Here is a 56,809-nt window from a genome sequence, read left to right on the forward strand (position 1 = left end):
AAGCAAGTCTTAAACATCGTGGATCAGCTTGTCTTGCGCAATCCAGAGTTAATGCAGGAGGATCTGACCTCAGCGGTTACGCGGATCCGATCCTCCATCCTCAACTATTGTCGGATCCCGATCCAGGCGCTTGTGCCAGATGGACTAGAGGAGGTCTGGATAGAGGCAGCGCTGCAGCTGCACAATGCTGGTAAGGCTGCGGATGGACTTAACCAACGAGTTAAGTCTATTAGTGAGGGAGATGCAACAGTCCAATTTGAGAGTGGATCAGAGACGGTCACGCTACAATCGATCATCAACAGTTATACAGGAGAGCTTAATCAGTATAGGAGACTATTCCCATGGTAGCCACATTAGCTGATCTGTTGGACAGCCGACGTGAGGACAGCTGCACAATCCAACGGATCCAGCCAGAGGTAGCTGGAGCCTTGGATCGTAACGAGCAATATGTTGACGTCAAAAAAGGTGTGCGTTGTCACTTATCTGTTAAGACAATGTCTGTGCCTGATGGTGTAGGGAGATATCAGGTTGTTAATGTTTTCCAGATCTTCACACGTCCGGAGGTAGAGATAAAGCAAGGTGATCGCTTGATCGTTATAAAGCAAGGGCTGACTTATGTCTTAACTGCAGGTAAGGCAATCCGCTATGGTAGTCACCTGGAGGTGACCTGCCAGGAGGTCACAGACCTATGAGTGATAACATTTTTGCCGAGTTTCTCGAAACTCTCAAAAAACTAGATGTGGATCTGAAAGAGTCTCAGATAAAGGTTGTTGATATGGCCATGGATGTTATGCAGCGATCCGCTGTGCAAAATACGCCAGTGGGTAGTTATGATAAAGAGGTCAATTTTATTACCTCTAAAGGTGAGCACGTCCATTTTACAACCTCTGTTGCTCGTCAGGGAGGTACTCTGCGGCGAGGTTGGCACCTAAGTCGCACCTATGTCCGTAAAGGGCAGGTACAAAAGTACATAACCAACAATGTGGATTATGCGGTCTATGTTAATAATGGACATCGTTTGGTTGCCATTGTCGACGGTGTAAAGATAACTACTGGTTATGTCCCCGGTCAGTTTTTTTTGGAGTCAGCAGTAAAAACTGCGGAGAGAGCACTGTCCTGGATTTATGATGCAGAGCTGAGGAGGGTCAAAGCAAAACATGGTTTATGATCTGATACAAGCGATCGCGTCTTGGATAAAAACTCAGTATCCTGACGTCAAAATTTACGATAGTCCTGTATTGCAAGACATCAAGCTGCCTTGCTTTTTTATTACCACGCTGCAGATTGATGAGGTATCCAGCTTAAAGGATTACTACCGGCGTGACATCCCATTTGTGATCGACTACCTGCCTGATGATCGCAAGTCTAACTTTATGGATGACATTTATCAGGTACAGGATACCTTCGGGCTACCGTTTAGGCAGTTAGCTTTAAATGATAAGCAGCTTTGGTTTAAAAATAAAACGATCAGTTATGATCGTGAACAGAAAGTCCTGCACATCCAGTTTATGCTGGATATCCGGCAGGCACTGGATCCGAGTGATCCAGAAATGAATAACCTATCGCTCGAGGAAGGAGTGAAACATGATGAACATGAATAAAACCCGACCAGGGGTTTATGTCAACGTCAATGCCGAGCTGACGGCACTGACTCGGGATAATCTCGGCGTCGTTGCCATTCCCCTGGCTTTAAACTGGGGCACACCAGGGTTTACAGAGATTCAACAGGATCAGAGTCCGCTCTATAAACTCGGTTATCAGCTCAACGACAGCGTCATGCTGCCGATTAAGCTGATCCTCAAAAACGCTCAGACCGTCCTGGTCTATCGACTTAACGGTGGTACCAAAGCTGCTGGTGAGCTGGCGTCTGGGATTACGGCAACGGCTCTCTATGAGGGCACCCGAGGCAATGATATCAGTGTCCAGGTTAAGGCATTGGAGACTGGATACCAGATCAGCACCTATCTGGACACGCAGGAGATGGATGTCCAGGTCGTTAATACTGCCGCAGAGTTTATGGCTAATGAGTTTATTACGATTACGGGATCGGGCACGTTGGTAGACAAGATTGTCCGTTTGTCAGGCGCTACCGATACTCCAGCGGCTGCTGATGACTATGATGCCTTTTTAGCTGCAGCTAAGATCAAAGATTTTAACATCATCACCTGCACGAGCACTGACCAGGCAATCAAAAACAAGATTATCGATTTTGTCAAAGCTGAGCGTGCAGAGTCTCATCTCATGCAGGCGGTGCTAGAAAACATGCGATCCGACAGTGAGGCAGTGATTAGCGTTAAAAATGGCTTTATCCTGGATGATGGTACAGTTGTGGCTGCGCAGGACGCCTGTGCTTATGTCGCTGGCGCCAGTGCAGCTGCAGGTAGTACGCAGTCGCTGACCTTTGCGGCAGTAGATGGTGCGGTAGACTGCAGCCCACGACTGACGGATGATCAGATCAAGCAGGCAATCCTAGATGGTCAGCTGGTCTTTAGCGTGCGGCGTAAAGGTGTTGTCATTGAGTACGATATCAACACCCTAGTGACGTATAGCCAAAAGCCAAAAGACTACCGCAAAAACAAGGTGATCCGAGTCATCGATGCGATCCACAGCGACGTGATCAGCATTTACGAGACCAATTACATCGGTCAAGTGCAGAACAACAAGGACGGCCGCAATCTGCTCAAAGGCACATTGGCGGAGTACCTCAATGGGCTGCAGGCGAGTGGAGCAATCGAGGATTTTGACGCCGCCGAGGATATCCAGGTTGAGGCTCTGACAGATAAAGACTCCGTGCATATCCAGCTGGCCATCAAGCCAACGGATACCGTAGACAAGATCTACATTGATGTGGAGGTGCAGTAATGGCAAACGTAAAAACACGCATTGAAAATATCCCAATGTGCACCGAGGGTGCCGGATACATTACGATCAACGGCCAGAACCGCAAGCTGTTTGAGCTGTCTAAGTTGTCAGCCACCGTAGAAGTAAAGACGTGGGAAAAGCAACTGTTGGGAAGCCGGATGGAACAAGGCCGCGCGATCGGGCTCAAAGGTTCCGGCAGCATGTCCTTTTACCACATGACCAGTGACTTTATTGATCTGTTAGCAGAGTACAAAAAGACCGGCATCTTTCCGGCAATTACGATCCAGGGCTATCACGATGACCCAGCCTCAGAGGTCGGCCGGCTGGAGGTTGTACTGTATCACTGTATCCTTAAAAAAATCCCACTGCTCGCCATCGAGGAGGCGGCCAGTGAGACGGCACCGCAGGACAGTGATCTGATCTTTGGGGACTACGATATTTTAGATAAGTTTAAAAAGCCGGTCTCTTATTAGGCCGGCTCTATCATTTTAAGGAGGTACTATGACAAGTAAAAGTTTAGCCGCATTCCTGCAACCCAAGCAGGTACAAAACAAAGAGGTTGTTATCTCTGACCGATTTCTGGACGAGGATGGCAAGCCTGTACCCTTTGAGATTAGACCCATTCTGACCGACGAAGCTCAGGAAATGATGAAACGGAACATGAAGACCAAAAAGGACGGCTCCCAGGATTTTGATAACTCCGGATATCAGGCGGATATGATTGCCGCAGCAGTAGTCTACCCAGATCTGAAAAATGCGGAGTTGCAGAAAGCCTATGGCGTGCTGGGTGAGCGTGAATTGCTGATGCGCATGCTGCTGATCGGCGAGTACACGCAGTTACGTAATGCCGTGTTTGAGCTTGCCGGTATTTATGATGACCTGAACGCGAAGATTAAAGAAGCAAAAAACTGATCAGGCAGGGCGGCGAGATGGCGCTCGCCCACGTCGTCCTGCAGAATCTTAAGATCACACCGGGACAGCTGGCAGCAATGTCACAGGCAGAGAAAGCGTTTATTTATGCTTCCCTTTCTGTGGCTGCGGAGGAAAACAAAAAGATCGCAGAAAGGAGGCATGACTGATGGCGGTACCTTTATCGGCAACATTTATCTTGGATGACAAATACTCTAAAGCTCTCATGGAGATCGTCAAGAACACACAAAAGGCAGATCAAGCCACTGAGCAGGCAAAAGACGCAATCCAGGGTATGGGCGACGAGGCTCAAAAGATGGAGGCAAAAGTCATTAACCCTCTGGACAAGATCGGCAAAAAGCTGATGGGTTTTGTTTCAATCGGTTATGCCGTTAAAAAAGCCTTTGATCTGATGTGGTCTGGGATCCAAGGCGCAGCAATGCAAAGCTCGCAGAGTAACACAATCCAAGCTCTGGTTGGCAACGATCAGCTGGGAGCTGGGATCTATCAGTATGTCGGTGATTACGCCAAGGACAGTGCTTTGGGTCGCACTGATCTGGCCAAAGGCTTTACGGCATTTAATACGGTATCTCGTGACCTGGATGATATGACACGGCTCTTTAAAATGACTGAGAGGCTGTATGCTAAGGACCCAACACAAGGCTCCGAGGGCGCCGTGTTTGCGCTTAAAGAGGCGCTAGAGGGCGACACCATGTCAATGCGCAACCGCTTTGGCATACGCTTGAGCGGTGAGACACTGCGCAACTATTTTGATACCGGAGACATCTCCGGTGGACTGGACTACATCGATCAGCAGATGGCCAAGTTTGGAGCTACGCAGTCTGTCGTAGACAAAAATACTGGTAATCTGATGGTGCAGTTGAACATGTTTTCTTCCAACCTCAAGGACGCATTCGGAGAAAACATGACGACCTCGATGCAGCCGGTTCTGAACATCATCGGCCGCCTGCAGGAGATGCTGGACGCTGGTAAGTTCCAACCATTTTTCGATTTATTTGCGGCAGGAGCTACCTTTGTAGGGAACGCTTTAGCTTTTGTTGTGGATAATGCTGAGGTCCTAGTTCCGGTACTTATTTTCGCAACTAGTGCGTTTGTGGCTTTAAAGATTGCCACTGGTTTAGCTGCGATTCAAGAGGCCTACTTTGCAGCGATGGCAGGAGTTGCACAAAAAGCAATCATGGGTTTAAATGCAACGCTACTTTTCAGCCCTCTGGGACTTTTTATTGGGCTGTTGGCAGGTGGAGCGGCGCTCTTGGGGTATTTCACATCTCAAGCCAACAGTGCTAAAAATGCGCTTGCCGAAGATCTTAATTACGATCAGCTCAATAAGGATTTTGCGGCGTCGAAGGCACTGGATGTCAACGTAGCCAATGATGAGCCGATCTCCGTGTCTGGGGACGTGCAGATTGAGGAGGATAACCTTAAGTATCTGATGGATCTCGCTAACCGGGATTACGTTGCAAAGTTCAGCACGGCAACCCTGGCACCGCAGATGCAGGTGACGATCGGTCAGGTCAATCAGACTGCGGATATCAATGGCATTACCGATCAGCTGGCTAATGAGCTGACAGCGATGATCAGCAACGAGGCAGAGGGGGCGTATTGATGAGCTACTCAATTTTTATCGGCGATCTGCAGCTGCCGATTAATCCCGAGACCGTCGCAGACAGCCTAGAGCGCAAGGTCAAGGAGTATGCGGTAATTGGTCAAGGCAATGTCCCGCAGCTGGAGGACACGAGCCTCAAACGTTGGAATTTTGACTTTATGTTGCTGGCTAACAACGATTTAGGCATTGATAACTTTAAAGTTCCAGCTGAGGTGATCGCCTATCTTGAGGATAAAATCAAAAACGGTACTCAACAACGCCTGGTCATCTCTAACGGGACAGAGTACGGTGTATCGGTCTTAGTCTATATTGAAAAACTTGAAAAGAAAGAAGTCCAGGACGGCTGTTACGAAGTTGGGTTGAAACTCGTCGAATATGTTGAAGCAAAGGCAAAAGAGACCGGAATCCCATATATCCAAAGGCCAGGTATTATCCCTGTGCTTAAGCCTAAAAAGGTACAAGGCAGCGGATACAATGTGAAAACTGCAGCGGACAAGTGGTCAGCCTTAGATCATGTGATCTGTGGTCCTCCAGGAGATAAAAAGGCCAACGAGATCGTAGGTGACTCGTATATCGTTGCTAACAACTCACCAATCCAGTACACATACGACCCTTACAACTACGATGATTCTGCTATGCGCGATTACCTATCACGGACAGATCAGCCGATTCAATACACTTATCTTCCAGATAAAAAAGAAGAAAACCAGGAAGATAAAAATCGCTATCAGATCAATTATGGATTGGATGTGTTTATCGGATGAGCTTGCTTATAGAGTGTGGCGGCGTCAAAGATATCGAAAATATTGCTGGTAATATTACTTTAACGAGTTGTTGGAAAAATGGAGCGAGCAAGCTGGAATTTACGATCCTGCCGGATCTCGCTCCAGTCAATGGATCTTATTTAACGTTTAGCCCAGGTACTGACATGTTTGCCGGACGGGTCTTTGCGCATCGGCGCACTCAGGATAAACGGATCCAGGTGACCGCTTATGATCAGCTGCGATACCTCAAAGCTAAGGACACGGTTATGCGTAAGCAGATGAGCTTAACGCAATTTGTCGAGGTGATTGCGGCTAATCTGCAGCTACGGGTGGCTGGCCTGACCAACAGTGTAATCCCGTTGGATGATTATCTCTTTGATAATCAGACCTATCTGGACATGGCTTATCAGTCGATCTCAGACAATCTAATGCTCAATGGCTACTATTATTGTTTGTATGATCGTTTTGGCGCCTTGGCTTTAACAGACCTGTTGGATATGCGGCTGCCGCTTATCGTGGGTGAGCAATCACTGGGATTTAAGTATGAGTATCAGGTCAGCATTGACTCCGACACCTACAACCAGGTCAAATTGGCTTATGACAACAAAAAGACCGGTAAACGGGATATTTACATCGCGCGAGATGGCAACAACATCGGCAAGTGGGGCGTGCTGCAGCACTTTGAAAAAGTGACGTCAGGCACCGACGCCCAGCTGATCGACAAAGCCAATATGTTACTCAAACTAAAGAATCGCGAGACCGTAACCCTGACCATGTCAGCTTTAGGTGATGTGCGTGTGAGGGGCGGAAGCGGCGTCCGAGTGATCTTAAATGACTGCGGTATTGATCTGTGGGCGATCGTGGACAAAGCTGTCCACAAATGGTCTAACGGGATCCACACGATGGATCTGACCCTGGTTATAGATGGGAGTTTATGATATGGCAAGCTTTTATGATGCAATTAAAAAAGCGGTTGCTGCTTACATGGATAATGCAGGCTTGAGTGACTTATTGTATGCAACGCTGATTGATAAATCAGGATCTCTCCGGATCGAAAAAACGGGTGTTGTTATCCCAGCAAGTATGGTTGATCTGCCAGATCAATATACGGATCGGCAGGTAGAGATCACAATTGACGACGTCAAAAAAACAATCACGCTGCACGATCAGCTGCCAGTTGGATCTCGGGTGGTTGTAATTAAAAAGCAAGGCGGTCAGCGTTATGCGATCGTCGGGAGGCTGCCATGAGGTATAAAGCAAAAACGTTTAAAATAGATCCAAGCAGCGGGCGGATCCGCGGGCTCGTGGATGAGCTGGACTCGGTCAAGCAGGCCGTAAGGATCATGCTTTCTGTGCCGCGGTTTCAGCACGAGATTTACAGCCGTAATTTTGGCCACGATCTGCAGGATCTGATCGGCAAGCCTCTGGATTATGTGCTCGGAGATGTCCGTCGTATGATTCGAGAGGCTCTGATGATCGACGAGAGGATCATCGACGTTGATGATTTTACGATCAATAAGATCGGTGAGAATCTGCAAGTTAAATTTAAAGTTACTTCGATTTACGGTGACTTTTACGAAGAAAGGAGCGTGGGCTTGAGTGAAGGATTATGATTACCAGACATTGCTGGACGACGCGCTGAGCCGTGTTCCGGATGGGTACGACAAGCGCGAGGGAAGCGTCATTTACACTACGCTCGCTCCAGTTTGCTTTGAGCTTTCCAGATCCTACTGGTTATTGACTTGGCTCATGAATCTGTTTTTGCCAGACACCGCAATCGAGGACTGGCTGGATCGATGCGTTGGCCAGTTTGGTGTAGAGCGCAAGCAGGCGGTCAAAGCCTGCAGGATGATCCGGACTTATGACAACATCGGCAGCTCTCTGGAGATCCCGATCGGCAGTCGGTTTAGGATTAATGATCTTACACTTGCTGTAACAGATGAGGCTGATATCGGAGTTTATCAAGCAGAGGCAGAGATCGCCGGAATTTTAGGCAACCAGTACCAGGGAGATCTGTTACCTATCCAAAATATTAATAACCTTGGACGAGCGGAACTCGGTGAAGTGCTATTGGAAGGTGCTGATGCTGAGACGGATGATGCTTTGCGCGATCGCTATTATGACCATGTCCGTCGATCGCCGTTTGGAGGCAATGTTGCGGATTATGAGGAGAAAACGCTGGCTATAGAGGGCGTCGGATCCGTCAAAGTATTTCCGATCTGGGGTGGACCCGGTACAGTTTTATTGATGATTGGCAACGCTGATGGCCGCACAGCCTCGGTGGAGCTGATCAAAAAAGTCCAAGATCTGTTCCAGCCTGCAGATGATCCTACAGGTGGTCTCGCTCCGATCGGACACGTTGTGACCGTATCCACCAGCAAAGATAAAGTTATTGACATTACGGCCAGCTTGCGGATCAAGCCTGGCGAGAGCTTTGAGCTCTTAAAGCAAAAGGCAACCGCGGAGATTAAAGCTTACGTAGAGTCAATCCCGTTTGACGAGTCAACAATTTTCCAAAGCCGCGTAACTGTAGCCATTTTAAATGTGTCCGGGATCCTGGATGCGGTTAATGTGCAGATCAATGGTACCGCAGCCAATCTTGTACTGGATAAGACAGCGCAGTCCTACGAGGTGCCGGTTATCGGTACGATCACACTGCAGGAGGCCGGCTAATGGAAAAGCTTGAACCAGCAAAGACTTATCAAGAGTATTTACCGGAGCTTTACAGAGATCTACTTGAAATCAAGACCTTGGCAGGTGTAATTGACGTTGATATGAGTCACTACTATGAGCTGTTGAGGCAGTTTGTGGATAACCGATACATTATGTCAATGGATACGGAGACTGTGCAGCGCTGGGAGTCTATCTTTGACATTGCGAGCCCAATTAAGGATGATCTGCAATCACGCCGTCAGGCGATACAAGCCAAGTTTATGAGTCAGCCGCCGATCAATCTTGATACACTTAAGCGCATCGTTGAGGCTTATCTGGGCGTGCCTGTATCCATTACCCAGCACCTGGATCCTTACGTAGTACGGATCACTTACCGCGGATTGGAAAAGCTACCAGACCTTACGCCACTCTATACCTCCATCTATGACACGATACCTGCCAACATTAAACTGGTAATCGAGTATGCTTATCAGCTCTGGATTGAGGTTAAAAACGGCAACACTTGGGAGCAGCTAAAAAACAAAACTTGGCATGATGTCCTCTATGGACTATGAGAGGAGAGTAAAATCTTGTGGCGATAAAAACAGTAAAAGTGACCCTTAACGGTCAAGCATACGATCTAACCTACAACTCCACTACTAAAAAGTATGAGGCAACAATCACAGCACCCAGCACAACGTCATGGGGGGAGGAAAACCATGTTTACCCCTTAACTTTTACAGCAACTGACGTAGCCGGAAACTCCAAGTCCGACACGTCTAAGACGATCAGAGTTAAGGAGACAGTCAAGCCAACGGCATCCGTCACAGCGCCGACGAACGGATCCACCGTTACCACGAATAAGCCTGCCATTGCGGCACAGTTTAGAGATGCGGGATCAGGTGTGGCAAAATCGTCGATCGTGCTTAAAATCGATAACGTCGCAGTTGCGGCCGCGGATTATACACTGACCGATGTCAGTGGTGGTGTAAATTTAAGCTATACACCTAAAGCGGCGCTAACAGATGGCAGCCATACGATCACGGCAAGTTGTAGCGACAATGACGGCAATGCCTCCACAGTGGCAAGCATTACCTACAAGCAAGACACAACGCCGCCAGCGCTGACCGTTAACCAGCCGACGACGCCAACAAACAAGGCTGCCTGCACGATCTCCGGTACGACATCCGACGCTACGTCCAGTCCTGTCACCGTCAAAGTTACTCTTAACGGCACCGATCAGGGCGCGATTACCGTCGATGCCAGCGGTAACTTTAGCAAGGCTCTGACCCTTAGAGAGGGCAACAACACCATCGTGGTACGGGCGACGGATGCTGCCGGTAAATACTCGGAGCTCACGCGCGACGTTGTTCTGGATACGGTTGCTCCTGTATTTGGGACAATCACGGTGACCCCGGATCCGGTAAACACTGGCGGTACGATCACGGTCACCGTCGAGGTTACGGATGCGTAATGGTTACCCGTGTTTACGGACGCGCTGGTCAATATGATTTAGAGTTTACTCAGACTTCGGAGGGACTGTGGACAGCTGCAGTCCCTTTTGTGGAGTCTTGCGAGTACGTGATCGATTTGTACGCGGAGGATGAGGCCGGTAATGTCAGCTACTATGCTACTTATTTACTGACCTTTGACGCCAGCAAGTTACATGTCGATATGGTGCCTTTGCGGTATGTGCCTACTCTTATTGGGCAGGCATACAGAGAGGAGTGGGTAACATGATGTACATTTTGGGCGAGGATAAAAATGCAATCATCCAGATAACTAGCGCCTTGGGTGAGTCTTTTTACATTAAGGATGCAACGTTTACGCTGACCCAAGATGGCGTAATATCCTTAAGCGGCCCCTGTCAGATTGATCGACAACGGCAGCTCCTCTATGCACAGCTCGCGCCAGCTGCGCCAGGACGGTATCAGCTGGAGTTTACTTACTTGATCGGCACTGAGACTTTTAAAGTAAGATATGAGGTGATCGTAAGATGTTGACAATGAGTAATATAGAGGTAACGCCTACAACGCTCAATACAGGACAACAGTTTAAGGTGTCAGTTGCAGTCACATCAAACATGACCTGGTCGGAGCTTGCCAAGACCACTTGGGACAAGATTAAAACTGCGACCTGGGCACAGATAAAGGGGGTGTAGCTATGGCGACGCAAACAACAAATTACAAATTTAATAAGCCTGCGATGACAGAACCTGCGGACATCGCTGTTATCGTTAATGACTTAGATCTAATTGACTCAGCAATAAAAAAGGTAGAGGATGCTGTACCGGACAATTACGCTGGCAGCAGTTCCGCAGGTGGGGCTGCGTCATCGGCTGTTAAGCTGCAGACAGCTCGTACAATCGACGGAGTTGACTTTAATGGTGCATCAGCGATTGCGCATTACGGTACGTGCGGTACCGCAGCGGCAACAGCAGCTAAGGTGGTAGCCTGCACGGGATTTAAGCTAGTCACTGGTGCACGGATTATCGTTAAGTTTACAGTAACCAACACAGCAGCTAGTCCAACGCTCAACGTCAACAGCAGCGGTGCGAAGGCGATCCAATATCGCGGATCCGCAATCAGTGCCGGGTATTTAGCTGCTAATAGGACTCGTGAGTTTGTCTATGACGGTACAGCCTATCAGCTGGTCGGTGATCTGGACACCAACACGACCTATAACGTCGCAACACAGTCCGCTCCAGGTCTGATGTCAGCTGCAGATAAAGTTAAACTTGACGGGATTGATGATCAGATCAACCAGGAAATCGATAAAAAGCAAAATAAAATTCTGTACGGTGAAGCTGCACCTACCGCAGACATAGGGGCTGTGGGTGACATATACTTCCAGATCGAAGGTGTGTCAAATTGATTGGCGTAAAACTGGCGGATGGGTGGCGGAATTCGACGAATCAGTTTATAAGAGCGCAAGATTCCGCACAACAGAAAGAAACTGATCAGACTGGTGCTTTTCTCCAGATGACAGGGGCTGACAGACCATTGCCGTTCACAGTGACTGGTAATGGTCTGAAAGAACCTGACAGTCAGGTAGATTATGATGCTTACAAAGTGTTTGATAATAATGATAGCACGGGTCTAAATATGGGCTCGGACCATCGGTGGGAAGGCGGACACAGAGCTTCCTGCTGGTTCGGTGGAATTAGAATTAGGGCTAAAAAGATTGTTTTGAAAACGGGTAACCGCGTAAACCCAGCGAATACAGTGAGCGTCATTCTCCATCCTGTAGAAGGCTCCGAGATTGTTGTCTGGTCTGCTAGTCCAGAAGCAAATTCAACTTACACAATTTCGGTTCCTGCCGAGAAACAGGTCGAGATTAAAGGAATAAGCGTTAACGATCAAAGTCAAGCCTATCAGCGCATTGTAATTAAGACTTGTCAGATTACTGAATGGACACTGATTGAAAGAACCTCAGCTTGGCGAAAAATGGTAAAAAGGTGGGTCAAAAAAGCTGCAGAAGATGTAGATGGTATATTACACTTCGCGGAAAACTTTTATGATAAATACCGAGATTACGGAATTAGTCTGAGTGGCAAATCCAGTTGTTTCAGGTCAGTAACTGAAACTTGGGGGTCTGGATGGACAAATACAACAGACGATTCAGGCTATATGTATTTTGGTGATCGAAGAATTGTGCCGAAGGAAATTGTAATGGCAACCGGATCTGAATCAAACAGAGGTTGGAACTTTTGGATTTATGGAATTAGAGAAGACGGTTCGCAGATTGCATATTTGAATGGCGAAAATATTCGAGCGTGGACTACAAGGAAAGTAACAATTACAGATACAACGCCGATTAAAGGAATTAGATTCAGACAAACTGCGTCTGCCTATAATAATATCCAAGTTCAGTATTGCCGAATCACAGAATGGGAAGAACCAGGTACTATCACAGCGTGGCAGCCGTTTTAGATAGGAGTGATGCTTATGTATGATTACACATCACACGCTGATCTCTGCCGGTGGGCGGAGCAGCAGCTCAACTGCAAGACCATCTACAAGCTCGGCGGCATAGGTCGTTTTGACGATGCAGGCCGCCGAGTGTTTGACTGTGTGGGGCTGATTAAGTGCTTTTTATGGCACGACTACGGCCCCGGCAACACTGGTTATTATGGTAAGACGGCGCCAGATATCAACGCTGATCAGATGTACTCTAGGGCAACGGTCAAGGGTCCGATCGACACGATCCCGGACACCCCAGGGCTGCTTGTTTGGCAGCCAGGTCATATCGGGATCTACATCGGTGGCGGCCAAGTGATCGAGGCCACAGCCAAGCGATGGGGATCTGTTGGCAACTGCGTTGTCAAGTCACAATTCAAGGATAAAAACGCCGCGATGTACCGCGGCACATGGACACACTGGTTAAAGTGTCCTTTTTTAATGTATGAGGAGGAGGGATCTAAAATGTATTTAAAACCGGGTTACCAAAGTATCGCGTGGCAAGGTCAGACGATCCACGTCTACAAGCGCAAAGAGGATCAGGATATCGGCTTAATGTCTGCCGGCGTGGATAAGGTACTTAAGACCATCGACAAGATCGACGATGATCACATCCATCACTGTAAAGTAAACTGCAGCTACTTTGTCATGTCTGGATCCGACAGGGGCACTGTTTGTGGACGTCATCAGGGATTTACTGCAGACGGTCGACCAGATCAAGTTGAGTGGCTGGACGTAGTAGTGACCAAGGATAACAAGCTGATCGCTGGTGATCTGGCTAGTTGGGAGTACCCTGGCGATGAGGTCAAGGTCGGCTACAGTCCAGCGTGCATTGTCCTTTTGGGTGGTAAAGACGTGACGATGGTCTCCGGTGGCTCCGGTCAGTCTAAGTACACAACTGCCAACACTCAGACGCTGCATATGCGAGATGCTGATGGCGTTGACGTCTTTGCTGTTGTCTCTGGCAAGCTCAACGGTGCCGCCTGCAGGCAGTTTGCTAAAGCCTATGACATGATTTATTGCGCAATGCTGGACAGCGGTGGCAGCTCTCAGATGATTGTGGATGGCACTAAAAAAGTCTATACCGGCAGAGCGCTGCCAAACGTGCTGACGTTTTACAAAGCAGAGCAGCCGACGCCTGATCCGCAGCCGGATCCAGATGTTCCGGTAATTCCGACAGGACAGACGATGATCTTTAAGTGCGTAAAGAGTAGCACATCAAAAGGATATCCGTTGAGATCATCGGCGCCATCAGGCGCAGTCGTAAGCTATCTGCAGCCAGGCGAAAACGTCAAGGTTGTGGATATCCAAAACAAGGGTAAAAACCAATATACGTCCGCTGCAGAGCCGTGGTGTTTAACTGACTACGGCTTATGGTTTGCTTATGATCGAGATTATTTTGAATAGGGGGAATAAAAAATGGAAGACATCAAAAAGCGTATCTCCAAGTTGGTCGATCTGAAATCGATCATCTCCATCATCATGGTGGCCGCAATGGTTGCCGGATTTTTTTGTAAGATGGTATCTGCAGAGCAATTCGTTCCGCTGGTTACGATGATCGTGACCTTTTATTTTGCTAAGCAGGATAAGCCTGATAAGGAGTAATCGCGATGCTTGAGTTTATCTCTACGCACATCATGGAGCTTGGTTGGACTTGTATTGTCGGCATCCTTGCGATGCTATACAAGACGGTCCAAAAAAACTTTAAAAAAGTATTGGCCGATAATCAAAATATGAAGTTTGGTGTTCAGGCAGTGCTCCATGATAGGCTTATACAAAAATGCACTTATATCATCCAGCGTGGTTATGTAACCACAGATGACCTTGACGAGCTTGAGGAGCTTAACAAGCCTTACAAGGCGCTTGGCGGCAACGGCACAGTTAAAACGGCATTAGAAAAAGTCAAGCAGCTGCCACTTAAATAGCAAATACCCCACCTTCCTTAATCGGAGGGTGGGGCTTTTTTGTAGTTAAATATTGCATCCTTATTATATAAAGTGTTTGTGTTTGTCACTAGATTGTTACTAACTTTGCTTTTTTGGACAATTTTGCTATGTATAAATAGTTAAGAAAAAGCCTTAAAATAAGCGAGTAAAGCACGTATCATTGCTTATTGAATTATGCTATAATAGCAATGCAAAAATCAAGAGGTGAAGATGATGATAACCTGTACTTTTGTCAATAAAACGCGGGAAAAGCAATGGAAAGAATATTATGCGGATTTTGAGAAGATTGCAGCGCATGCGCTGACAGTCTTAGACAAGCCGGGCGACTATACGATTTCAGTGATTCTGGTCAAATCCAAACGAATCCACCAGATTAATCGCGACTATCGGCAGGTGGACCGACCGACGGATGTGATTTCGTTTGCGGCCTGCGACAGTCAGGATGAATTTGAATTAATCGAGGAAGCCGAAGTCGAGCTAGGCGACATCTTCATCAATGTTGAAGCTGCCATCACCCAGGCTGAGGAATATGGTCACTCCCTGCGCCGGGAAATCTGTTTTCTGTTTACCCATGGCCTTCTACATTGCTTTGGTTATGATCACATGCAGCCGGATGAGGAAAAAATCATGTTTGAGCTTCAGCATGAAATTCTTGATCCACTGGTGCCAAGATCCTAATGCAGGCTTTTATCAAAAAATTCAAGCCTGCGTTTGAAGGCTTGATCTGCGCTGCGCAGGACCGCAGCATCGCACTGCAGCTGGGACTGGCCGTGCTCGCCGGATTAGCCGGCATTGTTCTGGGCTTTGTGTGGTGGGAATGGGCGTTGGTGATCACGCTGATCGGCTTGGTGGTGACCGCGGAAATACTGAACACCGCGATTGAAAAACTGTGTGATTTTGTCCAGCCCAATCACGATCCCCGGATCAAAACGATTAAAGATCTGGCCGCGGCGGCAGTGCTGTTTGCATCGCTGACGGCGCTGATCGTCGGTCTGATGCTGGTTGTCATCCATCTAATAAGATAGAACAGGAGAAATAAAATGTACGAAAATTTAGTCAAAGAAGCTTTTGCGGCGATGCAATCCGCATATGCTCCCTATTCCAACTATCATGTCGGAGCGTGTGTCTTATGCAAGGATGGCCGCACCTTTCGCGGCGTGAACATTGAGAATGCTTCCTATGGGGCTACCAACTGCGCTGAACGCAGTGCCGTTTTTGCCGCCTATTCCTATGGATACCGCAAAAATGAAATTGAAGCGATCGCGATTGTCAGCGATGGTGCGCGGATCGGCACGCCATGCGGAATTTGCCGTCAGGTGCTCAGCGAACTGCTGAACAGCGATACCCCGATCATCCTGTCCAACGGTAAGGAAACCATGACGACAACCATCGCCGAACTGCTGCCGATGAGCTTTGGCATGGAGGATCTGGCATGAAGTCCGGCTTCGTCGCGCTGATCGGCCGGCCCAATGCCGGGAAAAGCACATTGCTCAACGCTTTGGTTCAGCAGAAGGTGGCGATCATTTCCCCTAAACCTCAGACGACCCGCAATTCGATCCGGGCCATTCGCACGGATGACGATTCGCAAATTATTTTTGTGGATACGCCGGGCATTCATAAACCCAAGCATGAACTAGGGACCCAGATGAATAAGGAAGCTTATTCTGCGGCGGCGGGGGTGGATTTGATCTACTATCTGGTCGACGGCTCGGTTCCCTTTGGCAGCGGTGATGAATTTGTGCTGAACACGCTTCGGCAGATGCATCTGCCGGTGTACTTGATCCTCAACAAAATTGATCTTTTGGAAAAAGAACAGCTGATCGAGCTTTTGCTTCAATGGCAGAAACGGATGGATTTCAAAGAGATCATTCCGATCAGCGCCAAGACGCAGAACAACCTGGATCAGCTGATTGAAGTGACCAAAAATGATCTGACCGACGGCGTGCAGTATTATCCGGCGGATCAGGTCTGTGATTATCCAGAACAGTTCATCATGGCGGAAATCATTCGTGAAAAAGTGCTGATGCTGACAGAAGAAGAAGTTCCCCATTCCGTAGCCGTGGTGATCGAACGAATTCGCAAGAACCGCGAACATCTGATTATCAACGCGATGATCTTAGTGGAACGCGATTCGCAAAAGGGCATTATCATCGGTAAACAAGGCAGAATGATCAAACAGATTGGGATGCAGGCGCGGGAAGAACTTCAGGGACTGCTGGGGGAACCGATCTTTCTGGAGCTGTTTGTGCGGGTGGAAAAAGACTGGCGCAACAAGCGTGCCAAACTGCAGCAGTTAGGCTATATCCAGACGGAGCTTGAGGATGAGTGAAGCTAGAATTGAAGCGGTAATTCTGAAGCAGCAGGACTATCGGGAAAACGACGCGCTGATTACGGTGCTGTCGCGGGAACATGGCAAGCTGGGCTTTGTCTGCCGCGGCATCCGCAAGATGGCAAGCAAAAACGCGGTGTCCTGCATGCCGTTCGTCCTGTCGGAACTGATGTTTGAGTACAAGGAACAGGCGACGCTGTTTTCGTTAAAAACCGCGCGGGTGTTGGCGTCACATCGGTATATTCGCGAAGATTTGGAGAAAATGACAATTGCCCAGGTGATGTGTGAGATCGCAGATAAGCTTTTAGAACAGGGTGAGAGTGATCTGGAAGCGGCGGCGGAGGTCTATGATCTGTTAAGTGCCAGTCTGGATCGGTTGGATCAAGAGGCGGATAGCTATCTGATTCTGGCGCAGTTTGCCGCCTTGATTCTGAAAGTGGAAGGCATTGAGCCGATCGTCGATGAATGCGTCCTATGCTCGAATACTCAGGTTCAGACGATTTCCGTGGAAGAAGGCGGATTTCTGTGCGCGGAATGCGCAGCGATGGTGCATGCCCGGCCAATGGAGGTCGGAGCGTTAAAACGTTTCCGGCTGATCAACAAGGCGCAGCTCGTCCACTTTAAGCAGCTTCAACCCTATGGCCCCTGGACAAAAAAAGATGCGGAATTGCTGGTCGAATTTTTAATGCTACACAGTGGTGTAAAGCTGGAAAGTTGGCGCTTTCTGGACCGTTTATCCAATTGACGAAAAGCGCTGATTTGTACTATAATAAACTTTGTCTATAAAAATAAAGAAATGAGGAATTGATCATGGCAGTGAAACAGTTTGAGACGATTGTCGCGCACGCAAAAAATTCCGGTTTTGTGTTTCAGGGCTCCGAAATTTACGGTGGCCTGAGCAATACCTGGGATTTCGGTCCGCTGGGCGTTGAACTCAAAGACAATATTAAACGGGCCTGGTGGAAGAAGTTCATTCAGTCCCATCCAAATAACGTCGGCATCCAGGCGGCGATCTTAATGAATCCGAAGGTGTGGGAAGCCAGCGGTCACTTAAAAGGCTTTTCTGATCCTTTGATGGACTGCCGTCACTGCAAGACCCGTCACCGCGCGGATCACCTGATTGAAGAAGCGACGGAAGGCAAGGTGGTGCCGGAGGGCTGGAGCAACGAAAAGATGATGGATTTTATCAAGGAAAACCACATTGCCTGCCCGAATTGCGGCAGTCATGACTTTACGGATATCCGTCAGTTCAACCTGATGTTTAAAACCTTCCAAGGCATTTTGGAGGATGCAAAGAATACGATTTATCTGCGTCCGGAAACCGCCCAGGGCATGTTTGTCAACTTCAAGAATGTCCAGCGCTCAATGCGCCGCAAGCTGCCGTTTGGCATCGGTCAGATCGGCAAAAGCTTCCGCAACGAAATCACACCGGGCAACTTCATTTTCCGCACCCGTGAATTTGAACAGATGGAAATGGAATTTTTCTGCAAGCCAGGCGAGGATCTCGAATGGTATGAATACTGGAAAAATTTCTGCATGAGCTGGCTGACCCGTCTCGGTTTAACAACGGAGAACCTGCGGTTTCGGGAACATACGCCGGAAGAGCTGGCCTTCTATTCCAAAGGCACCAGCGATATTGAATATCTGTTCCCTTTTGGCTGGGGTGAACTGTGGGGGATTGCCGACCGGACCGATTATGACCTGAAATGTCATCAGGAACATTCCGGTGAGTCCTTAGAATATCTCGATCCGCAGACCAATGAAAAATATCTGCCGTACTGCGTGGAACCGGCAGTCGGTGTTGAACGTTTGATGCTGGCTTTCCTGTGCGATGCTTATGATGAAGAAGTGATCAATGAAAAGGATACCCGCATTGTTCTGCATCTGCATCCGGCCCTGGCTCCGATCAAAGCCTGCATTCTGCCGCTGTCCAAACAACTTTCCCAGCAAGCGAAGGATGTCTATGGTCAGCTGGCTGACAGCTTTGTCTGTGAGTATGATGAGGCTGGCAGCATCGGTAAGCGTTACCGCCGTCAGGATGCAATTGGAACGCCGTTTTGTGTCACAATTGATTTTGAAACGGAAAAGGATGGCTGCGTCACCGTGCGTGAGCGCGACAGTATGAATCAGGTGCGTCTGCCGATCAGTGAATTGGAAGCGCACATCCAAGCAGCGCTGAAATTCTGATTCGGATTGAATGGGCAGAACAGGGGGGATGATGATGCGTCTGAGCGAGGAAGAAATCACCGCGGTCAGAAACAGCGCGGATATCGCGGAAGTCATCGGCCACTATCTGCCGTTAGTCAAAAAAGGCCGTTCGATGGCCTGTGTCTGTCCCTTCCACGACGATCATGATCCGTCGCTGTCGATCTCACAAGACAAACAGATTTATAAATGTTTTGTCTGCGGCGCCGGCGGCAACGTCTTTACCTTCGTCCAGAACTATGAAAAAGTAAGCTTTCCTGAAGCCGTTGCCAAGGTTGCAGAGATTAGCGGCTACAAGCTTTCTTTCGATCCCTCCGCATTGAAAACGCCGGTGGATCCGAAGAAAGACGCATTATATAAGGTACTGGCGGAAACGATTCGCTACACTCATTATCAGCTGGGGGCTCAGGCGGGAACGCCGGTGCGTCAGTATCTGTCCCAGCGCGGGATCGACGAAGCTACGATTGAAAAGTTTGAGATCGGCTGGAATGGTCCTGGGGATGAACTGCTTCGTTTTCTTCAGGCCAAGGGCTACAACGAACAGGATATGGTGGCTTCCAATGTCGTAAGACTGAATGAAAGCGGTCTTCACGATGTGTTTTCCAGCCGAATTACATTTCCGATTCATGACTCACTCGGCAATCCGATCGGATTCACCGCCCGCAGCATGGATCCGGAAGCTCAAAGCAAGTATATCAACACGACCGAAACCGATGTTTACGTCAAAGGTCATACCGTCTTCAACTACCATCGCGCTAAACAGCCCTCCCGTCAGGAAGGGCGGGTGCTTTTATGCGAGGGAGTCACCGATGTGCTGGCTTTTTCCCAGGCGGGAATGGACAATGTTGTCGCAACGCTGGGCACAGCCTGTACCGCTGAGCAGCTGCGGCTGCTGCGGCAATGTTCGCTCCATCTGACTTTCTGTTATGATGGCGATAAAGCCGGACAGAATGCGACCTACAAGGCGGCGCAGCTGGCCCGCGCGGCCGGCTTTGAGGTGGGCATTGTCAACAATCAAACCGGTTTGGATCCGGATGAGATTCTGCGCCGGCACGGCGCGGAAGAATTGAAGGCCATGACCCGCAAAGAGCTGACGTGGATGGAATTTGTTTTCCAGTATTTAGCCAGCCGCTACGATCTGGAAAATTATTCTGAGAAAAAGGAATTCACGTTCAAAGTTGAAGCCGAGATTAAACAGCTCACTGATGAATTTGACCGACAGAATTTTGCCCATCAGCTGGAACAGTTAACCGGATTTCATCTGGATCTGGGGGCAGCTCCTGCCTTGAAAGCAGAAGATTCCCCGTCCGGCAGGGTAAAAAGAGTTCCAGTTCGTTTAAATCCGTCGCGAGATGGTAAGACTAATGCAGAACACCTGATTCTGGCGCTAATGCTTACCAGCCGCGATGCTGTAGAAATGTTCAAAGAAAAACTCGGTTTTCTGCTCAATGAAGAAAATCAGCAGCTGGCGATGATGATCCTGGATTACAGCCGGTCTCATCCTCAGCTGCAGCTTGCGGATTTCATCAGTACGATTGATGAGGAAGCGCTGAGACAAAAGGTTCTGGATCTTTCAGAATGGGAGTGTCCACAATTTACACCGGAAGTGATGGAGGGAGCAGTCCGCCGTCTGCAGCGGTGTATGCTGGAAGAAAGAATAAATGATCTGAAACAACAGATCCTGCGGATCAGCAATCCGGAAAGCCAGGCTGCCCTTCTCCATGAACGGATGCAGCTGCAAAGAGAATTAAGGGGGTACCTTGATGAAGAAAAACACCAAGACTAAGGAGACAAAAATGCCAGTTTACAAAACGTTGGATCAATTAAAGGAAGAATTTAAAAAGACCTATCTTGCCGATAAGGTGATTTATCAGAAGGATGTCATGGATGCTCTGGAGCATCTGGATCTGACTGATAATGATATGGATGACCTGTACGAATGGTTCGCTGCCGAAGGCATCGATATCAGCGAAGATGACGATATCGAAGAACTGGAAAATATCGATATTCCCGAAGCGGGAGCGATGACGCAGGATATCGGCGATGATCTGGAGTTTTTAGCGGAAGATGCCGGCGAGGATTTCGATGCGGAAGTTGAAGACGTTGAAGTTCCAGTCGACCTCAGCGAAACTTACAGCAGTTCTCCTTATGTACGGATCAATGACCCAGTCAAGATGTATCTGAAGGAAATCGGACGGGTACCGCTGCTGAATCCGGAAGATGAGCCGGAAATTGCCCGGCGGATTCAGGCCGGTGATGAAGAAGCTAAACGCATTCTGATTTCTTCCAATCTGCGTTTGGTCGTTTCGATTGCAAAAAAATATGTCGGCCGCGGCATGTTGTTTCTGGATCTGATTCAGGAAGGCAACATGGGTTTGGTCAAAGCTGTTGAAAAATTTGACTACACCAAGGGCTTTAAGTTTTCGACCTATGCAACCTGGTGGATCCGTCAGGCGATCACCCGTGCGATTGCCGACCAGGCTCGAACAATCCGAATTCCGGTACATATGGTAGAAACAATCAACAAATTAACTCGTGTACAGCGCCAGCTTGTTCAGGATCTGGGCCGGGAGCCGACGGCGGAGGAAATTGCCGAAAAGATGGAAAACATTACGCCGGACAAGGTTCGCGAAATTCAGAAGATTGCCTTGGAACCCGTATCGCTGGAAACGCCGATCGGTGAGGAAGATGATTCCCACCTGGGTGATTTTATCGAAGATAAAGACGCGATGTCGCCGGATCAGTATGCCAACAATCAGCTGCTGAAAGATGAGATCAACAATGTTCTGCAGGGCTTGACGGAACGGGAAGAAAAAGTGCTGCGGCTGCGGTTTGGCCTGTACGACGGCCGGACGCGGACGTTGGAGGAAGTCGGTAAGGAATTCAACGTAACCCGTGAACGTATTCGTCAGATTGAGGCGAAGGCACTGCGGAAGCTGAAACATCCGACCCGCTCGAAGCGGCTGCGGGATTTCGTCGATAAGAATTAAGAACGATGTTAAGCCTGCGACTCAAGGCGATTGCCGATTGTGTTCCTGTCGGCGTGATCGTTGCGGATATTGGAACTGACCATGCTTTTTTACCGGTAGAATTGGTGTCTTCCGGACAAATCCCGCGCGCCTATGCCTGTGATATCGGAGTCGGGCCGTTGGAGCATGCCCGTGCTACGATTGAAGAAGCAGGGCTGCAGGCACAGATTGCTTTAATTCTGACGCCGGGACTGGAAAAAGTGCCGGCTGATGCGGAAGTGGCCGTGATTGCCGGAATGGGGTGGATGACCGCCAAATCAATCCTTGAAAATGATTTTGACCGGCTTGCCCATTTTCAGCTGATTCTAGTGCAGGTGAATCGCGAGGTCGCTTCACTGCGACGCTGGATTATGGAGCATGGTTTTGAAATTGTAACGGAAAAACTTGTGCATGACCGCCACTACTACCAGATTGTCGGTTTTCGTAAAGCGGAAAAACCAGTTTCCTATACTGAAGTTCAGCTGCGCTATGGCCCGCTGCTCTTAGAAAATCTGGAACCAGTTTTACATGAATATTACCGTTACCGCAGGGAGAAACTGCAGCGAATAGCCGAGCAGATTGAAGATCCGGCAAAGCGGACAGAAATTCTGTGCCAAATGGAAGAAATTGATCATATCATTTTAAATCGAAAGTCATCTGATTAAGGGAAAGGGCCTCATGCTCTTTCCTTTTTATTTTGTCTTCTTTTACGTTCTTCCAAAAAACGGATTTGTTGCTCCTTAAGAAAACCGATAGAGAATTGATTTTCCATTATCCTTTCATGGAACCGAACTGCTTCCAATTTTGTGAGATAAAAAGAGAATGTTAATAATCACTTCCTCTTTGCAGACGATTGGCGCAAATGGACAACAAAGACTTTTTGATTTACAATAAAGTAAATAGGGGTGCTGCAAAGAAGCTTGAAATAAAAGTTTTTGTTTGTTCAACATGAGGGGGAAAAGCATGAATAGTAAAAAAACAATCTTGTATTTAATCGGATTTTTCTTGTGCCAGATCGTTTTGGTAGCGGCCGTGTTCGGTGTCCAGAAGGAAATGGCAATCTTTGAAATTTTTATGATCATATCGTTTGCGATCGGGATTACACTGATTGGTGATTTCTGCATCTTTGAAATTATCCGCAGCGTCATGCAGTACAACGAGGTGGAACTTGAATTGAAGCGGATGACAGAACTGAATCAAAAGAACTATCAGTTTTATCAGTTTGCGGTCATGCAGCAGAAAAACATTCGTTACTTTTATCATGATCTGTCCAATCATTTGATGACATTGCAGATTTTGAAGGAGCAGGGACAGGAAGCTGAGCTGAAGGTTTATGCCGAGAAAATTCTGAGTCAATATCAGACGCAGCTGCCGGCCTATCAAACGGGGAACGTCATGTTGGATATTTTAATCCAGTATTATCAGCTTCATGAAGATACATGCACGCTGGCAGTAAAAGGTCAGGTTCCCCAACAGATTGATTTTACCGGACTGCTGGAACTTCTGCATGGACTGGCCGAACCTTATGCTGGGAAGCAAGTGACGATCTGCTTTGATCCGCAGCTGCATTTGGAGGTACCCGCTCCTAAAAATGCGCAAATGCAGGAATGCTTGCGGTTACTGAGAGCCGCTGTAAATTCAATCGAGATTGACGAGGTGAACTGCTGATGCTGGATCAAACGCTGTATTATTTGAATCATATCCCCTTGATGATGACTTGGGCTTATTTTTACAATGAATTTCTGCCGGTTCGGAAAAGCTATCGGAAAGATTATGTGATGTTGGCAGCGGCGATCTTAGCTGCGGTGCTGGTCTTGATCCAGATCTATGAAATTCCCGGCAGCGAGCAGGATAATGCGGTTTTTCGGATGACGGTATCGGCTGCGACGATCGGTGTTGTTGTTTATCTGGTAAAAGGGGCCGGCTTGAAAGCCACAGTATTTGCCCTGTTTGCCCAGCAGCTGCTTTCCATTACCGCTGAAATGGTAACCATGCTGATCACCCTGGTCGGCGTGCAGTTCAGCCGCAGCGCCTATGAAGGCACCTTCTATATGAATGTCTATTCGTATGTTCTGCTCGATATCATGAGCCTGTTGTTTTTTATGCTGGCTTTAGGAATTGTCAGAAAACGCCAGGGAACAACGGAGGGGGAATATACAACAATCGGCACGCTGCTTTTAATCTGCCAGTTTCTATGGCTTTATATCCTTTCTTATAAACTGATTTATATTGTTGAAGCCAGTACGATGCTTTTGGTTCAGTCCTTGCTCTTTTTACTTCTGACTGATGCTGCAGTTTTTGTCATTGCCCGCCGGATTATCCGTCAGAAACGAAAGAAGCAGGAACTCGAAGCGAAACGCCAGATGAATGCGGAGCTGGAAATTCAGCTGCGGAAACTTTCCGAGAAGCAGGATGTTATCAATGCCGTCTTCAAAGAGATGACAGGACTGGATGATCAGCTTGAAACCCTAAGTACGCTGCAGCATCAAATGAAGCAGATTCGTGAAGATCTGATCTGTGCCAATCCATACGTTAATGCCTTGCTGAATGCGTATCTTATCGAAGCGAAAGAAAAACAGATTTCAATGCAGTTTGAAATCAAGGCGGATCTGTTGGAGGGATTCGATAATTATGATTTGAATACGCTGCTGTCGAATTTGCTGAAAAATGCTGTTGAAGCTTCCGAAAACAGCGAAGATCCGAAGGTGAAGCTGCAGCTTACGGAAAAGGCCGGATTGCTGATGATCCGCTGCTGCAACAGTGTTGCCGAACAGCCCAGTCCGGTTAAGAAAAGAATCCAGGGACAGGGGCTCATGATCATGGATGAAATTCTGCAGCGGTATCAAGGAGTGCGAAGCATGAAGCAGGAGCAGAACCTGGCCGTAGCGGAAGTGATGCTGAAGAAAGAAGGCTGACGTATGCTGAATGACAATCCTTTCTTCTATGTTAACCATCTCATTTTATTTGGAATTTGGACGGCTTTTCATGGGACATTTCTGCATTCCAAAGAACCTCGGAATGCCTTTTTCCCCAAGCTGTATCTGGCTATCACGATCAATGCCATCATCAACTATATTCTGTTTTTTCTGTTTGCGGATTTCTTTTCTGTCAATCTGGTACGAACGCTGTTTACCGTAATCATGCTTTATCTAGTCCTGCGGCTGATGATCCGGGATACGCGAATGAACACCCTGTTTGCTGTACTTTTTCATGTGCTGTGCCTGGTGATTTCAGAAATGCTGGCGATTTTGATCATGCTGGCGGGCAGCGGCTTCGATCAGCTCGCGTTTGAAGAAGCTTCGTTTTTTACAACTTCGGGTTTTTTGGTAATGGATGGAATTCAAGGACTTCTTTTTGGTTTGATCTTGATTCTGAAAAAGAAAGTCTTTCCTAACATTGACTGGCAGAAACAGGCGCGCTTGGTCCCGCTGCTGGCCATTCATGCCGGCTGGATCTATCTCTTATCTTATAAACTGATCTATGCCTATGAAATGACTGTGAACTTAACAGGTTTTCTGATCGTATCCTGGATTTGTGTGCAGGGCGCTTCGTTTTTCTTAATTCGGAGTCTGCTGAAAATGAAAACAGCGAAAGAACGAGCTGAACTTGAACATCAAAACAATCTTGAAATTCAGGCTCAGCTGATGGAGCTGCATGCGAAGCAAAGCGTCATGAACAAAGTGTGGGCATCCATTCAGTCCCAGGCATCCGAATGGAATGTCGATCAAATTCGTGCGGCATATGATCAGATTGGTTCTATCCGGAATTCTTTATACTGTGATCATCCTTCTGTCAACGCTTTGCTGGCTTCCTTTCAGCGTCAGTTTGATGCGAAAGATATTGAATTTACGGTGGAGATCAAGGCTTCTTTCGCTTCGGGCTTCGATGATTTTGATCTGAACACATTGTTGGCAAACCTGTTAAAAAATGCCCTGGAAGCGGCTCAGGACAGTCCGCAGGCTTTTGTTCATTTAACGATTACCCAGCACAAGCAGATGATTTTAATCCGTTGTGAAAATACCAATGGCAGAATGCATTCCAGTCCGAAGCTGATTCAGGGCAATGGCAAGAAAATTATCACGCAGCTGGCTGAACGTTACCATGGACAGGCCCGGTGGAATAAACAAGCCCGCACTACAACCGCAGAAGTGCTGCTGAACAAAGACGATTCAAAATTGTGTGAAACAGATTAAAAGAACCGCAGTTTTGTTATTCTGCGGACTCGATGTCAAAGAATTGTTTCATAATCGCATTCATCGTTGCTTTTTTATAACTGCGGGAGATCGGGATGAACGTATCATTGAATAAAATAAGCCCCTTGGTTTCTACGGATTTGACATAGTTCAAATTCGCGATGTAGGAACGATGGGTCTGCACAAAGGATTGCGGCAGCTTTGGCAGATAGTCATCAAATACGGCATAGGTGATGATTTGCATCGTGGATTCAAGCGAATCGCTTTTCTGTGAACCCGCTTTGGTCATCCGACAGTTAAAGATGATTTTGCGGCGGTCTTTCTCCAGGTAAAGGATATCTTGATACAGAATCAGCCGAGGATGCCGATTAATCATGACCGTTAAGGAATCCTGCCCGGTTTGTCTGCCCTGCAGAACGTTCAGCGCTTTATTCATTGCGAGGGGCAGCCGTTTTTCCAAGTCTTCCTTTAACAGGCAGTAAACATGCTGACAAAGATAGACGTCAGGAAAATACTGAAGATATCCGGTAATAAAAATAATCTGTAATTCAGGGGCGATCACAGAGCATTTCTGAGCCAATTCCAGACTCGTCTGTTTTTCAGCCTCAAATCGAATGTCCAGTAAAAGCAGATCAAATTGGCCCTCAAAAATCTGATCCTGAAGCTCCTGCAGGGAAGTCCAGGTTGTAATATAAGCCTCAGTCCTTCTTTCTTTGAGAATTGCCTGAGCTAACTGCCTGATTTTTTCCAGCTCATAGGGCGCATCATCACAGATGGCAACTCGAATCACAATTATTCCCCCCATATCATTTCAAAATGAAATTGCTTAACCATAATAGATAATCTTATTTTAACATGAAGCCGCTTCCTATTTCTATTTTATACGAAAAATAAATCGAACGTCTATTCTGTGAATTTGGAATCTGCAATAATAGAAGTGTTCTTTTCCAGATATTCGAGAAAGAAATACATTAATTCTTATAGAAACGACCACTTATGTTTCATTGATGACCACTTACACAGAATTCATAGTCAATGTGTGAGGAGTCAGGTACAATAATCTCAACTGAAGGGGAGGGATCGATATGGCCAGAATGGGAATCACAATACTGATTACGCTGATCCTATTCGCAGCCGGCTTGCTATGGATACTGACGTATTCTAAATATCAGCGGCAGGAAATTCAGGGAGCGGAAACAGCGATGAACGGCAGTCCGCAGTCCATCGTGATGGTGGGCGCCGGATTGGCACTCTTATTGCTGCAATGGGATTCTCCGGTCTCCCCGCTGCAGTGGCTGATGTTTGCGGCGGCTGCGGTGGGCCTTATTCACTTGACACGGAATCTGCGGCAGGGATTATTTGCCGGGGCCGGCTTATTGTTGTTGGCGGGCATGCTGATGAAGGGGGTATGGAATGAGGCGTTAGTCCAGCGGATGCTGCCATTGGTTTTCTTTATGGGATACGAATGCTTGGCCGCTGGATTCTATGCCAGTTCGTCAGAACCCGTCGTTCGCCGGCGTTTTCAAAATTTAATGGGATGGCTGGCCTTGATGTTTGCTCTGGTACTGCTTGCCCGTGTGAATGCTCAATGGATGTCTATGCAGTCATTCTTTCAATTGATCTGTGCCTATAAAGTCTATTCACGAGCTTTGGATTTCAGGGAACAGTTCTATTTCGTGCAGAAACAGAGTCGAACAGTCCATTGGAAACCAATTCAGGCCGGCTTGCTTTTCGCTGCCGCAGCAATCCTGCTTGCGGCAACGCAGACTGGATTAATCCGCTCAGAAATTAAAAATTCTCAGCCTGCAGTCTGGGTTTATCGAACAGAAGATGAACATCTGAGCAATGTGATTGTGATTCAAGGCCGGCAGGTTAAGATCAACTTAGCCTATCCGGTCAGCGAGGCTTATCAAGATACCACTGTTTCATTGAAAATCACTGAAAGCGATACGGGGGAGATCGTCTATGAAACCGAAGAAGCATTGGATGACGGACAGACGGAAGCGGGCAGTTATTGGATTCTCAGCGAACGTCCGGGTCTGAATTTAGCCGATCGTCAGCCAAAACCCTGGACAATCAGCTGGTCAATCCGCAGAGGAGATCAGGTTCTGGAGGCGCAGACTTTGAACTGTGAACCTACGATGATCCCTACCTTTGCGGGAGAAGGCCGGTACTTTCAAATTTACAATCTGGCGGCAGGCTATGGCTATTTTTCCAGTGCTGAGGTCATTGCCAAGAACACGCTTCAGATCAATCTTCTGCGGTATCGTAATTTAAAATATCGAATTACAATGTTTGATGCACAGGGACAAGCGGTAGTTGAGAGTACTTCTTCCGGAACGTTGGGATTGACAGAAACGGTAAGCATGAGCCGTTCCGGCTGGGGTGTTGATTTTACAGATAATGAAGCTGTCCGCGGCGAAATCACGGTTTGGGTCAGCGATCCGAAAGGGAAGAAGTTCTATGAGGAAACGATAGAGCTGGTGAAGCAGCCATGATCAATCTGATTTGTCGGCCAGAGCATGAGGAACAGCTGCGTCAGCGGCTTAAATCCTTTGAATCACTGGATTTAACTCTGGTTGAAAAAGGTGTGGATTATAATTCGATCGGCATTCAATTTCAAATGGCGGATCTTGATGAATTAATCGCTTTTCTCAACGATCATTTTTTACAAAAGAAAGGCATGACGCTGACTGGACAAAAGGCCGGGCGTACCTATGTCGTGGATTTATCCGATGTTCTGTATATCGAAGGATTGCAGCGTGAAACCTTTGCTTATACAGACAACTTAAGTCTTCAGCTAAACCGCAAGCTGTATCAGCTGCAGGAGGAGCTGTATCCGCGGCAGTTTATTCGAATCAGTAAATCTTATCTCGTCAATCTGGCGAAGGTGGAACAAATTGCCCCCAGTTTTAACGGTAGACTGACGTTAATCTTAAAAAATGGGACCCAGCTGGAGGTCAGCCGCAGCTATGCCCCACATTTTCGCAAAGCGATAGGAATGGAGGGAAAACGATGATTGAACGCTTGATTTATAACGGTATGATCGGGATGGCGATCCCTGTCCTAGCGCAGTTTCTTGATTCCCGCAAGGCGTTGCCGGATTGGATCTGGATTGTTTTGGCTGGCGCTGCCTATGCCCTGTTTTTAGAAAGCTATCGGATCTGGATGCAGTCTTTGCAGCGGGGGCAGACAGGCATTACAATCGCAAGTGTGTTCGTCTTAGCCGTCGTTGTTTTCAGTCATTTCACGTTTGAAGGTTTGATTCTATGGATCGCTTTAAGTCTTTCCATGATTTCCTTAGTTCGCTCAACAAAGAAATATACGCAGGCTTTGGATCACTTTAAGCAGCAGCTGCAGGAAGATCAGGATGATCAATGAAGGAAAGTCAGAAAGGAATACCGAGGTTAAACGTATGGAATGGGAAGCAATAATCAATTGGCTCAATCAGGACACCGAACCACAGAAATCCCTGGTGGTCATGTTATGCGGTATAGCCGGTTCCGGAAAAACTACATTGGCGAAACGTCTGGAGAAAATGGGGTTTCTCAGGCTGTCGATCGATGAGGAAGTCTGGCAGCAATATGGCCAATATGATGTCGATTATCCAGCTTCTGCTTATGCCCAGTTATCCGCAGCGGTTGAAAACCAGCTGAAAAATCAGCTCGATGAAGCAATTCATGAAAAAAAGTCGGTGGTAATCGACTTTAGTTTCTGGAGTAAGAAGAACCGCGAAGCGTATCGCGAGAGGATTATTAAGGCAGGCGGCCAGGTTCGGCTTCTGTATCTGCAAGCCAGTCCGGATCTTCTGCGTAGTCGCTTGCGCCAACGGGCTAAGCATATCGAAGCCAATGCTGCATTTGAAATTACAGATACGATTTTGGAAGGATATCTACAGAGCTTTGAAGTTCCGCAGGGGGAAGGGGAGTTGATCATCAAACAGAAGTAATTAACTATAATTTAAATATAATAACCATCGCTATAATTGCTATCACCGCAAGAATCATCATTGATAGAAAGAAATTTTCCTGCTTCATGGATCAGTTTCTCCTTTCTTTGGGTTATGCATTCATTAATAAAATATTAGTAAATTCATTATATCATGGTTTTAATATTAAATACACTAGAAAAAATATAAGATCTGTGTTAAACTATTTCCATCAGCTACTGAGTGGAAGCACACTTGAGCAAAAAAATTCAGTTTTATAAGTCGTATCGCAGCGTGATCAGCGTGATATGTGGATTGAAATTAGTGTATTTATTATAATAAAAAGAAATTGAAAACAATTTCTTTTTATTTTGGTTAAGTATTAAATGTAAAAATTATAATCTAGACTTATTTAATTGTTTTAATAAGAAATCTATAAAAAAAGATCCGCACTGGGATCTTTTTCGTTCTTACAGAGAATTGACCGCTTTTGCTAAGCGAGCCTTCTGACGTGCTGTGTAGTTCTTGTGCTTCAGATGGCTGGTAACGGCTTTATCTAATAAAGAATTTGCAGTGTTGTACGCTGCAACTGCTTTTTCCTTATCCTTCGCTTCTACGGCAACCAGGACTTCCTTAATTGCTGTTTTCAGCGCGGACTTTTCAGCAGTTTTCGCTGCATTTCTCTTTAAATTAGTAATCGAACGTTTCTTCTGAGACTTGATGTTTGGCATTCTGACACCTCCTCCGCATTTATACCTTAAGAATTATAACAAAAGGAAGGTGAAAATGCAAACACTAATGGAAAAAGGTGACAAGAAACAAGTGAAGAAGGGGGAGCATAACCTGTCATTTCTGCATAAAACAGCGGCATACCTTCAAGGGATTCAGTCCATACTAAGTCTGAGGTGAGCGTATGCGCAAACACAGAACGGATCTGGCCTACGAAGAAGTGCTGGATTTACAGGACAATGAGAATTTTACCCATACCAAAAAAAGTTACCACGGGATTACAACCCATCATATTTCCATTCATCATCCGTGTGAAGAAATTGAGAAGCAGCCAGGTGAGTACATTACCATCGAACTGGATGATCTGAATGATGCGAAACAACGGGAAGAAGCGATTGCGGTGACCGGCGATTGTTTGAAGCAGGTGATCGACGGCTTAAAACTCAGCGGCACCCGTGCGTTAATTGTCGGCTTAGGCAATCAGGAAATTACAGCGGACTCATTGGGGCCGATTGCGGCCAAGCAGGTGATTGTCACCGCCCATCTGCATCGGCTGCAGGAAGAAGAACTCGCACAGGGGACCAGCGAAGTCGCGGTGATTGTGCCGGGCGTGATGGGACAGACCGGTTTGGAAACCGCGGAATTCGTACAGGCTGTAGCCCGTCAGTTTCAACCTGATTTTGTCATCGCGATCGATGCTCTGGCGACCCGATCAATTGAACGGATCAACCGCGTCATTCAAATCAGTGATACCGGCATCCAGCCTGGGGGCGGTGTTGGAAATCATCGTAAAGTGCTCAACGAAGAATTAGTCCAAGCGCCGGTTGTGGCAATCGGGGTAGCGACGGTTGTCAGTATTGAAGCTCTGATCGATCAGGTGCTTTCGACCATTCAATGTGATGACTATCAGAAAGTCATGGATCATATCCATTATCAGGAATCTTATCAGATGGTCGTGACGCCTAAAGAAATGGATGAGGAAGTCAAGCATTTGACGGAGGTCATTTCCACAGCGATCAATCAGGTACTGCATCCCCGTTTTTCCCAGATGTAAGTCATGATCCCCCTTTCCTTCGCATAAACTGCGGAAAGAGAGGGGGATTTTTTCTTGAAAACAAAGCTGAAAATCACACTGAAATTACTGCTGATCCTGGCCTTTCTGGCAGTCACCTCATTCTTTACCGGCCTGGGTGATCTGCTTTCGCAGAATAAGACCTCTGTACTGGAGTCTATCCTGCATCCGGTGATCGATTTGGACCGCATCTCAATCAAAGAACAGCTGGCGCTGCTGCCGGACTTTAAACAAGCAGTGGAACGGATTGACGAAGTGGTCATCAACGAACCATTTGTACCTAAATTTGAAAAAGAAGAAAAACCGGAAAAGAAATCCGTTTACATCTATAACACGCATCAGTCGGAAACATACAGCGACGGCACCACAACCTATGAAATTGGGATGGAGCTGGCAAAAATGCTGGAAGAAGAAGGCTACTATGTTTATTTTCAAACCGGAAATTTTCTGCGGGAGGCCGAGGAAGAAGGCTTAAAGTACAACCAATTATATACGATTTCCCGTAGGCATATCAATGATACGTTTGCCGAGCACGGTGGGTTTGATCTGGTCATCGACCTGCATCGGGATTCGGCTCCGCGCTCAGCTTCGGTTTTTGAAAATGAGGGCATGACTTATGCCAAAATGATGTTTGTAGTCGGGATGAAATCATCAAATGCCGCACATGTCATGGCACATTCCCGGCAATTAACCGACAAAATTAACCAGGTGATGCCCGGTATAATGAGATCAGTCTTTGAACGGCAGTCCGTATACAATCAGGATATGGCGGAAAACATGGTGCTGCTGGAATTGGGAACCGATCAAAACAGCACAGAGGAAGTCCGCAATTCACTGCGGATTTTAGTCGAAGCGTTAACGAACGGAGGGATTGAATGAAACGGTTTATTCTGGATGCCTTTTTGATTTTAATCGTCGTCAGCATCGGCAGTACGCTGAATCAACAACAGCCTGAATCTACAATTCAGCAGCGCATCGAGGCTTTTAACCAACAGATTGAGAAGCAGGAGGTCATTGAGCCGCCGGTTCATCGGGCCTCCATGTATCAGATTCAGGAAAATACGGCGGGTCAGCTGGGAGCGAATATTTCTGAGATGGTGATACGAGTGGTTGAGGATTCAGTCCGCATGATCGCTTCGGCTTTTGGACAATGAGCCGCGCAACTTCAATTGGTTTATGGTATAATCGTTGACGTAACCAGTGAGGAGGGATGCCTCTTGAAAACAAGAGTTTTATTTATGGGTACACCGGAGTTTGCCTGCGGGATTTTACAGGCCCTAACGCAGCTGCCTTTTGTGGAGCTGGTCGGTGTGGTTTCCCAGCCGGACAAGAAGGTTGGCCGCCAACAGAAGCTGCAGATGACCCCAGTGCATGCTTTGGCTGAACAATTGGGACTGCCTGTTTTACAACCGCAGAAGATTCGGACGGATTATGCCGAAGTCCTGGATCTGCAGCCGGAACTGATCGTGACCTGTGCTTATGGTCAGATGGTGCCGGAAGCTGTGCTGAATGCACCGAAACATGGCTGCATTAACGTTCACGCGTCACTGCTGCCGAAATATCGCGGAGGATCACCCATCCATACCGCTATCATTCAAGGTGAAACGGAAAGCGGCGTCACCATCATGCAGATGGTAAAAAAGATGGATGCCGGAGATATGCTGGCGGTTAAAAAAGTCGCCATCGACGAGGAAGATACGACGGAAATGCTTCATGATAAGCTGCAGGCCGCTGGTTCTGCCTTGTTAAAGGAATGCCTTTTGGACTATCTTGAAGGTCGGATTACACCCATCGCCCAGGATGAAACCCAGGTCAGCTTCGCTTGGAATATTACGAAAGAACAGGAACAGATCGATTTTTCCCAAACCGGACGTCAGATCTACAATCAGATCCGCGGACTGATTTCCTGGCCGGTCGGCTATGGTGTGATCGCCGGGCAGAAGATGAAATTTTGGGGTGTGCGCTATCGTGAGGATAAAACCGAGCAGCCTAGCGGAACGATTCTCGGGTTTGACGAGATGGGGATGCTGGTGGCAGCTGGCGGGGTGATGATTGTCATCACCGAACTGCAGATGGAAGGCAAAAAACGCGTCGGTGCCAAAGATTTCTACAATGGCAAAGGCAAGCAGCTGATCGGCTGCCGCTTTGAATCTGTCACTTCAACAGTGGCACAGGTAAAAGAATCAGTATGAGGAAACCGGTGATGAAGCCGGTTTTTCATTGGCGTGAAAATGGGACTGATCTTAAAGATGCTGAATCAGAAATCTCTCTTTCTGGCTCAGGAATAAAGAATTTCCGCCTGTTTCTAATAATGAGATAAACAGGTTCTGCTTTCTTTTGAGATCGGCTTTTGATATAATAGGACAGAAGTTTAAGGAGGAATGGCAATGGATCAGTCGAAGATCAGAAACTTTTCGATCATTGCCCATATCGACCATGGCAAATCGACCTTGGCGGATCGGATTCTGGAAATGACCGATACCGTTCAGCATCGAGAAATGGTGGATCAGATTCTGGATTCTCTGGATCTGGAACGGGAACGCGGCATTACAATTAAGCTGAATGCAGTTCAGCTGAAATATCGGGCGAAGGATGGCGAGGAATATGTTTTCCATCTGATTGACACGCCCGGACACGTCGATTTTACCTATGAGGTATCCCGCTCACTGGCGGCCTGTGAAGGGGCGGTGCTGGTTGTGGATGCGGCGCAGGGAATTGAAGCGCAGACTCTGGCTAATGTCTATTTGGCGCTGGACAATGATCTGGAGATCGTGCCGGTCATCAATAAAATTGATCTGCCGAGTGCGCAGCCGGAAGTCGTTAAGGAAGAAATTGAAAATGTAATTGGATTGGATTGCACAGAGGCTCCGTTAATATCAGCGAAAACCGGATTAAATGTGCAGGATGTACTGGAAGAAATCGTAAAGAAAGTTCCGGCGCCCTCTGGGGATCCTCAAGCGCCTTTAAAAGCGTTGGTCTTTGATTCCATCTATGATTCGTACCGCGGCGTCATCGTTTTCGTCCGGGTTAAAGAAGGACGGATTCAGGTTGGCGATAAAATTCGTTTCATGAATAATCAGGCTGAATATGAAGTGCTGGAATGCGGTGTGCGCAATCCGAAGGAAGTCAAACTGGGCGCTTTGGAATGCGGCGAAGTCGGCTGGTTTGCCGCCAGCATCAAATCGGTGCAGGATGTCAGCGTCGGGGCAACGGTAACACAGGCCGACAATCCGGCTAAGGAAGCCCTGCCGGGTTATCGCAAAATGAATCCGATGGTATACTGCGGTCTGTATCCGACGGATTCTGCGAAATACAACGATTTGCGCGATGCCCTGGAGAAGCTGAAGCTCAACGATGCTTCCCTGCAGTTTGAGGCAGAAACTTCCCAAGCGCTGGGCTTTGGCTTCCGCTGCGGATTTTTAGGTCTGCTGCACATGGATGTCGTTCAGGAACGGCTGGAACGGGAATACAATCTGTCGTTGATTGCCACGGCGCCCAGCGTTATCTATCATTGTTATCTGACGGATGGATCCATGGTGAAGATTGACAATCCGGCGCATTTGCCGGAGGTTCAGCGGATCGATCGGCTGGAGGAACCGTATGTCAAGGCCAGCATCATGGTGCCGAACGAATATATCGGAGCGGTGATGGAGCTATGTCAGAACAAACGCGGTATCTATAAGGATATGCATTACATTGATGCCAACCGCAATACGCTGGAATATGAGATTCCGTTAGGCGAAATTGTTTTTGATTTCTTTGATAAACTGAAAAGCTGTACTAAGGGTTATGCTTCTCTGGACTATGAAATCAGCGAATACAAAAAGAGTGACCTGGTGAAGATGGATATTCTGCTTAACGGCGAACTGATTGACGCCTTATCGATCATTGTTCATCGTGATTTCGCGTATGCCCGCGGCAATTCCATCACGGTGAAGCTGAAAGAGCTGATTCCGAAGCAGCAGTTTGAGATTCCGGTGCAGGCGGCGGTTAATGGTAAGATCATTGCCCGCACCAACATCAAGTCATTGCGTAAAAACGTTTTGGCGAAATGCTATGGCGGCGATATTTCGCGTAAGAAAAAGCTGTTGGAAAAACAGAAAGAGGGCAAGAAACGGATGAAGGCGGTCGGCTCTGTGGAAATTCCGCAGGAGGCCTTTATGGCAGTCTTGTCGATGGATGACGATAAATAAAACAGGTCGGCAGCTGCCGCCTGTTTTCAGTTTGTTTCTTGTTTCTGTGTTCCGGGTTGATCGGGTTATCAAGCTGAGTGGAAGTCAGTTCCCAGGCTGAAAAACAGCTCGGCGCGTCGGTATGAAAACAAGGCTTAAAATAAGATAATGAGAAACAGAAAGAAAGGATCGGTAGACGATGATGAGCATTATTGAAGAAATACAAGAGCTGCGCAGGGACTGCGGTTGGGATAAAACCGACACGCCGGCGATTTTGGCGAAATCTGTATTTGCGGAAGCTGGAGAATTGTTGGAATGCTTTGTTGAACAGGAAGAAACTCCGGACTGGAACGCGGTGAAAAGTGAGATCGCCGATGTCTTGATGTATGCAATGTCGATCTGTATTGACCAGGGATGGGATGTTGACGAAGTGATCCGGGAGAAGTTTGCCGATGTGCGCCGCCGCTACCTTTAAGAATCAGTCATTGTATGTCCATATTCCTTTTTGTCAGGGGATTTGTGCATACTGTGATTTTACCCGTGTACGTTATCATGCCGGGCTGGCGGATCAGTATTTAACACAGTTAGCCAACGAGCTAAAGCAGCGGGTGCCGCGTCAGGCGATGGAAACCGTCTATATCGGCGGCGGAACGCCGACCGCTTTGTCCCTGAATCAGCTGCGACGGCTGCTGGACATGCTGAAACCGTACACGGAAGGCGCCTTGGAAGTGACGATCGAAGCTAATCCCGAGGCGATAAAGCCGGAACTGATTGACATTCTGTTAACCGGAGGGGTCAATCGAATATCCCTCGGTCTGCAGTCCTGTGACGATCAAATTCTAAAACAGATTGGTCGCCATCATACTTTTGATCAGGCCCGTCAGGCAATCCGGTTGCTGCAGCAGGCAGGTTTAACCAATATATCCTGTGATCTGATTTACAGTCTGCCGGGACAGACGAGGGAACAATGGACGGCAACGCTGCAGGGCGTATTATCCTTAAATATCCCGCATTGCTCGCTGTACTCGCTGACGATTGAGGAACACAGTGAATTTGGCCGGACAGGGAAACAACCGTTGGATGAGGATACCGAAGCAAGCATGTATTTTGAAGCTGTGCAAGTTTTGAAACAGGCGGGCTATCAGCATTATGAAATCTCGAATTTTGCCCTTGCCGGTTATGCTTCCAGGCACAATTTGCATTATTGGCAGTACGATGATTTCTATGGTGTTGGTCTGGGTGCCAGCGGCAAACTGAGTGCCTACAGATATGACAATACCCGTAATTTTCAGGACTATTTCAAGGGTCAGTGGATCGCGGAGAAGATTGAGCTGACGCGCGAAGATCAGATGTTCGAGATGGTGATGATGAATCTGCGCACGGCTGCGGGTTTATCCTTAATCGAGTTTGAGCGGATTTTTCAAATGCCGGTGACTTCCGTCTATCCCCAAGCAATCCAAAACGGTCTTTGCCGAGGTTGGCTGCATCTGGATGAGGAACATTTAGCGGCGACGGACAGCGGAATGGCGCTGTTAAATACTATATTGGAGGAGTTTCTGGATTAAGAAATTCCTTTTTTATTTCAAAAAAGACCTTCGGAATAGGCCGAAGGTCAAACAGAATATTATTTTGTGTAATGCTTGATGATGGCCTGAGTTCCCAGGTCTCCCTCTCCCTCATCCTGCATTTGTTCGTACATGGACAGCACAATATCCAGAACCGGTAGCTCCACATTCTGCGCTGCGGCCGCTTCTTTTGCCAGTCGCATGTCTTTAATAAAATGCTTGATAAAGAAGCCTGGGTTATAATCCTGCTGCAGCATTTTAACGCCGTTGTTGCTCATCTGCCAGCTGCCGGCCGCGCCTTTGCTGATGGCGCCGAGCAGTTTCTCCGGATCCAAGCCGTTGACCTTCGCATAGACGATTGCTTCCGCAACGGCGCTGACCGTGCCGGCAATTGCAATTTGATTAGCCATTTTAGTATGTTGACCGCTGCCGGCAGGTCCCATGAGAAGAATGGATTTTCCCATCTTATTAAAATAAGGCAGACAGGCATTGAAATCAGCTTCATCACCACCGACCATGATCGACAAGGTTCCCGCGGCAGCTCCGCTGTCACCGCCGGAAACCGGCGCATCCAAAACGCGGATCTGATGCTGCTGTCCTAATGTGTGCAGCTGGACGGCCAGGGATGGGGAGGAGGTCGTCATATCGACGGCAATGGCTCCCGGTTTGGCAGTCTCGAAGATTTCGCTGTAAACTTCCTCAACGTCTTTTGGAAAACCAACAATCGTGAAGATGAAGTCAGCATCCTTTACCGCTTCGGCGACTGTCTGGGCCACCTGTGCTCCTTTTTCTCTTAATGCTTCGGCCTTCGCTGCTGTACGATTGTAAACCGTTACTTCATCACCTTGATTTAACAGATGGGAAACCATGGATTTGCCCATGACTCCCGTTCCGATCCATGCTATTTTACTCATTGTATCACCTCTGGCTTTATTATACGCGCCCCTGCGGACAGCTTCAAGAAAACAATGATCTGCGCATGCAGGACTTTACTGAAATAAGTGCTGAATTACATGCTGATTGGTTATCTGAAATTGATTTCAATAACTAAGTGCTTTATAATAAGGATAATCTTAAAAACTCTGCGGGACTGCCGCAGCAGACGGCTGTTTTCGGTTTGCTGTGGATAAGCGCAGTAAATGAAATCAAAGAAACGATGGGGGAGGCGGAACCATGAAACTGACTAAACGATCAAGCGGTTTGATGCTTTTGGCCAGTTTGGTTTTTGTGGGGACGATCTGCGGTATTTTTGTTGATCAGCAGCGCCGGATGCGGCAGGAATTTAATACCTTGATCCTGGAAAATCTTGCCTCCTATTCAGCGAGTCAGCGGCGGCAGTTCCATGGCATAGTTACCGATGCCGGACATACCTTAAAAAGCATTGCGGGCGTGCTGAGCGCCGTGGAAGTGTCTGCCGAAGAACCGTGGCTGGATACTTATTTGGCTACGATGAATGAAGGCAATCGGTATTATGAAATTCAATACAGTACAGAAAACGAAATTGATCAATGGATACAGCAGGGTGCAGAAGCGTCGACAGCCTTTTGGCAAGAGGTTCAGACTCAGGCTGAAGTGACACTGGGTTTTTTGCAGATGGAGGATCAAGTTTATTTTCTGATCGCTCAGCCGATATTGCGCCAGGGTTCACATGAGGGCGCTTTGTGGACCCGGCTTGAAGCTTCAACCTTGCCTACTTTAGCCATGAATAGTCCAGTGTTTAAAAAAGTTACAGCTTTGGTTGTAAAGCCGGAAGGAACGATTCTGTATTCCAGCAATGTTGATTTTCCCTCGACTGGAAATCTTCTGACATCTCTGTCTTCCCTTTCCCTGCCTGCCGATTTTATTCAGACGATGAAGGAATTGTTAGACCAGCCAAAGGGAGAGGCTTGCTATTTCCAGGCCGAAGGACGGCAGTTTTTCTATTCTGTCTCGCCGCTGGCAAAGGATTGGGTACTCATTAATTTTGTTCAGACACCGGATGTGTTGATCCGTTCTGATCACATTCTCAATAGCGTCTTGATTTCCGGGGTTATTTTGATTGCGGCAACCTTGCTGCTGTGCCTGAGTTTAGTAAGCGTGCTGTTTCGCAAACGCAGACAGCTTGATCTGGACCAGCAGCGCTATACAATGCTGGCTCAGTTTCTGGATACGATTTTATTTGAGTATGATCTGAATCAAGATAAGATTGAGTTTACGTCCAATGCCGATGTCCATTTTGGTCAGGATAAGCGCGTGATCAGACAGGTTTCAAAGAATCCGGAAATTAAGGCTTTGATTCATCTTGAAGATTTTCCGCCCCGCCGGCGATATTCCTTACAGCAGCTAACTGAAATGCAGGAACAGATCTTTACTGCATCGGTAGGGCTGCGCGTGAAAGATGGGTCATTCCGCCAGTTTGCCTGTCAATATAAGTGGGTATTCAGCGAGGGTGAACTCGTTAAAATGATCGGCAAATTGACCGATATCACGGGTCACTACAGCCGCGAACAACAGCTTTTAAAGCAGGCGCAGCGTGATGTTTTGACCCAGCTTTATAACAAGGCTGGAGAAGACGCGATCGAAGCTCAGCTGAAGCAGGATCCGCGGGGAATTCTGATTATGGCGGACCTGGATAATTTTAAGGAAATTAATGATCGGTATGGCCACGCCGCCGGTGATCAGGTTCTGAAAGCTTTTGCGGATATTCTGAAGCGTCTGTTTCGAAGTGAGGATATTTTGATGCGTACGGGCGGAGATGAGTTTATCATGTTTATCCATGGTCTTCAGGAACCAGGTTTGGGAAAACAGAAAGCCCGGCAGATATTGGATCAGGTTCAGCAGCTGCACTTTGAATCGCTGCCGGATCTTCAGCTGACGGCCAGTCTGGGCGTTGCCCGCAGCCCTGGGGCCGGAACGAGCGCCAGGGCGCTGATTGAAAGCGCAGATCAAGCCATGTATGCATCTAAAGAGAAAGGGAAAGGGAATGTCACGGATTATGCGGAAATGAATGAAAACTGCGATAAATAATCCTTGAATAAGCAGCTTTGCTGTGCTATGATTAACACGCTGTTGAACTGGGATGCGCGATGACTCCGTCGGCACACGCGGTTCATCAGGTCTTAACGATATAGGAGGAAAACACATGTTAAGTAAAGCAGAAAAGACTGCAATCATCAAAGAATACGCTCGTTTTGAAGGTGACACAGGTTCCGTTGAGGTTCAGGTTGCCGTTCTGACAGCGCAGATCAACCGCCTGACAGAGCATTTAAAGGAACACAAGAAAGACTACCATTCAACACGGGGTCTGATGATGATGGTTGGCCGCAGAAGAAAGTTCTTAGCTTACCTGCGTGATACGGATATCAACCGTTACCGTGAACTGATTCAGCGCTTAGGTCTGAGAAAATAACTGAAAAAGCAGCGTTATCGCTGTTTTTTTATTGGGTAAAAAGAAAAGAGCGGCTTCGCAGATCAAATTCTGCTTTTCGCTCTTTTCTTTGGTTAGCGAGTCAGGCGGCAGCCTGATGAGAATGTTTGTGATGAGAAGAATGCAGATTCTCCTTCGGGATGGAACCGGAAAGAATCAAAGACGTCTTGGCGCACAGCGGACCGATGATTTCATAGAGAATCGCTGTCGACAGAATTACGGTGGATAACAACGTTCCATATTCACCCGGAAGAATTCGCTGGCCTAACGCGGCTAAGCCAATCGCAACCCCGGCGGAAGGAACCAACGCTAAACCAAAATAATTGCGGGTCGTCGCTGGGGCCTGAATCAAGGAACAGCCGATCCATGAGCCAGCCAGTTTGCCGACGATACGGAAGAAGAAGAATCCCAAACCAATCAAACCGACATAGCGCAGTGCCGGAATGTTGAGGTTCATGCCGCTGACGACAAAGAAGATCGTCATAATCGGCGGCGTGAAGCTGCTGACCTGATCAAACAGCTGGATATCCTTGGACAAATTCAGATAGGCAGCGCCCATTGCCATGCAGCATAATAATGGTGAAACATCCAAAGCTGTGCACAAAGCGCTCATGATCAGAATCATCGAAACAGCGATGATCAGGCGGTTGTCATCCGAACGTTTTTCCGTAATCATCTTATGCATGATAAAGCCGCAGCCAATACCCATCGCAACCGCCATACCGTTGGTTAAAATCGGTTCGATGAAGACCATGATATTCATCGCAGAATGCTGCACTAGCGCCTCAGCGATCGCCGCGCAGACACTGAATGCCAGAATTGAAACGGCATCATCGAGCGCTACGACCTGCAGAATCAGATTGACGAAATCACCCTTGGCTTGATACTGCCGGATGGTCATGATCGTCGATGCGGGTGCGGTAGCCGAACCGATGGCTCCCAAAAGTAAGGCAAAGGCTAAGGGCTGACGGAAGATCACGATCATGACGAAGATGATAACCACCGCGGCAATCAGCGCCTCACAGCAGGTCAGGATTAAAATGTTGATGCCGTTGCGCTTCAGTTCATGAAACAGAAAGTAACGGCCGACACCGAAAGCGATAAAACCCAGGGCAACATCAGTGACAAAACCGAGGCTGCTGATGACGCCGATGGGGATCACCTTGAAACAGAACGGTCCCAGCAGCACGCCGGTCAAAATATAAGCTGTCACATTGGGCAGCTTCAGCAGCTTGGTGATGCGGGTTAATAAGAACCCGCTCAGTAAGATAATGGCCAGACACAAACCCAATTCAGAATTGGGCTGTAAATTTAATGAACTTAACATCGTTTGATTTCCCCCTTGTCGTTTCCTACTTGATTATATGGACCAAAGAGGATAAAATCAAATTATGAATATTTTGCGTATTATAAAAATATTTAATAATAGGAGGATGCCCTGATGATTGATCCCAAGATTAGAACGCTCTTAGCCCTGGTGGAATGCGGCAATTATACCAAAACTGCAAAACAGCTGTCATTGACGCAGCCGGCGATTACCCACCATATCAAACTGCTGGAGGAAGAGTTCGGCATTAAAATCTTTTATAAAAACCGCCGTCAGCTCGTGCCGACTCCGGAAGGGGAGGTGCTGATTAAGTATGCACGGCGGGCTTACGCGCTTTCTGAGAATCTGCGGCAGGCATTAAGCGATGTCCGCAGTCAGGTAAAAAGCCTGACGCTGGCGATTACGCCGACCGCCCAGAACAATATCGTACCGCATTTGTTTGCCAAATACTGCAACGAACATCCCAACGTGCATATCAATATTATTACGGATAACATAAATAATATTTATAGTAAGCTCAAGATGTACGAAGCTGATCTGGCCATTATCGAGGGTAATATCACGGCACCGCACTTTACTTCCATCCTGCTGGATACTGATTCGTTGTGCGCAGCGGTATCCGTGAATCATCCGCTGGCGAAGAAACAGAGTGTCTCGCTGCGTGAGCTGCAGCACGAAAACTTTATTCTCCGTTCACAAAGCGCCGGTACCCGCAGTTTATTTGAAAGTCATTTGATCTCACAGAATTTAAGCATTCATGATTTTAATGTGATCATGGAAATTGACAGTGTCGTGGTAATTAAAGAGTTGGTCGCTTCCAATATGGGAGTCACGATTATCTCGAAAAACGCCTGCCGCAGCGAGGTGCAGAAGAAAAAGCTGGTGACTTTGCCGATTGAAAACATGACGATGGTGCGGGAAATCAACATGGTGTATTATCGGGAATTCCGGCATCCGGAAATTCTGCGCGACATTCAGGCCATCTATACCTCAACTTTGGAATCCTGAGTCAGAAAGTCAATTAAGAGTGCGGTGGGCGCGGAGAGCGGCCGTTTTTTCGGCCAGATCAGACAGGTTTGGGTGACTAAGCGGGGACAGTCAAGCGGCTTGACATGCATCGTTGAAAGATCGATAAAACCGGCGGAGGAATAGGGAACAATCGCCAGACCGAGGCCAGCCTGCGCCCATTGAATCGAGGTTCGGGCGTCATCATTCAGACAGCGTGGGGAAGGCAGAAAGCCTTCCTTTTCGCATTCTTCACTGAGCAGTGCGGCAAAGCGGCGGTAATAGATCAGAGGCTGATCTTTCAGCTGACGAATGGATATTTGATCTTGGGGGAAACAATCCAGCTCGCTTCGCATGACCACGGCCAGCGGATCGGCGTCCAGTTTCAGTACATGGACTGAAGGATCATGAAACGGCGTGCGTACGATTGCCGCTTCCACCAGCCCGGCTGCCAGCTTGTTCAGCTGTTCAAAGGTATTGCCTTCGTCGATCTGATAGCGCATTTTTGGATGCAGAGCGGCGAAACGAAATAGCCGCGGGTATAATAAGGAGGCCGCTGAGGAGGATACCGCTCCCAAGCGCAGGACGCCCGCCTGCCCTTGAGCGTAAGCACTGATTTCCCGCCGGGTATCCTCACTTAGCGCCAGAATATCCTGGGACCGCTGATAAAATCGTTCTCCGGCTGCGGTCAGCTGAATTCGCCGTGCGCCGCGGTAAAACAGGGGTGTGCCCAGCTCCTGTTCCAGCTGTTTCATGGCTACGCTTAAAGGCGGCTGGGATAAATTCAATGCGTTGGCAGCCTGCAGAATGCTGCCCTGTTGTACGACGGTGACAAAGTATTCAAGCTGACGCAGTTCCATATTCATCCTCCTATATGTTTTGCATATACTTTATATAGTAAATCAATATTTTTTCTATAGCAAGAGTGCTGATATAATAATTAAGTCTGAAAGGGAGAAAAATTTATGAAAACGATTGTTTCCTATTTTCGATATTTTAAGAAAGAACTGATTTTCGGTCCGGTATTTAAACTGGCAGAAGCCATCTTTGAGCTGCTCGTCCCCTTGGTTATGGCACAGATCATTGACATTGGCATTGCCCAGAAGGATTTGACTTACATTCTGCAGCGGGGCGGTATTATCGTGATTTTTGCGTTGGTGGGGATTGTCTGTTCCGCAACATGTCAGTATTATGCTGCACGCTGTTCGCAGGGGATGGGAACGGTCCTGCGCAAAAGCGTCTATCACAAGATCAATCAACTCTCAGCCCAACAAGTCAGTCAATTTTCTTCCTCTTCGCTGATCACCCGGTTGACTAATGACGTCAATCAAGTCCAGCAGGCTGTCGCGATGTTGATTCGTTTGGCCATCCGCGCGCCGTTTCTGGTGATCGGATCGCTGGCGATGGCGATGATGATTGACCGCCAACTGGCGCTGATTTTCCTCGCCGTCATTCTAGTAATCGCCGTGGTTCTAGGTGTGCTGATGACCTGTTCTTCTCATTTTTTTAAGGCTGTGCAGCGGCAGCTGGACCGTATCTCACAGATCAGCCAGGAAAATCTGGAAGGCCAGCGTGTCATCCGCGCCTTTTCCCGGCAGAAGCTGGAGACAGAGCGGTTTGATCAGGCAGCTCAGGCAAGTTATCATGCTTCGATGCGGGTCGGCTGGATCAGCGGTCTGTTCAATCCGGCCACGCAGATCGTGATCAATTTGGGAATTGTCGTCTTGTTGTACTGCGGCAGTTTTCAGATTAACAGCGGAGCACTCAGCCAGGGCAATCTCGTCGCTCTGGTCAACTACATGACGCAGATGTTTCTGGCTTTGGTTGTGCTGGCCAACTTATTTGTGATCTTCACCAAAGCTGCGGCCTCGGCTAGCCGGATTGAAGCTGTATTAAAAACGGAAGCTCAGATTGTCGGCGGAACCTCCGTCTTCACCGAAACGGAAGATCCACTGTTGGAATTGGAGGAGGTCAGCTTTGGCTACAGCGAAGGTGAAAGTGCGGTCGAAGGGATCAGCTTCACAATTCACGCCGGTCAGACGATCGGACTGATCGGCGGCACGGGCTGCGGCAAAAGTACGATTGTGCAGCTGCTGCCGCGTTTAATTGATCCAACTTCGGGCATCATTCGTTTCTGCGGAAAACCGCTTCAGATGTATTCGTTGGCGGATTTACGGAAGCAGATCCGGATCGTACCGCAGAAAGCCGTGCTGTTTTCCGGAACGATCCGTGAGAATCTGCGCTGGGGTAATGAAACAGCCAGTGATGAGCAGCTGTGGCAGGCGCTGGAACTCGCCCAGGTCAAAACTTTTGTGGAAGCGATGGAGCAGGGGTTAGATACGATGCTGGTCCAGGGCGGCAAAAACTGTTCCGGCGGGCAGCGTCAGCGTTTGTGCATCGCACGGGCCTTAGTCGGCCAGCCGCAGCTGTTGGTATTGGATGACAGCACCAGCGCGCTGGATTATCAAACCGACGCCCGGCTGCGGAGTGGTTTAAAGACCTTATCTGGTTCACAAGCCGTTTTGATCGTTTCCCAGCGGATTGCTTCCATTCGGCATGCGGACCGCATTCTCGTCATGGATCAAGGCCGTCTGGTGGGCCAGGGTACACATGAAGAATTGCTTGAAAACTGCAAGTTCTATCAGGAAATTGTTCGTTCACAGACAAGGGAGGATCAGCGATGAGACAGACAGAGCTGCTGCGGCGTTTACTGCATTACGTCCGGCCTTACGGGCTGCTTTTGGCAGCTGCGTTAGGCTTTGCGTTATTTCAGGTTGCGATGACCTTAAGTGCTCCGGTACTGATCGGTCAGGCTGTCGATGCGATGGTGGCCGCCGGTCAAGTTGATTTTGGGCAGGTCGGACATATCCTGTTTCGCTTAGCGCTCATTGTCATTCTGGCGGCTGTCTTTCAGTGGCTGATGACGCTGTGCACCAATGCCTGCTGCTATCGGACGGTGCGGGATCTGCGCGTTCAATGCTTCCGGCAGTTTCATGCGCTGCCGCTGGCGACGCTGGACGGCACGCAGCAGGGGGATTTCATGAATACGTTGGTCAATGACATCGATGTGATAACCGATGGCCTGCTGCAGGGATTTACCCAGCTGTTTACCGGAGTAATCACGATCGTGGGGACGCTGGGTTTTATGCTTTCAATCCACCCTATGATTACGCTGGCGGTTGTTTTGATCACTCCATTGTCCTTGGGGGTAGCCTCCTTGATCGCTTCCCGCAGTTCCCGGCTGTTTAAGCAGCAGGCCAGGATTAAGGGAGAACTGTCCGGGTTTGCGCAGGAGCGGATTCACGGCCAGAGCCTGGTTGCTGCCTATAATCAGCAGACCGCCTCAGAAGCGGCGTTTGATGAAATCAATGAGCGCCTCAATCATGTGGGAACGCAGGTTCAGTTTATTTCCTCTCTGACCAATCCCTGCACCCGTTTTGTCAATAATTTGGCCTATGCGGCAGTTGGGATCATCGGGGCACTGACAGCGCTTGAAGGTGGGATGAGCGTTGGTCAGCTGACCTCATTTCTGAGCTATGCTTCTCAATACACCAAACCGTTCAATGAGATCAGCGGGGTCGTCACCGAGCTGCAGGCTTCCTTAAGCAGCTGCGAGCGGGTCTTTCGGCTTCTTGATCTGCCGCAGGAAAAGGATCAGGCAGATCAGGGCAGGCTGCCGTCATGCCGAGGTGAACTGAAGCTGGAGCATGTATCCTTCCGCTATCAAAACAGCGAACCGCTGATTGAAGATTTCAATCTGACCGTTAAACCGGGGCAGAAAATTGCGATTGTCGGGCCAACCGGCTGCGGCAAAACGACCTTGATCAATCTGTTAATGCGTTTTTATGAGATCCGCAGCGGATCAATTTGGCTTGACGATTGGGATATCCGAACGCTCAGCCGTAGTGAACTGCGCCGTAATTTCGGCATGGTGCTGCAGGATTCCTGGATTTTTTGCGGAACGATTCGGGAGAATATTGCTTACGGCAATCCTGACGCGTCGTTGGAAGCCATTGAAGAGGCTGCGCGCAAAGCCCATCTGGATTATTTTATCCGGCAGCTGCCGCAGGGCTATGATACGCTGCTAGATGAAACCGTCTCACTTTCGCAGGGACAAAAACAGTTGTTATGTATCGCTCGGGTGCTGGTCAGTGATCCTAAAATTCTGATTTTGGATGAAGCGACCAGTTCCATTGATACGCGGACAGAGCTGTTGGTGCAGTCAGCGTTTGATCGGATGATGAAAGGCCGGACAAGCTTTGTCGTCGCGCACCGGCTGTCAACGATTGAACAGGCAGATCAAATTCTGGTGATGAATCATGGTCAAATTGTTGAACAGGGCACCCATCATGAGCTGTTAAAGTATAATGGTTTCTATGCCCAGCTTTATAACAGTCAGTTCGCCCAGAGCTGATCAGCACCACGGACATGGCTGTAAAGAAGCCATTGCGGGGAAATTTTATTTTGTTAAAACGAAAAGGCACTCCTGAGAATGCCTTTTTATTTCATCTTTAGAAGTCGTGAAATCCTGGAAAAATGTTCGGCTTTTTATTCAATTCGTTTATTGTTTTTCCTATTGCTGCTTAATTTTGCTGCCATAGAAGCGATATTCACATCTTTCTTGAATTGCTGGATTCGAAGAGAGAATTTGTAAGCAGAAAAAGGCTGTCAATTTCATGTCAGTGTTCTGCTGGTCAGTTCTGCCCGGGAATACAACGGATAAATGTTGATTGTTTTTACTTTCTAAAGAAAACCGAAGTCATCATTTTGCCAGATGATCTTCGGCTAGTCTTTATTTTAAACTGCTAACGGCATCTTTTGCGGCTATTCTGCCGCTGCTCATCGCTAATGTATTGGCAGTTCCGCTCATCGGATAAGTATTGTTGAATAAGTTGCCAAATATCAATTCGCCTGCGGCGTAAAGATTACCGATGGGTTTATCTTCTTCATTGAGGACATGCATAGATTCATCAACTTTGAGACCGGCAATGGTTCCCATAATATTTGCACTTCGCCGATATCCATAATAAGGTGCGGTATCCAGAGGAAAGATGTAGTCAGGATTAGTTCCGAATGCATCCGTCACATTGTCGGATACCGCTGCATTGTTGGCCTGAACCGAAGCAAGAAGTTCTGTTTCGTTGATATTCAGCGCAGCGGCCAGTTCTTCTAAACTGTCTGCTTTGATTACATATCCCATTTCTGTAAATTTTTCCAATGTTTCCTGGTCGTGCCAATTGGCATCATAGATAGCATAAGCAAGACCTTCAGGCTGAGCTGTAATCAGCTGCTGCTGGCGTGGATAATATTCATCGCCAGCCATAAAGCGCTCTCCATTCTGATTGACGATGAAAGGCGGATTCCACAGAGTTACTTCCGTTCCAGGCCGTGTATCGATCTGGGTGATACCGAGAACACCTTCGCCGACGATAACGCTGCCCGCTTCCAATCCCATGCGATGACCATCTCCCTCGCTGCCAGGATTAGCGGAAAATGTGTTGTTGACATAGGTTCCAGGAGCGTATGCTTCCAGCATATCGTGGTTGTAGGCATAACCTCCGGTCGCCAGAATAACTTTCTGCGCTTTGATCGTATACGTTCCGGATGGGGTTTCGATACGGACGCCGTTTACGCTTTGCCCATCTTCAAGAATTAGTTCAGCAGCCCGTGAATTAAACCGTACATCAATATCCCGTTCCTGAATGAAGCTGTAAAGCTGACCTGCTAATCCGGCTCCGGAGCCTTTAGCGGATAAACTCCGATAATCAGGTCTTGCCCTTTGATTAGAGGTTACAAGGTAGTCATCACGGAATTGAAAATGGTTGGATCGGATATATTCTACGCTGTCCTTTGTGCCTTCGGCAAGCGTGAGAAGCACGGAGGGATTGTTTACAGGCCCAGCGTATTCTTCAAAAAGATCTAAAATATCCTTAGCTGAGTAATCCGCATAGACTGCGGTTTCCTGTGCTCCCAGTTCCCAAACCGCACCGCCGGACAATTTTGTTGAACCGCCGGGTAAAGATAATTTCTCGACTAAGATGACGGAAGCCCCCTCGTCGCAGGCGGTCAGCGCCGCAAGCATCCCAGCGGCACCGGAGCCGACCACAAGGACATCCGTTTCCGTGTCCTGCGGTGTTTCCATTTTTATTTCGGCGGATTCCAATTCGTGGATTTTCGTATCGGAAACTCCGGCTTCTGCCAATGCATTTTTAACGGCCGAGGTCACACCGCGGCTGGTAAAAGAAGCGCCGGTAATCACATCTGCGAGACTTTGGTTATCAAGGATCGACTGAAGAATAGGTTCAATGGCCAGGGTACCAATGTTTTCTGTTTCACGATGATCGGTTACCGTAATTTTCTCAATTGCGTTTTCTGATAACTCCAAGCTGACGGTAATGGGCCCCCAAAAACCCGTTCCCGTGCCTTCATAGATTCCGGGAGTATAGGCCGAATCAGGGGCAGACGCAGAGGGATTAGTTGCGGTGGAGCAGCCTGTTAATCCTAATAGGAAAATCAGACTTAGAGCTAAGAGTCTTTTCATAATTTTTTTCCTCCTCTTTGGTCAGATATCCAAAAGATATCCTTGATATCAATTTATCATTTACGGAATAAATAGAAAATTGTATAATAAAACAAAGATTTTGTTTCATTTTATTAGGAATGAATATACTTTGTTCATTTGACCAAAAACACTGATAAAATTTAAAAGAAAGACTAAGGAGGACAAGCCGATGAATCCGTTTTACAATGAAAAAATTGTTTTTATGGAAATGTTGATGAAACATTGTGATTTTCATGACTTTGTAAAATTTGCGCATACCTTTGTTGATTATCCGATCATTGTTACAGATGGTTTATTTCGGATTGTGTCAGCGATTGGAAATCAGCCTTTAGATGACGGTTACGATATTTCAAAAATCAGAATCGAAGATGCGGCGGAAAATCAAAAATACCGCGACGGCGTTGCTCAATATATCGTTTCTGATGAACCATTTATTTTTGATGATCCCCACCTTCCTCAGCGGAGATTGTATTTGCGGCTGAGGTGGGAAGAAGAAACGTATGGATATTTGATTTTTATTGAAAGTACGAGAAATCTGTCCGAACTCGATCCTGAAAAACTAAAATTTTTACAGTCTGTCTTCACGATATTAAACCGTAATTATCATGCGCGTGCGATTGTGACAAGCCCGCAAAGAGCGATGCACTATCTGCTGGAAGGGATAACGACAACCACACAGCAATTGAATAACTGTTCAACATTTTATGAAAAATGTGACCAAGGTCCTTTTAAAATTCTTATTTTCTCAAAAGCGACGGAGAAACTCATTCAGGAAGCGCAAAAACGGCTGAGAACCGACTGGTTTGCCAGCCTTGATAATAAGCTTGTTTTTTTGTTGGACAATCAGAATGCAATGAATGACAAAGAAACGCAGGATATGCTTTCCTTGTTGAAAGAATTTCAGGTCAGCGCTGTACTCAGTGATGAATTTGCTGACCTTCTGCAGATGAGAGATCAGTATCATGCAGTCAAAAAGGTTTTATGTTTTCTGCCGGAAAAGGAGTTCCGGATTTTTGAATTTGAAAAATATAAGATCGATGTACTGCTTGCCTTTTGTAAAGAGAAGCAGATTGATTTAACAACGTTTAAGAGCCGGGTTATTGATAAGATTAATGACTATGATCAGCAGAACAACACGGATTTTTACAGGACATTAAAAGAATATCTTGAATGCGGTAAAAATATTGCGGATACAGCCAAAATCATGTTTGTCCATAAGAATACGATTGCTTATCGTCTGGATCGGATTCAAAGCTTATTCAACATTGATCTTCGTGATTATCGAACCTGTTTAAATTTACAGCTGGGCATTCTTATCCATGCGTAAAAATTGAGAACAACGTGTTGGATGAGCGCTGGCGCATGAAACTGAGGATGAATTCAAATTGAAATAGGGAAAATAGGCGGGAAATCCGTCTGTTTTTGTTTAGACATCTGGAAAGATCTGTCTATTTTCAAACGATTGACAAAATCAGTGAACAACCGTATATTATTAGTAAGCACAATAATGAACGGAGGTTTACTATGGCGCAGGTACTAAAAGAAGCCCAGCGGGATAAAATATTGGAAGCCGCCAAACAGGAGCTGCTGCACTATGGCTACAAAGAAGCTTCGATGCGGCGGATCGCAGCTCAGGCAGAAATGACGGTCGGCAATTTGTACCGTTATTTTGAAGGGAAGGATCAGCTTATTCAGGCGATTACCTTGCCGGCACTGACCCAGCTGGATCAGTTGGTTCGGCGGCTGACAGATGATCGAATCTCTTTGAATCAGCCTCATACCCGCGTGGGTTTGTCGATGAGCGAGCTGCGGCAGAAAACAGACCAGCTCGCGATGGATCTGACAGAATTATCTGTTCAGATGCCGCAGGAGATGCGGATTTTAATGCTGCACAGCGATTTGAGCGAACAGATTTCCGGCTGGCTGCTGTCTTTGATGGAGGTGCTGGCAAAGGAATGGGCGCTGTTTCCGCAGCATCGGGAAGCGGAGTTTGGTGCCTTGTGCCGGATGTTTTCGGCATCCTTGTTTCAAGGGGTGCGTGAAGTTTTTTCCGACGCCGTACAGCTGGATCAAAAACAGCTCTGCGCTGTGCTGCGGATTTATTTTGATTTGTTTTTAAGCATGTTTAGGCCTGCTGCGAAAGGAGATCAGGAATGAGTGAATTTATTGAGTTCCGGGATGTGCGGAAAGTGTATAAGATGGGTGAAGTTGAAATTCCGGCGTTGGACGGCGTCAGTTTTCAGATCAAAAAAGGTGAATTTGTCGTGATTGCCGGTGCTTCCGGTGCGGGCAAGAGTACGATTTTGAATATTTTAGGCGGCATGGATACCTGCACCAGCGGTGAAATCATTGTGGATGGAGAAGAAGTGTCCAAGATGGATGCCCGTCAGCTGACGACTTACCGGCGCTACGATATCGGCTTTGTCTTCCAGTTTTACAATTTGGTGCAGAATCTGACTGCCCGTGAAAACGTTGAGCTGGCCGTGCAGATTTGTAAAAATCCGCTGGATGTCGATCAGACGATTGAAGCAGTGGGACTGCGGGAGCGCCGGAATAATTTCCCTTCCCAGCTTTCCGGCGGGGAACAGCAGCGGGTAGCGATTGCGCGGGCGCTGGCCAAAAATCCAAAGCTATTGCTGTGTGATGAGCCGACGGGAGCACTGGATTATCAAACTGGCAAATCCATTCTGAAGCTGCTGCAGGATACCTGCCGTCAGCAGCAGATGACAGTCATCGTGATCACACACAACCTGGCCCTGACACCGATGGGAGATAAAGTGATTCGTGTCAAGAGCGGGAAGATCCGTTCCGTAGAGATCAACGAGCATCCGAAACCCATCGGGGAGATCGAGTGGTAAAGATGCGCAGTCCATTATTCAAGGATACGCTGCGGGAGATTCGGAAAACCAAGGGCCGGTTTTTCTCGATCTTCGGCATCGTGGCGATCGGCGTGGCTTTTTTTGCCGGAATCCTGGCTTCAGCACCAGATATGAAATATTCGGCTGACCGCTACTTTGATGATTACAATCTGATGGATTACCGTGTGGTTTCCAATTTTGGGATCACAGAGGAGGATGTACAGCAGCTGCGCCAGGTTGAAGGGATCGAAGGGGTTCAGGCGAGCTATACAAAAGATGTGATCACCCGCATCGGCTCCAGAGAACTGGTCTTGAAAGTGCATGCCTTGGATCTGAATCATAAGGATCCGCAGGATCCGAATTATATCAATCAGCTGGTTGTCACCGCCGGCCGGCTGCCGGAAAAAAGTGGTGAATGTGTTATTGAAGACGGCAAAATTGTTGTTTCCGGGATGAAGATCGGGGATACGATCCGAATTGAAAGCGGAACGTCGGATGCTTTGACGGACAGCTTCAGCCGCGATACGTTTACCATCGTCGGTACGGTGAATACGCCGTACTATCTCTCTTATGAAAAAGGCACAAGTTCGATCGGCTCCGGCAGTGTGGATACGTATGTTTATGTTCCTCAAAGCGATTTCAAGATGGAAGTTTACACCGATGTCTATCTGACGGCCCGCGGCGCCAAGCCCTTCAACAGTTACCAACAGGCTTATTTTGATTATTTGGAACCGCTGAGTGAAACGTTGACGACGCTGGGCGGGGAGCGTGCAGAGCTGCGGCGGCAGGCGATTGTTGATGAGGCGATGCAGGAATATACGGAGGGCCAAGCGGAATACGAGGAAGCGCTGGCCACATTCAATGCGGAAATTGAAAAAGCGGAAAAGAAGCTGCAGGATGGCAAAGATGAGCTGATCATCGGGCAGGCCACACTGACTTCCAGCAAGGCGATGGCTGAAGCGCAGCTGAAACAGGGCGAAGCCCAGATCGAGATGATTCAAAAGCAGATCGATGCTCTGGTCACGACATATGAGGATAAGAAAAAAGAATATGAAACTGCCAACGCGCAGGCGCTGACTCAAAAAGCAGAGCTGGAAGGGCAAATTGCTGAAAAACAGAAAACACTGGCGGAAAAGCAAGCCGAGCTGGCTCCGCTGCAGCAGGAATTAGACGAACAGACGCAGAAACAGCTGGATCTGACAACGCGGCAGATCGAGCTGGAAACCAAAAAAGCACTCAATCAAACCGATCCCGATCAATATCCGCCGCTCAGTGATGAGGAAGCGGCAGAACTCGAAAAAATCCCTGGTGAATTGATTCTGATCAATGCCCGAATAGGTGAACTGCAGGCACAGCTGGCGGTACTGACACAGTTAGAAGCCGAAATTGCCGCGGCACAGGCGCAGTTGGATCTGATCAATCAGGGACTTGAAGTATCCGCTACGGTACTCAAAACGATTGATGAACAGATTGCTTCGGCCAATGCGCAGATTGAGCAGCAGCGCCAAACTTTGATCCAGGCAAAAGCCGATGCGGATAAACAGATCGCCGAGGGAGAAGCTAAGCTCAAACAAGGTCAGAAGGAAGCTGCTCAGGGTGAAATTGACCTCGCTTTGAACAAAGCCGAAGGTGAGGCCAAGCTGGAGGATGCCCGTGAGGAGCTGGTACTGGCTAAAAATAAGATTGAACAGATCGAACAGGGTAAGTGGTATATCCTTGATCGTCAATCCCATTACAGCTATATGGATTATAAAGGCGCTGCTGACCGCATGGCTGCGATCGCGCAGGTTTTCCCGGTTTTCTTCTTTTTGGTTGCGGCGTTAGTCTGCCTGACGACGATGACCCGCATGGTAGATGAACAGCGTTCGCAGATCGGAACGATGAAAGCCCTAGGCTACACAACCAGCCAGATCGCATTCAAGTATGTGTTCTATGCGGCCTTTGCCAGTTTAACTGGAAGTTTGGTCGGTTTGGCAGTGGGACTGTTTGCATTCCCGGCGATTATTTATACGGCTTGGTTGATGATGTACGTGCTGCCGCCGGTCAGCTTTACGCCGCAGCTGCCGTTAATGATCGGTTCGACTGCCGCTTCGGTGCTGGTGACAACCTTGGCGGCGTTTGCGGCCTGTTATAAGGAATTGATTGAGACACCGGCGCTGTTGATGCGTCCAAAGGCGCCGAAGCTGGGTAAAAAAATCTTGATCGAACGGATGACTTTTTTATGGAAACGTTTTTCCTTTACTTCCAAGGTTACCGCCCGCAATCTGTTTCGCTACAAGAAGCGTTTCTTCATGACCGTCTTAGGCATTTCCGGCTGCACTGCGTTGTTGGTTGCGGGATTTGGCATTAAGGATTCGATCAGTCGGATCGTCAATTCGCAGTTCGGTGATATTTTTAAGTATCAGGGTATTGCTTCGCTGCAGAAGGATCTCGATGAAAACCAGAAGCAGGCGGTTCTGGATGAGATTGACAGTTTGGAAACGATCAGTGAAGCCCTGGACGTCTATCAGTCCAACGCTGTGGTCTATCAGGGAAGCGACAGTACCGAAGTGACGTTGGTCGTGACTTCAGATTCGGAACGTTTCCGCGATTTTGTTTCCCTGCATCCGCGGACGGCGCCGGATGAAGAACTAAGACTGAAGGACAGCGGCGTCGTGGTCAGTGAGAAGATGGCGAATGATATGAATCTGCATATCGGCGATACGATTGAGCTGGAAAATGAGAAGCAGCTGCGCCGCAATGTCGAGATTACCGGAATTGCTGAGAATTATCTCAATCATTATGTGTATATGAATGCCAATGCATACAAGGAAACCTATGATCTGCGTGCTCAGAGCAATGCGGTTTTTCTGAAGCTGAACGAGGCAGCGGCGAATGCGGAACAGCTCAGCGGGCAGCAGCTGTTAAAGAATGAGGATATCAGTTCACTGTCGTTTTACACCGGAATTAAGGATAACTTCAACAATATGATCCGCAGCTTGAATTATATCGTACTGGTGCTGATCATCTCCGCCGGGATGCTGGCCTTTGTCGTGCTTTACAATCTGACCAATGTCAATATCAGCGAGCGGTTAAGGGAGATCGCAACGCTGAAAGTTTTGGGCTTTTACAACAAGGAAGTCAACACGTACGTGTATAAAGAAAATATTATCCTGACGCTGCTGGGTTCTCTGTTGGGCTTGGCTTTGGGCAAGGTGCTGCATTTGACGATCATGGTCGTTGTGGAACTGGACAACATCATGTTCGGCCGGATCGTACTGCCGCAAAGTTATGTGATTTCTGTGGTGATCACAATGTTGTTCGCGGTGATTGTCAATCAGGTGATGAAGCGGAAGCTGCGTGCGATTCCGATGGTGGAATCGCTGAAATCGGTGGAATGATGAAAGCCTGGGTGTATATTCTGGAATGTCAAGACGGCAGCTATTATACCGGCTGGACGTGGAATGTTCAAAAACGCTTTGCAGCCCACCGCGCTGGCCGAGGAGCAAAATATACGCGCTCCCATCCGCCGCTTAGAATCGCGTATGCAAAGGTTTTTGAGGATAAATCGGCGGCGTTAAAGCAGGAAGCGGCGATTAAAAAGCTGACGCATGCGCAGAAGACACTGCTGATTGCTCAAACAAAACTTGATCTTTCTGAGTCTGATCATCCCGGCGCGCAAAATTAATGCGTCGGGATTTTTCTGACTTAAGATAAGTTTTTTTTCTAAACTAGAAAATATTTTGACATGC

At 47.8% G+C, this 56,809-nt stretch carries 61 protein-coding genes; 55 read left to right on the plus strand and 6 right to left on the minus strand.

The features are described 5' to 3' along the window. Positions 1–341: 341 nt before the first annotated feature. The 34 genes from MCG46_RS07530 (at position 342) to MCG46_RS07690 (ending at position 26,454) form a co-directional block, all read left to right on the plus strand. Entirely contained in the window at positions 342–692 is a 351-nt protein-coding gene (locus MCG46_RS07530) for a hypothetical protein (RefSeq protein WP_240279016.1), read from the plus strand. Further along, positions 689–1,168, plus strand: a complete 480-nt coding sequence (locus MCG46_RS07535) for an HK97 gp10 family phage protein (protein ID WP_240279017.1) — start codon at positions 689–691, stop codon at positions 1,166–1,168. The genes MCG46_RS07530 and MCG46_RS07535 overlap by 4 nt, the downstream gene beginning before the upstream one ends. Next, positions 1,158–1,601: a phage tail terminator family protein gene (locus tag MCG46_RS07540; RefSeq protein WP_240279018.1), complete on the plus strand. Its 444-nt coding sequence runs from the start codon at positions 1,158–1,160 to the stop codon at positions 1,599–1,601. The genes MCG46_RS07535 and MCG46_RS07540 overlap by 11 nt, the downstream gene beginning before the upstream one ends. Further along, a complete protein-coding gene (locus MCG46_RS07545; RefSeq protein ID WP_240279019.1) occupies positions 1,588–2,862 on the plus strand; it encodes a phage tail sheath subtilisin-like domain-containing protein in 1,275 nt (424 codons plus the stop codon). Before MCG46_RS07540 ends, MCG46_RS07545 begins: the two co-directional genes overlap by 14 nt. Next, complete coding sequence (locus tag MCG46_RS07550) at positions 2,862–3,335, plus strand: phage tail tube protein (protein WP_240279020.1); 474 nt, start codon at positions 2,862–2,864, stop codon at positions 3,333–3,335. The genes MCG46_RS07545 and MCG46_RS07550 overlap by 1 nt, the downstream gene beginning before the upstream one ends. A 28-nt stretch (positions 3,336–3,363) precedes the next feature. Next, complete coding sequence (locus tag MCG46_RS07555) at positions 3,364–3,774, plus strand: phage tail assembly chaperone (protein ID WP_240279021.1); 411 nt, start codon at positions 3,364–3,366, stop codon at positions 3,772–3,774. A gap of 17 nt (positions 3,775–3,791) precedes the next feature. Beyond that, the gene (locus tag MCG46_RS07560; RefSeq protein WP_240279022.1) at positions 3,792–3,941 is read left to right on the plus strand and encodes a hypothetical protein; all 150 of its coding nucleotides are present in this window, start codon (positions 3,792–3,794) and stop codon (positions 3,939–3,941) included. A 146-nt stretch (positions 3,942–4,087) separates the two neighbouring features. Beyond that, positions 4,088–5,398 (plus strand): hypothetical protein, encoded by a 1,311-nt coding sequence (locus tag MCG46_RS07565; protein WP_240279023.1) that lies wholly within the window; start codon positions 4,088–4,090, stop codon positions 5,396–5,398. After that, positions 5,398–6,162 carry a hypothetical protein gene (locus tag MCG46_RS07570; protein WP_240279025.1) on the plus strand — a complete coding sequence of 255 codons (765 nt, stop codon included), beginning with the start codon at positions 5,398–5,400 and terminating at the stop codon, positions 6,160–6,162. The genes MCG46_RS07565 and MCG46_RS07570 overlap by 1 nt, the downstream gene beginning before the upstream one ends. Then, positions 6,159–7,100, plus strand: a complete 942-nt coding sequence (locus tag MCG46_RS07575; RefSeq protein WP_240279026.1) for an XkdQ/YqbQ family protein — start codon at positions 6,159–6,161, stop codon at positions 7,098–7,100. The genes MCG46_RS07570 and MCG46_RS07575 overlap by 4 nt, the downstream gene beginning before the upstream one ends. A 1-nt stretch (position 7,101) precedes the next feature. Further along, positions 7,102–7,410, plus strand: coding sequence for a DUF2577 family protein (locus MCG46_RS07580; protein ID WP_240279029.1), 309 nt, complete (start codon positions 7,102–7,104; stop codon positions 7,408–7,410). Then, complete coding sequence (locus tag MCG46_RS07585) at positions 7,407–7,775, plus strand: DUF2634 domain-containing protein (RefSeq protein WP_240279031.1); 369 nt, start codon at positions 7,407–7,409, stop codon at positions 7,773–7,775. Before MCG46_RS07580 ends, MCG46_RS07585 begins: the two co-directional genes overlap by 4 nt. 148 nt (positions 7,776–7,923) lie before the next feature. Next, positions 7,924–8,835, plus strand: a complete 912-nt coding sequence (locus tag MCG46_RS07590; protein ID WP_240279033.1) for a baseplate J/gp47 family protein — start codon at positions 7,924–7,926, stop codon at positions 8,833–8,835. After that, positions 8,835–9,389: a putative phage tail protein gene (locus tag MCG46_RS07595; protein WP_240279035.1), complete on the plus strand. Its 555-nt coding sequence runs from the start codon at positions 8,835–8,837 to the stop codon at positions 9,387–9,389. Before MCG46_RS07590 ends, MCG46_RS07595 begins: the two co-directional genes overlap by 1 nt. Positions 9,390–9,406: 17 nt before the next feature. After that, positions 9,407–10,288, plus strand: a complete 882-nt coding sequence (locus MCG46_RS19560; protein ID WP_240279037.1) for an Ig-like domain-containing protein — start codon at positions 9,407–9,409, stop codon at positions 10,286–10,288. After that, positions 10,288–10,554 carry a PF13754 domain-containing protein gene (locus tag MCG46_RS19625; RefSeq protein WP_430622661.1) on the plus strand — a complete coding sequence of 89 codons (267 nt, stop codon included), beginning with the start codon at positions 10,288–10,290 and terminating at the stop codon, positions 10,552–10,554. The genes MCG46_RS19560 and MCG46_RS19625 overlap by 1 nt, the downstream gene beginning before the upstream one ends. Continuing rightward, on the plus strand, positions 10,551–10,817 hold the full coding sequence (locus tag MCG46_RS07605; RefSeq protein ID WP_240279039.1) for a hypothetical protein: 267 nt from the start codon (positions 10,551–10,553) through the stop codon (positions 10,815–10,817). The genes MCG46_RS19625 and MCG46_RS07605 overlap by 4 nt, the downstream gene beginning before the upstream one ends. A 160-nt stretch (positions 10,818–10,977) precedes the next feature. Continuing rightward, positions 10,978–11,688, plus strand: a complete 711-nt coding sequence (locus MCG46_RS07610) for a hypothetical protein (protein WP_240279041.1) — start codon at positions 10,978–10,980, stop codon at positions 11,686–11,688. Then, positions 11,685–12,746: a hypothetical protein gene (locus MCG46_RS07615; protein WP_240279043.1), complete on the plus strand. Its 1,062-nt coding sequence runs from the start codon at positions 11,685–11,687 to the stop codon at positions 12,744–12,746. Before MCG46_RS07610 ends, MCG46_RS07615 begins: the two co-directional genes overlap by 4 nt. 234 nt (positions 12,747–12,980) lie before the next feature. Continuing rightward, positions 12,981–14,180 carry a hypothetical protein gene (locus tag MCG46_RS07620; protein ID WP_240279045.1) on the plus strand — a complete coding sequence of 400 codons (1,200 nt, stop codon included), beginning with the start codon at positions 12,981–12,983 and terminating at the stop codon, positions 14,178–14,180. A 12-nt stretch (positions 14,181–14,192) separates the two neighbouring features. Then, positions 14,193–14,378 (plus strand): hypothetical protein, encoded by a 186-nt coding sequence (locus MCG46_RS07625; RefSeq protein ID WP_240279046.1) that lies wholly within the window; start codon positions 14,193–14,195, stop codon positions 14,376–14,378. 5 nt (positions 14,379–14,383) lie between these two features. After that, a complete protein-coding gene (locus tag MCG46_RS07630) occupies positions 14,384–14,698 on the plus strand; it encodes a hypothetical protein (RefSeq protein ID WP_240279047.1) in 315 nt (104 codons plus the stop codon). Positions 14,699–14,929: 231 nt separating this feature from the next. Next, on the plus strand, positions 14,930–15,397 hold the full coding sequence (ybeY, locus tag MCG46_RS07635) for an rRNA maturation RNase YbeY (protein WP_240279048.1): 468 nt from the start codon (positions 14,930–14,932) through the stop codon (positions 15,395–15,397). Beyond that, on the plus strand, positions 15,397–15,744 hold the full coding sequence (locus tag MCG46_RS07640; RefSeq protein ID WP_240279049.1) for a diacylglycerol kinase: 348 nt from the start codon (positions 15,397–15,399) through the stop codon (positions 15,742–15,744). Before ybeY ends, MCG46_RS07640 begins: the two co-directional genes overlap by 1 nt. Before the next feature lie 15 nt (positions 15,745–15,759). Further along, a complete protein-coding gene (cdd, locus tag MCG46_RS07645) occupies positions 15,760–16,155 on the plus strand; it encodes a cytidine deaminase (protein ID WP_240279050.1) in 396 nt (131 codons plus the stop codon). Then, positions 16,152–17,048 carry a GTPase Era gene (era, locus tag MCG46_RS07650; RefSeq protein WP_240279051.1) on the plus strand — a complete coding sequence of 299 codons (897 nt, stop codon included), beginning with the start codon at positions 16,152–16,154 and terminating at the stop codon, positions 17,046–17,048. Before cdd ends, era begins: the two co-directional genes overlap by 4 nt. Then, on the plus strand, positions 17,041–17,793 hold the full coding sequence (gene recO, locus MCG46_RS07655; protein ID WP_240279053.1) for a DNA repair protein RecO: 753 nt from the start codon (positions 17,041–17,043) through the stop codon (positions 17,791–17,793). Before era ends, recO begins: the two co-directional genes overlap by 8 nt. A 65-nt stretch (positions 17,794–17,858) precedes the next feature. Next, positions 17,859–19,235, plus strand: a complete 1,377-nt coding sequence (locus MCG46_RS07660; protein WP_154240545.1) for a glycine--tRNA ligase — start codon at positions 17,859–17,861, stop codon at positions 19,233–19,235. 34 nt (positions 19,236–19,269) lie between these two features. Further along, positions 19,270–21,039 (plus strand): DNA primase, encoded by a 1,770-nt coding sequence (gene dnaG / locus MCG46_RS07665; protein WP_240279054.1) that lies wholly within the window; start codon positions 19,270–19,272, stop codon positions 21,037–21,039. Next, positions 21,017–22,243: an RNA polymerase sigma factor RpoD gene (gene rpoD, locus MCG46_RS07670; protein WP_020223174.1), complete on the plus strand. Its 1,227-nt coding sequence runs from the start codon at positions 21,017–21,019 to the stop codon at positions 22,241–22,243. The genes dnaG and rpoD overlap by 23 nt, the downstream gene beginning before the upstream one ends. 5 nt (positions 22,244–22,248) lie before the next feature. Continuing rightward, a complete protein-coding gene (locus MCG46_RS07675; RefSeq protein WP_240279055.1) occupies positions 22,249–22,926 on the plus strand; it encodes a tRNA (adenine(22)-N(1))-methyltransferase in 678 nt (225 codons plus the stop codon). 298 nt (positions 22,927–23,224) lie between these two features. Then, the gene (locus MCG46_RS07680; protein ID WP_240279056.1) at positions 23,225–23,929 is read left to right on the plus strand and encodes a hypothetical protein; all 705 of its coding nucleotides are present in this window, start codon (positions 23,225–23,227) and stop codon (positions 23,927–23,929) included. After that, positions 23,929–25,176, plus strand: coding sequence for a GHKL domain-containing protein (locus MCG46_RS07685; protein ID WP_240279057.1), 1,248 nt, complete (start codon positions 23,929–23,931; stop codon positions 25,174–25,176). The genes MCG46_RS07680 and MCG46_RS07685 overlap by 1 nt, the downstream gene beginning before the upstream one ends. A gap of 3 nt (positions 25,177–25,179) precedes the next feature. Then, on the plus strand, positions 25,180–26,454 hold the full coding sequence (locus MCG46_RS07690) for a GHKL domain-containing protein (RefSeq protein ID WP_240279058.1): 1,275 nt from the start codon (positions 25,180–25,182) through the stop codon (positions 26,452–26,454). A 16-nt stretch (positions 26,455–26,470) separates the two neighbouring features. On the opposite strand, the gene MCG46_RS19565 is transcribed toward MCG46_RS07690, so the two are convergent. Next, positions 26,471–27,244: a LytR/AlgR family response regulator transcription factor gene (locus MCG46_RS19565; protein WP_240279061.1), complete on the minus strand. Its 774-nt coding sequence runs from the start codon at positions 27,242–27,244 to the stop codon at positions 26,471–26,473. Positions 27,245–27,539: 295 nt separating this feature from the next. Between MCG46_RS19565 and MCG46_RS07700 the strand changes: the two genes are divergently transcribed. From MCG46_RS07700 to MCG46_RS07715, 4 genes are read left to right on the plus strand one after another with little or no spacing between them, the layout of a single operon-like run. Further along, positions 27,540–28,952: a hypothetical protein gene (locus tag MCG46_RS07700; RefSeq protein WP_240279063.1), complete on the plus strand. Its 1,413-nt coding sequence runs from the start codon at positions 27,540–27,542 to the stop codon at positions 28,950–28,952. Continuing rightward, positions 28,949–29,473 (plus strand): LytTR family DNA-binding domain-containing protein, encoded by a 525-nt coding sequence (locus tag MCG46_RS07705; RefSeq protein ID WP_240279065.1) that lies wholly within the window; start codon positions 28,949–28,951, stop codon positions 29,471–29,473. Before MCG46_RS07700 ends, MCG46_RS07705 begins: the two co-directional genes overlap by 4 nt. Then, a complete protein-coding gene (locus MCG46_RS07710; protein ID WP_240279067.1) occupies positions 29,470–29,835 on the plus strand; it encodes a hypothetical protein in 366 nt (121 codons plus the stop codon). Before MCG46_RS07705 ends, MCG46_RS07710 begins: the two co-directional genes overlap by 4 nt. Next, a complete protein-coding gene (locus MCG46_RS07715; protein WP_240279069.1) occupies positions 29,825–30,403 on the plus strand; it encodes an AAA family ATPase in 579 nt (192 codons plus the stop codon). The genes MCG46_RS07710 and MCG46_RS07715 overlap by 11 nt, the downstream gene beginning before the upstream one ends. 449 nt (positions 30,404–30,852) lie before the next feature. On the opposite strand, the gene rpsT is transcribed toward MCG46_RS07715, so the two are convergent. Next, positions 30,853–31,113 carry a 30S ribosomal protein S20 gene (gene rpsT / locus MCG46_RS07720; RefSeq protein ID WP_006060229.1) on the minus strand — a complete coding sequence of 87 codons (261 nt, stop codon included), beginning with the start codon at positions 31,111–31,113 and terminating at the stop codon, positions 30,853–30,855. 182 nt (positions 31,114–31,295) lie between these two features. On the opposite strand from rpsT, the gene gpr reads away from it, so the two are divergent. The 7 genes from gpr (at position 31,296) to hemW (ending at position 37,920) form a co-directional block, all read left to right on the plus strand. After that, positions 31,296–32,165, plus strand: a complete 870-nt coding sequence (gene gpr / locus MCG46_RS07725; RefSeq protein WP_240279070.1) for a GPR endopeptidase — start codon at positions 31,296–31,298, stop codon at positions 32,163–32,165. A 54-nt stretch (positions 32,166–32,219) separates the two neighbouring features. Further along, positions 32,220–33,062 (plus strand): stage II sporulation protein P, encoded by an 843-nt coding sequence (locus MCG46_RS07730; RefSeq protein ID WP_240279071.1) that lies wholly within the window; start codon positions 32,220–32,222, stop codon positions 33,060–33,062. Beyond that, entirely contained in the window at positions 33,059–33,337 is a 279-nt protein-coding gene (locus MCG46_RS07735) for a hypothetical protein (protein WP_240279072.1), read from the plus strand. The genes MCG46_RS07730 and MCG46_RS07735 overlap by 4 nt, the downstream gene beginning before the upstream one ends. A 63-nt stretch (positions 33,338–33,400) precedes the next feature. Further along, complete coding sequence (gene fmt, locus MCG46_RS07740) at positions 33,401–34,375, plus strand: methionyl-tRNA formyltransferase (protein WP_240279073.1); 975 nt, start codon at positions 33,401–33,403, stop codon at positions 34,373–34,375. A 195-nt stretch (positions 34,376–34,570) separates the two neighbouring features. Beyond that, positions 34,571–36,376, plus strand: a complete 1,806-nt coding sequence (gene lepA, locus MCG46_RS07745; protein ID WP_240279075.1) for a translation elongation factor 4 — start codon at positions 34,571–34,573, stop codon at positions 36,374–36,376. A gap of 178 nt (positions 36,377–36,554) precedes the next feature. After that, positions 36,555–36,830, plus strand: coding sequence for a MazG nucleotide pyrophosphohydrolase domain-containing protein (locus tag MCG46_RS07750; RefSeq protein WP_240279077.1), 276 nt, complete (start codon positions 36,555–36,557; stop codon positions 36,828–36,830). Continuing rightward, a complete protein-coding gene (gene hemW, locus MCG46_RS07755) occupies positions 36,808–37,920 on the plus strand; it encodes a radical SAM family heme chaperone HemW (RefSeq protein WP_240279087.1) in 1,113 nt (370 codons plus the stop codon). The genes MCG46_RS07750 and hemW overlap by 23 nt, the downstream gene beginning before the upstream one ends. Positions 37,921–37,979: 59 nt before the next feature. Here the strand turns inward: hemW and MCG46_RS07760 are convergent, their stop codons facing one another. Beyond that, entirely contained in the window at positions 37,980–38,834 is an 855-nt protein-coding gene (locus tag MCG46_RS07760) for an NAD(P)-dependent oxidoreductase (protein WP_240279089.1), read from the minus strand. Positions 38,835–39,093: 259 nt separating this feature from the next. On the opposite strand from MCG46_RS07760, the gene MCG46_RS07765 reads away from it, so the two are divergent. Both MCG46_RS07765 and rpsO read left to right on the plus strand, forming a co-directional pair. Beyond that, entirely contained in the window at positions 39,094–40,926 is a 1,833-nt protein-coding gene (locus tag MCG46_RS07765; protein ID WP_240279097.1) for a GGDEF domain-containing protein, read from the plus strand. Between the two features lie 115 nt (positions 40,927–41,041). After that, complete coding sequence (rpsO, locus tag MCG46_RS07770; RefSeq protein WP_040451119.1) at positions 41,042–41,308, plus strand: 30S ribosomal protein S15; 267 nt, start codon at positions 41,042–41,044, stop codon at positions 41,306–41,308. Positions 41,309–41,408: 100 nt separating this feature from the next. Here the strand turns inward: rpsO and MCG46_RS07775 are convergent, their stop codons facing one another. Next, positions 41,409–42,653, minus strand: coding sequence for a cation:proton antiporter (locus MCG46_RS07775; RefSeq protein WP_240279099.1), 1,245 nt, complete (start codon positions 42,651–42,653; stop codon positions 41,409–41,411). 114 nt (positions 42,654–42,767) lie between these two features. Here MCG46_RS07775 and MCG46_RS07780 point away from each other — a divergent pair, with 114 nt between their 5' ends. Beyond that, complete coding sequence (locus MCG46_RS07780) at positions 42,768–43,661, plus strand: LysR family transcriptional regulator (protein ID WP_240279101.1); 894 nt, start codon at positions 42,768–42,770, stop codon at positions 43,659–43,661. Here MCG46_RS07780 and MCG46_RS07785 read toward each other — a convergent pair. Beyond that, entirely contained in the window at positions 43,637–44,518 is an 882-nt protein-coding gene (locus tag MCG46_RS07785) for a LysR family transcriptional regulator (RefSeq protein ID WP_240279103.1), read from the minus strand. The two genes, MCG46_RS07780 and MCG46_RS07785, sit on opposite strands and share 25 nt — an antisense overlap. Positions 44,519–44,623: 105 nt before the next feature. Here MCG46_RS07785 and MCG46_RS07790 point away from each other — a divergent pair, with 105 nt between their 5' ends. Both MCG46_RS07790 and MCG46_RS07795 read left to right on the plus strand, forming a co-directional pair. Beyond that, positions 44,624–46,342, plus strand: a complete 1,719-nt coding sequence (locus MCG46_RS07790; RefSeq protein WP_240279105.1) for an ABC transporter ATP-binding protein — start codon at positions 44,624–44,626, stop codon at positions 46,340–46,342. Further along, positions 46,339–48,072, plus strand: coding sequence for an ABC transporter ATP-binding protein (locus MCG46_RS07795; RefSeq protein ID WP_240279107.1), 1,734 nt, complete (start codon positions 46,339–46,341; stop codon positions 48,070–48,072). Before MCG46_RS07790 ends, MCG46_RS07795 begins: the two co-directional genes overlap by 4 nt. 378 nt (positions 48,073–48,450) lie before the next feature. On the opposite strand, the gene MCG46_RS07800 is transcribed toward MCG46_RS07795, so the two are convergent. After that, entirely contained in the window at positions 48,451–50,199 is a 1,749-nt protein-coding gene (locus MCG46_RS07800) for an FAD-dependent oxidoreductase (RefSeq protein ID WP_240279109.1), read from the minus strand. Positions 50,200–50,389: 190 nt separating this feature from the next. Between MCG46_RS07800 and MCG46_RS07805 the strand changes: the two genes are divergently transcribed. From MCG46_RS07805 to MCG46_RS07825, 5 genes are all read left to right on the plus strand, one after another. After that, complete coding sequence (locus MCG46_RS07805) at positions 50,390–51,547, plus strand: PucR family transcriptional regulator (protein ID WP_240279111.1); 1,158 nt, start codon at positions 50,390–50,392, stop codon at positions 51,545–51,547. 197 nt (positions 51,548–51,744) lie between these two features. After that, positions 51,745–52,377, plus strand: a complete 633-nt coding sequence (locus tag MCG46_RS07810; RefSeq protein WP_240279113.1) for a TetR/AcrR family transcriptional regulator — start codon at positions 51,745–51,747, stop codon at positions 52,375–52,377. Further along, complete coding sequence (locus MCG46_RS07815) at positions 52,374–53,078, plus strand: ABC transporter ATP-binding protein (RefSeq protein WP_240279115.1); 705 nt, start codon at positions 52,374–52,376, stop codon at positions 53,076–53,078. Before MCG46_RS07810 ends, MCG46_RS07815 begins: the two co-directional genes overlap by 4 nt. 2 nt (positions 53,079–53,080) lie before the next feature. Further along, the gene (locus MCG46_RS07820) at positions 53,081–56,458 is read left to right on the plus strand and encodes an FtsX-like permease family protein (protein ID WP_240279117.1); all 3,378 of its coding nucleotides are present in this window, start codon (positions 53,081–53,083) and stop codon (positions 56,456–56,458) included. Next, positions 56,458–56,745 carry a GIY-YIG nuclease family protein gene (locus MCG46_RS07825; RefSeq protein WP_240279119.1) on the plus strand — a complete coding sequence of 96 codons (288 nt, stop codon included), beginning with the start codon at positions 56,458–56,460 and terminating at the stop codon, positions 56,743–56,745. Before MCG46_RS07820 ends, MCG46_RS07825 begins: the two co-directional genes overlap by 1 nt. The last annotated feature ends 64 nt before the right edge of the window (positions 56,746–56,809 follow it).

The sequence above is a fragment of the Holdemania massiliensis genome (assembly GCF_022440805.1).
GTDB lineage: Bacteria > Bacillota_I > Bacilli_A > Erysipelotrichales > Erysipelotrichaceae > Holdemania > Holdemania massiliensis_A.

Excerpts from the sequence above, each read along its gene's own strand:
- MCG46_RS07700 (WP_240279063.1), top strand. The coding sequence starts at position 27,540 with ATGGCCAGAATGGGAATCACAATACTGATTACGCTGATCCTATTCGCA.
- rpoD (WP_020223174.1), top strand. The coding sequence starts at position 21,017 with ATGAAGAAAAACACCAAGACTAAGGAGACAAAAATGCCAGTTTACAAA.
- recO (WP_240279053.1), top strand. The coding sequence starts at position 17,041 with ATGAGTGAAGCTAGAATTGAAGCGGTAATTCTGAAGCAGCAGGACTAT.
- MCG46_RS07570 (WP_240279025.1), top strand. The coding sequence starts at position 5,398 with ATGAGCTACTCAATTTTTATCGGCGATCTGCAGCTGCCGATTAATCCC.
- MCG46_RS07575 (WP_240279026.1), top strand. The coding sequence starts at position 6,159 with ATGAGCTTGCTTATAGAGTGTGGCGGCGTCAAAGATATCGAAAATATT.
- MCG46_RS07660 (WP_154240545.1), top strand. The coding sequence starts at position 17,859 with ATGGCAGTGAAACAGTTTGAGACGATTGTCGCGCACGCAAAAAATTCC.
- MCG46_RS07625 (WP_240279046.1), top strand. The coding sequence starts at position 14,193 with ATGGAAGACATCAAAAAGCGTATCTCCAAGTTGGTCGATCTGAAATCG.
- MCG46_RS07675 (WP_240279055.1), top strand. The coding sequence starts at position 22,249 with ATGTTAAGCCTGCGACTCAAGGCGATTGCCGATTGTGTTCCTGTCGGC.
- MCG46_RS07795 (WP_240279107.1), top strand. The coding sequence starts at position 46,339 with ATGAGACAGACAGAGCTGCTGCGGCGTTTACTGCATTACGTCCGGCCT.
- MCG46_RS07690 (WP_240279058.1), top strand. The coding sequence starts at position 25,180 with ATGCTGAATGACAATCCTTTCTTCTATGTTAACCATCTCATTTTATTT.
- MCG46_RS07680 (WP_240279056.1), top strand. The coding sequence starts at position 23,225 with ATGAATAGTAAAAAAACAATCTTGTATTTAATCGGATTTTTCTTGTGC.
- MCG46_RS07810 (WP_240279113.1), top strand. The coding sequence starts at position 51,745 with ATGGCGCAGGTACTAAAAGAAGCCCAGCGGGATAAAATATTGGAAGCC.
- MCG46_RS07785 (WP_240279103.1), bottom strand. The coding sequence starts at position 44,518 with ATGGAACTGCGTCAGCTTGAATACTTTGTCACCGTCGTACAACAGGGC.
- MCG46_RS07715 (WP_240279069.1), top strand. The coding sequence starts at position 29,825 with ATGATCAATGAAGGAAAGTCAGAAAGGAATACCGAGGTTAAACGTATG.
- MCG46_RS07765 (WP_240279097.1), top strand. The coding sequence starts at position 39,094 with ATGAAACTGACTAAACGATCAAGCGGTTTGATGCTTTTGGCCAGTTTG.
- cdd (WP_240279050.1), top strand. The coding sequence starts at position 15,760 with ATGTACGAAAATTTAGTCAAAGAAGCTTTTGCGGCGATGCAATCCGCA.
- MCG46_RS07550 (WP_240279020.1), top strand. The coding sequence starts at position 2,862 with ATGGCAAACGTAAAAACACGCATTGAAAATATCCCAATGTGCACCGAG.
- MCG46_RS07710 (WP_240279067.1), top strand. The coding sequence starts at position 29,470 with ATGATTGAACGCTTGATTTATAACGGTATGATCGGGATGGCGATCCCT.
- lepA (WP_240279075.1), top strand. The coding sequence starts at position 34,571 with ATGGATCAGTCGAAGATCAGAAACTTTTCGATCATTGCCCATATCGAC.
- rpsO (WP_040451119.1), top strand. The coding sequence starts at position 41,042 with ATGTTAAGTAAAGCAGAAAAGACTGCAATCATCAAAGAATACGCTCGT.
- MCG46_RS07605 (WP_240279039.1), top strand. The coding sequence starts at position 10,551 with ATGATGTACATTTTGGGCGAGGATAAAAATGCAATCATCCAGATAACT.
- MCG46_RS07800 (WP_240279109.1), bottom strand. The coding sequence starts at position 50,199 with ATGAAAAGACTCTTAGCTCTAAGTCTGATTTTCCTATTAGGATTAACA.
- MCG46_RS07805 (WP_240279111.1), top strand. The coding sequence starts at position 50,390 with ATGAATCCGTTTTACAATGAAAAAATTGTTTTTATGGAAATGTTGATG.
- dnaG (WP_240279054.1), top strand. The coding sequence starts at position 19,270 with ATGCGTCTGAGCGAGGAAGAAATCACCGCGGTCAGAAACAGCGCGGAT.
- MCG46_RS07545 (WP_240279019.1), top strand. The coding sequence starts at position 1,588 with ATGAACATGAATAAAACCCGACCAGGGGTTTATGTCAACGTCAATGCC.
- MCG46_RS07790 (WP_240279105.1), top strand. The coding sequence starts at position 44,624 with ATGAAAACGATTGTTTCCTATTTTCGATATTTTAAGAAAGAACTGATT.
- MCG46_RS07815 (WP_240279115.1), top strand. The coding sequence starts at position 52,374 with ATGAGTGAATTTATTGAGTTCCGGGATGTGCGGAAAGTGTATAAGATG.
- hemW (WP_240279087.1), top strand. The coding sequence starts at position 36,808 with ATGTGCGCCGCCGCTACCTTTAAGAATCAGTCATTGTATGTCCATATT.
- MCG46_RS07585 (WP_240279031.1), top strand. The coding sequence starts at position 7,407 with ATGAGGTATAAAGCAAAAACGTTTAAAATAGATCCAAGCAGCGGGCGG.
- MCG46_RS07780 (WP_240279101.1), top strand. The coding sequence starts at position 42,768 with ATGATTGATCCCAAGATTAGAACGCTCTTAGCCCTGGTGGAATGCGGC.
- MCG46_RS07560 (WP_240279022.1), top strand. The coding sequence starts at position 3,792 with ATGGCGCTCGCCCACGTCGTCCTGCAGAATCTTAAGATCACACCGGGA.
- MCG46_RS07555 (WP_240279021.1), top strand. The coding sequence starts at position 3,364 with ATGACAAGTAAAAGTTTAGCCGCATTCCTGCAACCCAAGCAGGTACAA.
- MCG46_RS07750 (WP_240279077.1), top strand. The coding sequence starts at position 36,555 with ATGATGAGCATTATTGAAGAAATACAAGAGCTGCGCAGGGACTGCGGT.
- MCG46_RS07535 (WP_240279017.1), top strand. The coding sequence starts at position 689 with ATGAGTGATAACATTTTTGCCGAGTTTCTCGAAACTCTCAAAAAACTA.
- MCG46_RS07580 (WP_240279029.1), top strand. The coding sequence starts at position 7,102 with ATGGCAAGCTTTTATGATGCAATTAAAAAAGCGGTTGCTGCTTACATG.
- MCG46_RS07620 (WP_240279045.1), top strand. The coding sequence starts at position 12,981 with ATGTACTCTAGGGCAACGGTCAAGGGTCCGATCGACACGATCCCGGAC.
- MCG46_RS07540 (WP_240279018.1), top strand. The coding sequence starts at position 1,158 with ATGGTTTATGATCTGATACAAGCGATCGCGTCTTGGATAAAAACTCAG.
- MCG46_RS07640 (WP_240279049.1), top strand. The coding sequence starts at position 15,397 with ATGCAGGCTTTTATCAAAAAATTCAAGCCTGCGTTTGAAGGCTTGATC.
- ybeY (WP_240279048.1), top strand. The coding sequence starts at position 14,930 with ATGATGATAACCTGTACTTTTGTCAATAAAACGCGGGAAAAGCAATGG.
- MCG46_RS07685 (WP_240279057.1), top strand. The coding sequence starts at position 23,929 with ATGCTGGATCAAACGCTGTATTATTTGAATCATATCCCCTTGATGATG.
- MCG46_RS07530 (WP_240279016.1), top strand. The coding sequence starts at position 342 with ATGGTAGCCACATTAGCTGATCTGTTGGACAGCCGACGTGAGGACAGC.
- MCG46_RS07610 (WP_240279041.1), top strand. The coding sequence starts at position 10,978 with ATGGCGACGCAAACAACAAATTACAAATTTAATAAGCCTGCGATGACA.
- gpr (WP_240279070.1), top strand. The coding sequence starts at position 31,296 with ATGCGCAAACACAGAACGGATCTGGCCTACGAAGAAGTGCTGGATTTA.
- MCG46_RS07760 (WP_240279089.1), bottom strand. The coding sequence starts at position 38,834 with ATGAGTAAAATAGCATGGATCGGAACGGGAGTCATGGGCAAATCCATG.
- MCG46_RS07775 (WP_240279099.1), bottom strand. The coding sequence starts at position 42,653 with ATGTTAAGTTCATTAAATTTACAGCCCAATTCTGAATTGGGTTTGTGT.
- rpsT (WP_006060229.1), bottom strand. The coding sequence starts at position 31,113 with ATGCCAAACATCAAGTCTCAGAAGAAACGTTCGATTACTAATTTAAAG.
- MCG46_RS19625 (WP_430622661.1), top strand. The coding sequence starts at position 10,288 with ATGGTTACCCGTGTTTACGGACGCGCTGGTCAATATGATTTAGAGTTT.
- MCG46_RS07630 (WP_240279047.1), top strand. The coding sequence starts at position 14,384 with ATGCTTGAGTTTATCTCTACGCACATCATGGAGCTTGGTTGGACTTGT.
- MCG46_RS07820 (WP_240279117.1), top strand. The coding sequence starts at position 53,081 with ATGCGCAGTCCATTATTCAAGGATACGCTGCGGGAGATTCGGAAAACC.
- MCG46_RS07705 (WP_240279065.1), top strand. The coding sequence starts at position 28,949 with ATGATCAATCTGATTTGTCGGCCAGAGCATGAGGAACAGCTGCGTCAG.
- era (WP_240279051.1), top strand. The coding sequence starts at position 16,152 with ATGAAGTCCGGCTTCGTCGCGCTGATCGGCCGGCCCAATGCCGGGAAA.
- MCG46_RS07595 (WP_240279035.1), top strand. The coding sequence starts at position 8,835 with ATGGAAAAGCTTGAACCAGCAAAGACTTATCAAGAGTATTTACCGGAG.
- MCG46_RS07825 (WP_240279119.1), top strand. The coding sequence starts at position 56,458 with ATGAAAGCCTGGGTGTATATTCTGGAATGTCAAGACGGCAGCTATTAT.
- MCG46_RS07565 (WP_240279023.1), top strand. The coding sequence starts at position 4,088 with ATGGAGGCAAAAGTCATTAACCCTCTGGACAAGATCGGCAAAAAGCTG.
- MCG46_RS07735 (WP_240279072.1), top strand. The coding sequence starts at position 33,059 with ATGAAACGGTTTATTCTGGATGCCTTTTTGATTTTAATCGTCGTCAGC.